General features: G+C 60.6%; 55 protein-coding genes (2 of these 55 only partly in view). 32 read left to right on the top strand and 23 right to left on the bottom strand.

Going from position 1 to position 55,667, the window contains the following annotated elements; genetic code table 11:
- A protein-coding gene (locus tag E3O56_RS01015; protein WP_248127627.1) for an LON peptidase substrate-binding domain-containing protein crosses the window boundary here: on the top strand, positions 1 to 83 show its 3' portion. Its footprint begins 508 nt before the window's first position; only the last 83 of its 591 coding nucleotides appear in the window; its start codon lies beyond the left edge, outside the window; it ends in the stop codon at positions 81 to 83.
- Positions 84 to 183: 100 nt separating this feature from the next.
- On the top strand, positions 184 to 399 hold the full coding sequence (locus E3O56_RS01010; RefSeq protein ID WP_032881203.1) for a hypothetical protein: 216 nt from the start codon (positions 184 to 186) through the stop codon (positions 397 to 399).
- Here E3O56_RS01010 and E3O56_RS01005 read toward each other — a convergent pair.
- Together E3O56_RS01005 and E3O56_RS01000 are read right to left on the bottom strand one after the other, a co-directional pair.
- Complete coding sequence (locus E3O56_RS01005) at positions 393 to 1,709, bottom strand: bifunctional DedA family/phosphatase PAP2 family protein (RefSeq protein ID WP_032879286.1); 1,317 nt, start codon at positions 1,707 to 1,709, stop codon at positions 393 to 395. The two genes, E3O56_RS01010 and E3O56_RS01005, sit on opposite strands and share 7 nt — an antisense overlap.
- Before the next feature lie 141 nt (positions 1,710 to 1,850).
- A complete protein-coding gene (locus E3O56_RS01000; RefSeq protein WP_223018204.1) occupies positions 1,851 to 2,534 on the bottom strand; it encodes a DNA-3-methyladenine glycosylase in 684 nt (227 codons plus the stop codon).
- A 174-nt stretch (positions 2,535 to 2,708) separates the two neighbouring features.
- Between E3O56_RS01000 and E3O56_RS00995 the strand changes: the two genes are divergently transcribed.
- From E3O56_RS00995 to E3O56_RS00935, 13 genes are all read left to right on the top strand, one after another.
- Positions 2,709 to 3,974, top strand: coding sequence for a glutamate-5-semialdehyde dehydrogenase (locus E3O56_RS00995; RefSeq protein ID WP_005791769.1), 1,266 nt, complete (start codon positions 2,709 to 2,711; stop codon positions 3,972 to 3,974).
- Positions 3,974 to 4,618, top strand: a complete 645-nt coding sequence (gene nadD, locus E3O56_RS00990) for a nicotinate-nucleotide adenylyltransferase (RefSeq protein ID WP_032879289.1) — start codon at positions 3,974 to 3,976, stop codon at positions 4,616 to 4,618. Before E3O56_RS00995 ends, nadD begins: the two co-directional genes overlap by 1 nt.
- Positions 4,619 to 4,684: 66 nt before the next feature.
- Positions 4,685 to 5,179 carry a ribosome silencing factor gene (gene rsfS / locus E3O56_RS00985; protein ID WP_003176298.1) on the top strand — a complete coding sequence of 165 codons (495 nt, stop codon included), beginning with the start codon at positions 4,685 to 4,687 and terminating at the stop codon, positions 5,177 to 5,179.
- 9 nt (positions 5,180 to 5,188) lie between these two features.
- The gene (rlmH, locus tag E3O56_RS00980; protein ID WP_003176297.1) at positions 5,189 to 5,656 is read left to right on the top strand and encodes a 23S rRNA (pseudouridine(1915)-N(3))-methyltransferase RlmH; all 468 of its coding nucleotides are present in this window, start codon (positions 5,189 to 5,191) and stop codon (positions 5,654 to 5,656) included.
- 15 nt (positions 5,657 to 5,671) lie between these two features.
- Positions 5,672 to 7,570 carry a penicillin-binding protein 2 gene (mrdA, locus tag E3O56_RS00975; RefSeq protein ID WP_032879291.1) on the top strand — a complete coding sequence of 633 codons (1,899 nt, stop codon included), beginning with the start codon at positions 5,672 to 5,674 and terminating at the stop codon, positions 7,568 to 7,570.
- Between the two features lie 31 nt (positions 7,571 to 7,601).
- Positions 7,602 to 8,705, top strand: coding sequence for a rod shape-determining protein RodA (gene rodA / locus E3O56_RS00970; RefSeq protein ID WP_050549432.1), 1,104 nt, complete (start codon positions 7,602 to 7,604; stop codon positions 8,703 to 8,705).
- Positions 8,706 to 8,722: 17 nt separating this feature from the next.
- On the top strand, positions 8,723 to 9,733 hold the full coding sequence (gene mltB / locus E3O56_RS00965) for a lytic murein transglycosylase B (RefSeq protein WP_005791758.1): 1,011 nt from the start codon (positions 8,723 to 8,725) through the stop codon (positions 9,731 to 9,733).
- Positions 9,733 to 10,737 (top strand): septal ring lytic transglycosylase RlpA family protein, encoded by a 1,005-nt coding sequence (locus E3O56_RS00960; protein ID WP_103734857.1) that lies wholly within the window; start codon positions 9,733 to 9,735, stop codon positions 10,735 to 10,737. Before mltB ends, E3O56_RS00960 begins: the two co-directional genes overlap by 1 nt.
- Before the next feature lie 180 nt (positions 10,738 to 10,917).
- On the top strand, positions 10,918 to 12,075 hold the full coding sequence (locus E3O56_RS00955; RefSeq protein WP_005791754.1) for a D-alanyl-D-alanine carboxypeptidase family protein: 1,158 nt from the start codon (positions 10,918 to 10,920) through the stop codon (positions 12,073 to 12,075).
- An 85-nt stretch (positions 12,076 to 12,160) separates the two neighbouring features.
- On the top strand, positions 12,161 to 12,442 hold the full coding sequence (locus tag E3O56_RS00950; RefSeq protein WP_005791752.1) for a DUF493 domain-containing protein: 282 nt from the start codon (positions 12,161 to 12,163) through the stop codon (positions 12,440 to 12,442).
- Positions 12,442 to 13,089, top strand: coding sequence for a lipoyl(octanoyl) transferase LipB (gene lipB / locus E3O56_RS00945; RefSeq protein ID WP_032879294.1), 648 nt, complete (start codon positions 12,442 to 12,444; stop codon positions 13,087 to 13,089). The genes E3O56_RS00950 and lipB overlap by 1 nt, the downstream gene beginning before the upstream one ends.
- Before the next feature lie 25 nt (positions 13,090 to 13,114).
- Positions 13,115 to 14,116 carry a lipoyl synthase gene (lipA, locus tag E3O56_RS00940; RefSeq protein WP_248127645.1) on the top strand — a complete coding sequence of 334 codons (1,002 nt, stop codon included), beginning with the start codon at positions 13,115 to 13,117 and terminating at the stop codon, positions 14,114 to 14,116.
- A gap of 153 nt (positions 14,117 to 14,269) precedes the next feature.
- Positions 14,270 to 15,190, top strand: coding sequence for an LD-carboxypeptidase (locus E3O56_RS00935; RefSeq protein WP_248127625.1), 921 nt, complete (start codon positions 14,270 to 14,272; stop codon positions 15,188 to 15,190).
- A 70-nt stretch (positions 15,191 to 15,260) separates the two neighbouring features.
- Here E3O56_RS00935 and E3O56_RS00930 read toward each other — a convergent pair whose 3' ends face one another.
- The 5 genes from E3O56_RS00930 to leuS form a co-directional block, all read right to left on the bottom strand.
- On the bottom strand, positions 15,261 to 16,586 hold the full coding sequence (locus tag E3O56_RS00930) for a lytic murein transglycosylase (RefSeq protein WP_148854014.1): 1,326 nt from the start codon (positions 16,584 to 16,586) through the stop codon (positions 15,261 to 15,263).
- 62 nt (positions 16,587 to 16,648) lie between these two features.
- On the bottom strand, positions 16,649 to 16,813 hold the full coding sequence (arfA, locus tag E3O56_RS00925; protein ID WP_003176285.1) for an alternative ribosome rescue factor ArfA: 165 nt from the start codon (positions 16,811 to 16,813) through the stop codon (positions 16,649 to 16,651).
- 214 nt (positions 16,814 to 17,027) lie between these two features.
- The gene (gene holA / locus E3O56_RS00920; protein WP_005791737.1) at positions 17,028 to 18,065 is read right to left on the bottom strand and encodes a DNA polymerase III subunit delta; all 1,038 of its coding nucleotides are present in this window, start codon (positions 18,063 to 18,065) and stop codon (positions 17,028 to 17,030) included.
- Between the two features lie 39 nt (positions 18,066 to 18,104).
- The gene (gene lptE, locus E3O56_RS00915) at positions 18,105 to 18,710 is read right to left on the bottom strand and encodes an LPS assembly lipoprotein LptE (RefSeq protein WP_032879303.1); all 606 of its coding nucleotides are present in this window, start codon (positions 18,708 to 18,710) and stop codon (positions 18,105 to 18,107) included.
- A gap of 89 nt (positions 18,711 to 18,799) precedes the next feature.
- On the bottom strand, positions 18,800 to 21,406 hold the full coding sequence (gene leuS / locus E3O56_RS00910; RefSeq protein WP_005791732.1) for a leucine--tRNA ligase: 2,607 nt from the start codon (positions 21,404 to 21,406) through the stop codon (positions 18,800 to 18,802).
- Between the two features lie 261 nt (positions 21,407 to 21,667).
- On the opposite strand from leuS, the gene E3O56_RS00905 reads away from it, so the two are divergent.
- Positions 21,668 to 21,985 (top strand): hypothetical protein, encoded by a 318-nt coding sequence (locus E3O56_RS00905; RefSeq protein ID WP_005791730.1) that lies wholly within the window; start codon positions 21,668 to 21,670, stop codon positions 21,983 to 21,985.
- A 97-nt stretch (positions 21,986 to 22,082) separates the two neighbouring features.
- Positions 22,083 to 22,844 (top strand): YdcF family protein, encoded by a 762-nt coding sequence (locus E3O56_RS00900; RefSeq protein ID WP_005791728.1) that lies wholly within the window; start codon positions 22,083 to 22,085, stop codon positions 22,842 to 22,844.
- Between the two features lie 50 nt (positions 22,845 to 22,894).
- On the opposite strand, the gene lnt is transcribed toward E3O56_RS00900, so the two are convergent.
- The 5 genes from lnt to miaB form a co-directional block, all read right to left on the bottom strand.
- Positions 22,895 to 24,418 (bottom strand): apolipoprotein N-acyltransferase, encoded by a 1,524-nt coding sequence (gene lnt / locus E3O56_RS00895; protein ID WP_032881204.1) that lies wholly within the window; start codon positions 24,416 to 24,418, stop codon positions 22,895 to 22,897.
- Between the two features lie 273 nt (positions 24,419 to 24,691).
- Positions 24,692 to 25,531 (bottom strand): HlyC/CorC family transporter, encoded by an 840-nt coding sequence (locus E3O56_RS00890; protein WP_005791724.1) that lies wholly within the window; start codon positions 25,529 to 25,531, stop codon positions 24,692 to 24,694.
- 42 nt (positions 25,532 to 25,573) lie between these two features.
- Positions 25,574 to 26,032, bottom strand: coding sequence for an rRNA maturation RNase YbeY (gene ybeY / locus E3O56_RS00885; protein ID WP_248127623.1), 459 nt, complete (start codon positions 26,030 to 26,032; stop codon positions 25,574 to 25,576).
- Positions 26,025 to 27,029 (bottom strand): PhoH family protein, encoded by a 1,005-nt coding sequence (locus E3O56_RS00880; protein WP_103734854.1) that lies wholly within the window; start codon positions 27,027 to 27,029, stop codon positions 26,025 to 26,027. Before E3O56_RS00880 ends, ybeY begins: the two co-directional genes overlap by 8 nt.
- A gap of 230 nt (positions 27,030 to 27,259) precedes the next feature.
- A complete protein-coding gene (miaB, locus tag E3O56_RS00875; protein ID WP_005791718.1) occupies positions 27,260 to 28,588 on the bottom strand; it encodes a tRNA (N6-isopentenyl adenosine(37)-C2)-methylthiotransferase MiaB in 1,329 nt (442 codons plus the stop codon).
- A gap of 130 nt (positions 28,589 to 28,718) precedes the next feature.
- Between miaB and E3O56_RS00870 the strand changes: the two genes are divergently transcribed.
- The 6 genes from E3O56_RS00870 (at position 28,719) to E3O56_RS00845 (ending at position 34,696) form a co-directional block, all read left to right on the top strand.
- Positions 28,719 to 29,045, top strand: coding sequence for a DUF1820 family protein (locus tag E3O56_RS00870; protein WP_003194436.1), 327 nt, complete (start codon positions 28,719 to 28,721; stop codon positions 29,043 to 29,045).
- 223 nt (positions 29,046 to 29,268) lie between these two features.
- Positions 29,269 to 31,323, top strand: a complete 2,055-nt coding sequence (locus tag E3O56_RS00865) for an NAD(P)-binding protein (protein ID WP_248127621.1) — start codon at positions 29,269 to 29,271, stop codon at positions 31,321 to 31,323.
- 38 nt (positions 31,324 to 31,361) lie between these two features.
- Positions 31,362 to 32,120, top strand: a complete 759-nt coding sequence (locus E3O56_RS00860; protein ID WP_032879309.1) for a transporter substrate-binding domain-containing protein — start codon at positions 31,362 to 31,364, stop codon at positions 32,118 to 32,120.
- Positions 32,121 to 32,150: 30 nt separating this feature from the next.
- Complete coding sequence (locus tag E3O56_RS00855; RefSeq protein WP_005791712.1) at positions 32,151 to 32,867, top strand: ABC transporter permease subunit; 717 nt, start codon at positions 32,151 to 32,153, stop codon at positions 32,865 to 32,867.
- Complete coding sequence (locus tag E3O56_RS00850) at positions 32,864 to 33,574, top strand: ABC transporter permease (protein WP_032879313.1); 711 nt, start codon at positions 32,864 to 32,866, stop codon at positions 33,572 to 33,574. Before E3O56_RS00855 ends, E3O56_RS00850 begins: the two co-directional genes overlap by 4 nt.
- 9 nt (positions 33,575 to 33,583) lie before the next feature.
- Positions 33,584 to 34,696, top strand: a complete 1,113-nt coding sequence (locus E3O56_RS00845) for a succinylglutamate desuccinylase/aspartoacylase family protein (RefSeq protein ID WP_103734850.1) — start codon at positions 33,584 to 33,586, stop codon at positions 34,694 to 34,696.
- Here E3O56_RS00845 and E3O56_RS00840 read toward each other — a convergent pair whose 3' ends face one another.
- The 4 genes from E3O56_RS00840 to E3O56_RS00825 all read right to left on the bottom strand — a co-directional run bounded on the left by E3O56_RS00840 (position 34,697) and on the right by E3O56_RS00825 (position 38,234).
- Positions 34,697 to 35,251, bottom strand: a complete 555-nt coding sequence (locus tag E3O56_RS00840) for a tetratricopeptide repeat protein (RefSeq protein ID WP_005791705.1) — start codon at positions 35,249 to 35,251, stop codon at positions 34,697 to 34,699. It abuts the gene before it with no gap.
- 226 nt (positions 35,252 to 35,477) lie between these two features.
- A complete protein-coding gene (gene hemL, locus E3O56_RS00835) occupies positions 35,478 to 36,761 on the bottom strand; it encodes a glutamate-1-semialdehyde 2,1-aminomutase (protein ID WP_057012857.1) in 1,284 nt (427 codons plus the stop codon).
- A 19-nt stretch (positions 36,762 to 36,780) separates the two neighbouring features.
- On the bottom strand, positions 36,781 to 37,404 hold the full coding sequence (gene thiE, locus E3O56_RS00830; protein ID WP_032879317.1) for a thiamine phosphate synthase: 624 nt from the start codon (positions 37,402 to 37,404) through the stop codon (positions 36,781 to 36,783).
- 32 nt (positions 37,405 to 37,436) lie between these two features.
- Complete coding sequence (locus E3O56_RS00825; protein ID WP_103734874.1) at positions 37,437 to 38,234, bottom strand: hydroxymethylpyrimidine/phosphomethylpyrimidine kinase; 798 nt, start codon at positions 38,232 to 38,234, stop codon at positions 37,437 to 37,439.
- 275 nt (positions 38,235 to 38,509) lie between these two features.
- On the opposite strand from E3O56_RS00825, the gene E3O56_RS00820 reads away from it, so the two are divergent.
- The 4 genes from E3O56_RS00820 to E3O56_RS00805 all read left to right on the top strand — a co-directional run bounded on the left by E3O56_RS00820 (position 38,510) and on the right by E3O56_RS00805 (position 44,888).
- On the top strand, positions 38,510 to 40,909 hold the full coding sequence (locus tag E3O56_RS00820; protein WP_103734848.1) for a hybrid sensor histidine kinase/response regulator: 2,400 nt from the start codon (positions 38,510 to 38,512) through the stop codon (positions 40,907 to 40,909).
- Positions 40,910 to 40,977: 68 nt separating this feature from the next.
- Entirely contained in the window at positions 40,978 to 42,636 is a 1,659-nt protein-coding gene (locus E3O56_RS00815) for an acyl-CoA dehydrogenase family protein (RefSeq protein ID WP_078822411.1), read from the top strand.
- A gap of 75 nt (positions 42,637 to 42,711) precedes the next feature.
- Complete coding sequence (gene amn / locus E3O56_RS00810) at positions 42,712 to 44,184, top strand: AMP nucleosidase (RefSeq protein WP_164699529.1); 1,473 nt, start codon at positions 42,712 to 42,714, stop codon at positions 44,182 to 44,184.
- A 71-nt stretch (positions 44,185 to 44,255) separates the two neighbouring features.
- Positions 44,256 to 44,888, top strand: a complete 633-nt coding sequence (locus E3O56_RS00805) for a pseudouridine synthase (protein WP_005791693.1) — start codon at positions 44,256 to 44,258, stop codon at positions 44,886 to 44,888.
- Here E3O56_RS00805 and E3O56_RS00800 read toward each other — a convergent pair.
- Positions 44,883 to 45,092 carry a DUF2788 domain-containing protein gene (locus E3O56_RS00800; protein ID WP_025999909.1) on the bottom strand — a complete coding sequence of 70 codons (210 nt, stop codon included), beginning with the start codon at positions 45,090 to 45,092 and terminating at the stop codon, positions 44,883 to 44,885. The two genes, E3O56_RS00805 and E3O56_RS00800, sit on opposite strands and share 6 nt — an antisense overlap.
- 193 nt (positions 45,093 to 45,285) lie before the next feature.
- The gene (locus tag E3O56_RS00795) at positions 45,286 to 45,765 is read right to left on the bottom strand and encodes an Lrp/AsnC family transcriptional regulator (protein WP_003194418.1); all 480 of its coding nucleotides are present in this window, start codon (positions 45,763 to 45,765) and stop codon (positions 45,286 to 45,288) included.
- Positions 45,766 to 46,181: 416 nt separating this feature from the next.
- Between E3O56_RS00795 and E3O56_RS00790 the strand changes: the two genes are divergently transcribed.
- Entirely contained in the window at positions 46,182 to 47,138 is a 957-nt protein-coding gene (locus E3O56_RS00790) for a DUF6515 family protein (RefSeq protein ID WP_032879324.1), read from the top strand.
- Here E3O56_RS00790 and E3O56_RS00785 read toward each other — a convergent pair.
- The gene (locus tag E3O56_RS00785) at positions 47,135 to 48,028 is read right to left on the bottom strand and encodes a cation diffusion facilitator family transporter (RefSeq protein WP_103734846.1); all 894 of its coding nucleotides are present in this window, start codon (positions 48,026 to 48,028) and stop codon (positions 47,135 to 47,137) included. The two genes, E3O56_RS00790 and E3O56_RS00785, sit on opposite strands and share 4 nt — an antisense overlap.
- Before the next feature lie 9 nt (positions 48,029 to 48,037).
- Positions 48,038 to 48,457 carry a hypothetical protein gene (locus E3O56_RS00780; RefSeq protein WP_005791686.1) on the bottom strand — a complete coding sequence of 140 codons (420 nt, stop codon included), beginning with the start codon at positions 48,455 to 48,457 and terminating at the stop codon, positions 48,038 to 48,040.
- A gap of 318 nt (positions 48,458 to 48,775) precedes the next feature.
- Between E3O56_RS00780 and E3O56_RS00775 the strand changes: the two genes are divergently transcribed.
- The 4 genes from E3O56_RS00775 (at position 48,776) to E3O56_RS00760 (ending at position 53,131) form a co-directional block, all read left to right on the top strand.
- The gene (locus tag E3O56_RS00775) at positions 48,776 to 49,426 is read left to right on the top strand and encodes a hypothetical protein (RefSeq protein WP_103734845.1); all 651 of its coding nucleotides are present in this window, start codon (positions 48,776 to 48,778) and stop codon (positions 49,424 to 49,426) included.
- Between the two features lie 54 nt (positions 49,427 to 49,480).
- Positions 49,481 to 51,991, top strand: coding sequence for an ATP-dependent helicase HrpB (gene hrpB / locus E3O56_RS00770; RefSeq protein WP_248127619.1), 2,511 nt, complete (start codon positions 49,481 to 49,483; stop codon positions 51,989 to 51,991).
- Positions 51,992 to 52,119: 128 nt separating this feature from the next.
- Positions 52,120 to 52,692 (top strand): hypothetical protein, encoded by a 573-nt coding sequence (locus E3O56_RS00765; protein WP_005791681.1) that lies wholly within the window; start codon positions 52,120 to 52,122, stop codon positions 52,690 to 52,692.
- Positions 52,693 to 52,705: 13 nt separating this feature from the next.
- Positions 52,706 to 53,131, top strand: coding sequence for a hypothetical protein (locus E3O56_RS00760; protein WP_005791680.1), 426 nt, complete (start codon positions 52,706 to 52,708; stop codon positions 53,129 to 53,131).
- A gap of 415 nt (positions 53,132 to 53,546) precedes the next feature.
- Here E3O56_RS00760 and E3O56_RS00755 read toward each other — a convergent pair whose 3' ends face one another.
- From E3O56_RS00755 to E3O56_RS00745, 3 genes are all read right to left on the bottom strand, one after another.
- Entirely contained in the window at positions 53,547 to 54,503 is a 957-nt protein-coding gene (locus E3O56_RS00755) for a TauD/TfdA family dioxygenase (RefSeq protein ID WP_005791679.1), read from the bottom strand.
- 31 nt (positions 54,504 to 54,534) lie between these two features.
- Positions 54,535 to 55,272 carry a TSUP family transporter gene (locus E3O56_RS00750; protein ID WP_005791677.1) on the bottom strand — a complete coding sequence of 246 codons (738 nt, stop codon included), beginning with the start codon at positions 55,270 to 55,272 and terminating at the stop codon, positions 54,535 to 54,537.
- Positions 55,273 to 55,602: 330 nt separating this feature from the next.
- On the bottom strand, positions 55,603 to 55,667 hold the final stretch of the coding sequence (locus tag E3O56_RS00745; protein ID WP_248127617.1) for a membrane-bound PQQ-dependent dehydrogenase, glucose/quinate/shikimate family. Its footprint extends 2,392 nt past the window's final position; 65 of the gene's 2,457 nt are visible here — the last part of the coding sequence; the start codon falls outside the window, past its right edge — the gene reads right to left on this strand; it ends in the stop codon at positions 55,603 to 55,605.

The raw sequence follows: 55,667 nt of genomic DNA, 5'->3' as shown, positions 1-55,667 counted from the left end.
TGCTGCGAATTGACGATCCGCAGCAGCGGCTGGATGCCATTCAGATGTTGCTGGATGAATTGCAGGGTGAGTTGTTCACCTGAGATACGGAATTTTCTGCGGTTGCTTTCGGATTTTGCTACGTCATTTCAGGCGCGGCGCCTGCAATATTTTCCGATCACACCATAATGATCGGGGATGACCATGATTCGTCTGACACCATCGGAACAAGTCGCCTGGGACACGTATTTTGTCAGCGTGACCACGCAATTGCTCCAGCAGGACGCCACCCGGGGCGCGGAGTATATCGCCGAGCGCGCCGCCGACATTGCCGACGAGATGCTGCTGGAGCGACGCGAGCGTTGCGTGGAGCGTCGCTCTGCTTCAGTGGACTGGATTGGCCCGGCCAAGGGTCAGTAGGCGTACCTGAGCAATGCATGGGAGGTGCCGGTGAATGCAATGAAGCCGAGCACCGCCACCACCGCCGGCAATACCAGCCACCAGGCTTTTTGCGTCATTGCCGGCAGCGGGCTGCGGTACTGGATCACGGTCAGGCTGAACGCACACACCGTCATGGCCAGTAGCGTGCCTGCGAGGATGTCGCTGGGCCAGTGAGCGCCCAGGTAAACCCGCGACAGAGCAATGAATGCGGCGGGTATGCAGCCCAGCAGCATCCAGGTCAGGCGCAATCGCGTGGGTTGGCCGCGACCGGCCAATACCGCGAGCGCCAGGAAGAACGCAAAAGCGCCGGAGGCATGGCCGCTGGGCATACTGAAACTGGTCAACGGGTCGGTCAGAATCTCCGGGCGGCCGCGGGCAAAAAACAGCTTGGTGCCGGTGTTGATCACCGCCGCGCCTGCCAGGGTCGCTCCCACAAACAGCGCGTGGCGCCATTGCCGGGCCACAAACAACAGGGCGGTGAACACCGCGCTGGCGACGAACATTTTCTTGAACTCGCCCAATTGCGTGATCCGCACCATCACCTCATCCAGCCACGGGCTGCGATGCTCCTGCACCAGGGCGCTCAGGCCCTGATCGAAGTCATTGAGATGCGGGTAGCCGATAAACAGCGCGATCAGCAGGGTCAGGCTGGCACAACCGATCCACAACGTTGCGCGACGATGGGCGCGCAGGCTGCTGTTCAAACTCAATCCCAATAGCGCCGCCAGGCACGCCGCGACAATCGCCGCTTCCGGCCAGAAACCTTCCGGCAAGGGCAGGCGGAACGCGGCACCGGCTGCCCAGCCCGGCAGCAGATACGCCACTGACCAACCGGCGGCGGCGATCAGGCTGACGATCGCAAAGCGCGGGAACGGCATGTCGCACATACCGGCGACCATCGGCAGCATGGGGCGCAATGGCCCGATGAAGCGCCCGACCAGCAAGCTGGCGATTCCGTACTTGTGGAAGTAGGTTTCTGCGCCATTCATCCATTCCGGATGATGTCGCAGGCCCGGCAAGCGCCGGATGTTCTGATGGAAATGTCGGCCCAGGTAGTAGGAAACCCCGTCGCCCAATAGACCGCCGAGGAAGCCCAGCAGCAGGGTTTCACTCAGTGACAACGCACCGCTGCCGGCCAGTGCGGCAATCGCAAACAGCAATACCGTGCCCGGCACGATCAGCCCGGCAATGGCCAGGCACTCCACGCACGCGACAATAAACACCGCGGCTGCCAGCCATTGCGGGTTCAGGGTCAGCCAGCCGGTGATGCTATCGAGCCATTGGCCCATACAATCCACTCCATAATGAGACGGTGAATTTCCACTGTGGGAGCTGGCTTGCCCGCGATGGCTGCGGCATGGCCAGCATGGAAGTTGCCTGGCCCACCGCTATCGCAGGCAAGCCAGCTCCCACATGGGATGTGTCGCCCGTTAGATCAAAAAATAATCGCGGCCTTCGACCTGCCCGCGGCGCAGCGGGTTCCGCGTGCAATACGGCGCATAGCCGGCATCGACGAAGCGGTACATCAAGTGTTCATCGCGCCCGCTGGGAATGCCCAGCCGGGTGGTCTGGATAATCTGTGTGGGCACCTGGCCCACATCTTCGACATACAGCAGTTCCTGATCGAAGCGCTTGGCGTCCCACATCGGCACTTTCAGGCCCAGTGCCTTGCACAACAGGGTCTGCCCGGCGCACAGCTTCTGCGCCGGGCGCGGGCTGCCGTCGGGGTTGGGGTTGTTCAACAGCATTTGCGCCAGGCTCGCCGGCCCGCAGAGTTCATCGACCCACGGGTAAGCCGACTTGATCAGCACGGCATTCCCCGGGCCGTGGGCGCTGAAGTTCAGGGAATCACCGCCCCTGGCGTAGTACATATAGATATGACCGCCATCCAGAAACAAAGCCTTACGCTTTTCTGTGTAGCCCAGCGACGCATGGCTGCCTTTTTCGGCCACGTAATAGGCTTCGGTTTCAATAATTCGCGCCGAAAGCCAGAGATCACCGACACGGTGGCGAATGATTTTCCCCAACAGTTCTTGCGCGAGCAGTTGTGCATCGCGGTCGAAGAAGCCGTCGGGCAGGGCGCTTGCGGGGAGTGGGGCGTTAAGTCCGGGCATGGCGTTCAGGGTTATTACGGCTAAATGTGACGGAATAATAACAACTCTCACCTTAATTACCGCTGAACCCCGGGTTTTTACAGTTCATTTCGACCATCCGCCCCTCACCGCTGTCAGTCGAGCGGCGTCACAGCTATAATCTGCCGCTTTCCTCTTTGCCAAGACTCCCTGACCATGACTGAGTCCGTTCTTGACTACATGACCCGCCTGGGTCGCGCTGCCCGTCAGGCCTCGCGGTTGATCGCCCGTGCGAGCACTGCGCAGAAGAACCGTGCGCTGCTGGCGGCTGCCGATGCTCTGGATGCTTCGCGCTCCGAGTTGACCGCTGCCAATGAACTGGACTTGGCCAACGGTCGCGCCAATGGCCTGGAACCTGCCTTGCTGGATCGCCTGGCACTGACCCCGGCACGTATCGACGACATGATCGAAGGCCTGCGTCAGGTGGCCAAGCTGCCTGACCCCATCGGTGAAATCCGCGACATGCGCTACCTGCCGTCCGGTATCCAGGTCGGCAAGATGCGCGTGCCGCTGGGTGTGATCGGCATCATCTACGAGTCGCGTCCGAACGTGACCATCGACGCCGCGAGCCTGTGCCTGAAGTCGGGCAACGCTACCATCCTGCGAGGCGGCTCCGAGGCGATCAATTCCAACCGTGCTATCGCCGCCTGCATCCAGCAAGGCCTGGCCGTGGCCGAGTTGCCAGCTGAAGTGGTGCAAGTGGTGGAAACCACCGACCGCGCGGCTGTGGGCGCGTTGATCACCATGCCGGAATTCGTCGACGTGATTGTGCCCCGTGGCGGCAAGAGCCTGATCGAGCGCGTCAGCCGCGATGCCAAGGTGCCAGTCATCAAGCATCTGGACGGCGTGTGCCACGTCTTCATCGACATAGCCGCCGACCTCGACAAGGCGATTCGCATTGCCGACAACGCCAAGACCCACCGCTACGCGCCGTGCAACACCATGGAAACCCTGCTGGTGCACGCCGGCATTGCCGAGCGCGTGCTGCCGCCGCTGGCTGCCATCTACCGTGACAAGGGCGTGGAACTGCGTGGCTGCGAGCGTACCCGTGCACTGCTCGGCAGCGATGTGATCGAAGCGACTGAACAAGACTGGTACACCGAATACACGGCGCCGATCCTGTCGATTCGCATCGTCGACGACCTGGATCAGGCCATCGAACACATCAATAAATACGGCTCCAAGCACACCGACGCCATTGTTTCCGAGCATTTCAGCGATGCCCGGCGTTTCCTCAATGAAGTGGACTCCGCTTCGGTGATGATCAACGCCTCGACACGTTTTGCCGACGGCTTCGAGTATGGCCTGGGGGCGGAGATCGGTATCTCCACCGACAAGCTCCATGCACGCGGCCCGGTTGGCCTTGAAGGGCTGACCAGCGAGAAGTACGTAGTGTTCGGCGACGGTCATGTGCGCACTTGATGGCTAAACGCATCGGGCTGCTCGGCGGTACTTTCGACCCCGTGCACATCGGCCATTTGCGCAGTGCCCTGGAAGTCGCCGATGCCCTGGCGCTGGACGAGGTGCGGCTGCTGCCCAATTTTCGGCCGCCGCATCGCGATACGCCGCAGGTGTCCGCGCAACAGCGTCTGGAAATGGTGCAGGTGGCCGTAGAGGGCATACAGCCGTTGATGGTGGACGACCGCGAGCTCAAGCGCGATAAACCGTCCTACACTGTCGACACCCTGGAGCTGATGCGCGCCGAGATGGCCGCAGATGACCAGTTGTTTCTGCTTTTGGGCTGGGACGCATTTTGCGGCCTGCCCTCTTGGCACCGCTGGGAGGAGCTCCTCCAGCATTGCCACATCCTGGTTTTGCAACGCCCGGATGCCGACAGCGAACCGCCGGATGCCTTGCGCAACCTGCTGGCCGCGCGGTCGGTAAGTGACCCCTTGGCCCTGACCGGGCCGAACGGGAATATTGCATTCGTCTGGCAGACCCCGCTTGCGGTGTCCGCCACCCAGATCCGTCAACTGCTGGCCAGCGGTAAGTCGGTACGTTTCCTGGTGCCTGACGCGGTCCTGGCCTACATCGATGCGCACGGGCTTTACCGTGCGTCGAACTGAAAAGGCGCGCTTGAACGCACGAACCGTGCAGCAAGCGCCCGAACATACGAGCAAAACGAGTTTTATATGACGAACAAAGACGTAAGCAAAGTTAAGCGCAAAGGCACCTTCAAAAGCGCACCGCTGCCGGTTGAAGCCCACGTGGGCCCGGAATTGGCTGGCGAAGAGCTGGTGAAAGTGGCCGTGGCCGCCCTGGAAGACGTTAAGGCCCAGGACATCCAGGTGCTGGACGTACGCGACAAGCAAAGCATCACCGACTTCATGATCATCGCCACCGGTACCTCCAACCGCCAGATCGGCGCGATGCTCGACAAGGTTCGCGAAGCCGTCAAAGCCCAGGGCGTGAAGCCTCTGGGTGAGGAAGGCAAGGGCGACAGCGACTGGGTACTGCTGGACATGGACGATGTGATCGTTCACATGATGACCTCCAACGCCCGCCAGTTCTACGACCTGGAACGTCTGTGGAAAGGCGCCGAGCAGAGCCGTGCCGCCGATGGCAAGCACCACAGCCCGGAAGTGGGCCACGCGCACTTCGACAAGCTCAACAAAGACCAGGAATAAGGAACGGCTGTGCGCCTGCGTCTGATCGCTGTCGGTTCACGCATGCCCAAGTGGGTGGAAGAAGGCTGGCACGAGTATGCCAAGCGTCTGCCCGCTGAGCTGTCGCTTGAACTGGTGGAAATACCGCTCAATACCCGGGGCAAGAACGCCGATGTGGCGCGCTTTATTCGCCAGGAAGGCGAAGCCATGCTGGCCAAGGTCGGCCCCAACGAGCGTATCGTCACTCTCGAAGTGCACGGCAAGCCCTGGAGCACCGAGCAGTTGGCGGTGGAACTGGATCGCTGGCGCCTGGATTCGCGTACGGTCAACTTCATGGTCGGTGGCCCCGAGGGGCTTGCGCCGGAAGTCTGCGCGCGAGCCGATCAGCGCTGGTCGTTGTCGGCGCTGACATTGCCGCACCCGTTGGTAAGGATTCTGATCGGTGAACAGCTGTATCGCGCCTGGACAGTTCTGTCCGGGCACCCTTACCACAAATAGTCTGCGCTGCCCCCGATGACCCAGCCGATCCGCATCAAGGACCACGAGAAAGACGCACGTCTGGTACGCGCGCGGGTGGTGTTCGGTGCGATTTTGGTGGTGGCGTTGATGTGCGTGCTGATTGCGCGTCTGTATTTCCTGCAGGTGATCCAGTACGACTATCACTCCACGCTGTCGGAAAACAACCGGGTGCATGTGCAGCCGATTCCGCCGACCCGTGGGCTGATCTTCGACCGCAATGGCGTGGTGGTCGCGGATAACCGCCCCAGCTTCAGCCTGAGCATGACCCGTGAGCGTTCCGGCGACTGGCAGCAGGTGCTCGATGTGATTGTCGAGGTGCTGCAACTGACGCCGGAAGACCGGGTGATCTTCGAGAAACGCATGAAGCAGGGGCGCCGGCCGTTCGAGCCGGTGCCGATCCTGTTCGAGCTGACCGAAGAGCAGATCGCCCGAATCGCCGTGAACCAGTTCCGTCTGCCGGGTGTGGAAGTGGTGGCGCAGTTGGTGCGCCACTATCCGCAGGGGGCGCACTTTGCCCACTCGGTCGGCTATATGGGGCGGATCAACGAGAAAGAGCTTAAAACCCTCGACCCGGTCAATTACAGCGGCACCCATCATATCGGCAAGACCGGCATCGAGCGTTTCTACGAGCCCGAGCTGCACGGCCAGGTGGGTTACGAAGAAGTCGAGACCAACGCCCGCGGCCGCGTCTTGCGCGTGCTCAAGCGCACCGACCCGATACCGGGCAAGGACATTGTGCTGAGCCTGGACATCAAGTTGCAGGAAGCGGCCGAGATGGCCCTGGGTGGCCGGCGTGGCGCCGTGGTGGCGCTGGACCCGAAAACCGGCGAAGTGCTGGCGATGGTCAGTCAGCCGAGTTTCGACCCTAACCTGTTCGTCACCGGCATCAGCTTCAAGGCCTACGCCGAGCTGCGCGACTCCATCGATCGACCGCTGTTCAACCGCGTATTGCGCGGCCTGTATCCACCGGGTTCGACCATCAAGCCGGCGGTGGCGATCGCCGGCCTGGATTCCGGCGTGGTCACGGCCTCCAGTCGGGTCTATGACCCCGGCTACTACATGCTGCCCAACTATGATCACAAATACCGTAACTGGAACCGCTCCGGTGACGGCTATGTCGACCTGGACACCGCGATCATGCGCTCCAACGACACCTATTTTTACGACCTGGCCCACAAGCTGGGGATCGATCGCCTGTCTGCCTACATGGGCAAGTTCGGCCTCGGTCAGAAAGTCTCTCTGGACATGTTCGAAGAGTCTCCCGGCCTGATGCCGTCGCGGGAATGGAAGCGTGCGACGCGCCGTCAGGCATGGTTCCCGGGTGAAACCCTGATCCTGGGGATCGGCCAGGGCTATATGCAGGCCACGCCGCTGCAACTGGCCCAGGCCACGGCGCTGGTGGCCAATAAAGGCATCTGGAATCGGCCGCACCTGGCCAAGACCATCGAAGGCGAAAAGCCGGTAGACGACAACCCGATTCCCGATATTGTGCTGCGCGACCCGTCGGACTGGGCCAAGGTCAACCACGGCATGCAGCAAGTCATGCACGGCGCACGGGGTACCGCACGCAAGGCGGCAGCCGGCGCGCAATACCGCATCGCCGGCAAGAGTGGTACGGCCCAGGTGGTCGCGATCAAGCAGGGCGAAAAATATGACCGTTCCAAGGTTCAGGAGCGTCACCGCGACCACGCCTTGTTTGTCGGCTTCGCCCCGGCTGACGACCCGAAAATCGTGGTCTCGGTGATGGTCGAGAACGGTGAGTCCGGCTCTGGCGTCGCGGCGCCCGTGGTGCGGCAGATCATGGATGCCTGGCTGTTGGCCGAGGATGGCAAGCTCAAGCCCGAATATGGCGGCCCCCCATCAAGCCCCGAGGTTACGGCCCGTGAAGAGTAATTTTGACCGCATCCTCTCCAGCGAGGATGTGATGCGTCGCCGTGCGACGTTGCTGCAACGCATGCACATTGATGGCCCCCTGCTGATCCTGCTGCTGACCTTGGCGGCCGGCAGCCTGTTCGTGCTGTATTCGGCCAGCGGCAAGAACTGGGACCTGCTGATCAAACAGGCGTCCTCGTTTGGCCTGGGCCTGTTGTCGATGGTGGTGATCGCCCAGCTTGAACCACGCTTCATGGCGCGTTGGGTGCCGCTGGGGTATGTCGCCGGCGTGTTGCTGCTGGTGGTGGTGGATGTCATGGGCCATAACGCCATGGGAGCCACGCGCTGGATCAACATTCCCGGGGTGATTCGCTTCCAACCCTCGGAATTCATGAAGATCCTGATGCCGGCCACCATCGCCTGGTACTTGTCCAAGCGCACCTTGCCGCCACAGCTCAAGCACGTGGTGATCAGCCTGCTTCTAATCGGCGTGCCGTTTATTCTGATCGTGCGCCAGCCTGACCTTGGCACCTCATTGCTGATTCTGGCCGGTGGCGCGTTCGTGCTGTTTATGGGGGGCTTGCGCTGGCGCTGGATCCTCAGCGTGCTGGCCGCTGCCGTCCCCGTGGCCGTGGCCATGTGGTTCTTCTTCATGCACGACTATCAGAAGCAACGGATCCTGACGTTCCTCGACCCGGAGAGCGACCCGTTGGGCACCGGCTGGAACATCATCCAGTCCAAGGCGGCCATCGGTTCCGGCGGCGTATTCGGCAAAGGCTGGTTGCTGGGCACCCAGTCCCATCTGGACTTCTTGCCCGAAAGTCATACCGACTTCATCATCGCGGTGATGGGCGAAGAGTTCGGCCTGGTGGGCATTTGCGCCTTATTGTTGATCTATCTGCTGTTGATTGGTCGCGGCCTGGTGATTACCGCCCAGGCGCAGACGCTGTTCGGTAAATTGCTTGCCGGCAGCCTGACCATGACTTTTTTTGTTTACGTTTTCGTCAACATCGGTATGGTCAGTGGCCTGCTGCCGGTGGTTGGGGTGCCGTTGCCATTCATTAGCTACGGCGGAACTTCGCTGGTGACATTGCTGTCAGCGTTTGGGGTTTTGATGTCGATTCATACGCATCGCAAGTGGATCGCACAGGTTTGAATAAGGTGAAGATGTCAATGCAAGTAATGCGCGGCTGGGCGACTCGGCATGCGACCTGGATGGGCCTGATTGGGCTGCTGGGGGCAACGCAAGAGGCGCAGGCCGGTGACTACGATGGTTCACCCCAGGTCGCCGAATTTGTCGGTGAGATGACCCGCGACTACGGTTTTGCTGGCGAGCAACTGATGGGCGTGTTCCGCGAAGCCCAGAAAAAGCAGGCGATCCTCGACGCCATTTCCCGCCCCGCCGAACGCGTGAAGCAGTGGAAGGAATATCGCCCGATGTTCCTTACTGACGCACGTATTGCCCGCGGCGTGGACTTCTGGCGCCAGCATGAAGCCGTCCTGGCCCGCGCCGAGCAGGAATACGGCGTGCCGGCCCAGGTCATCGTCTCGATCATCGGCATTGAAACGTTCTACGGCCGCAATACCGGCAGCTACCGGGTGATCGACGCCTTGTCGACCCTGGGCTTCGATTACCCGCCGCGTGCCGAATTCTTCCGCAAGGAGCTGCGCGAATTCCTGCTGCTGGCCCGCGAAGAACAGGTCGACCCGATGACACTCAAGGGCTCGTACGCCGGCGCGATGGGCTTGCCGCAGTTCATGCCGAGCAGCTTTCGCGCCTATGCGGTGGACTTTGACGGCGACGGCCATATCAATATCTGGAGCAACCCCGACGACGCCATCGGCAGCGTGGCCAGCTACTTCAAGCGTCACGGCTGGGTTGGCGGCGAGCCGGTGGTTATCCGCGCCGATGTCACAGGTGAGCGCGCCGATGAAGGCTTGACCCAGGGTATCGAGCCGGTCAAGACCGTCGGGGAGTTGCGAGCGCTGGGCTGGTCGAGTCAGAATGCGCCACGCGACGACATGCCGGTGACGGCATTCCGCCTGGAAGGTGCAAACGGCCCGGAATACTGGATGGGCCTGAAGAATTTCTACGCAATCACGCGTTATAACCGCAGTGTGATGTACGCCATGGCCGTGCATCAGCTGTCAGATGAGCTGGTTCAAGCACGGGGCAACAAGTAATGCGGGTATCGCCGTTCAAAAAACCGCTCAAGCTGGTGGCGTTCGCCGCGTTGTCCTTGCTGGTTGCCAGTTGCTCCACGACCCCTAACCGTGCGCCTGCCAAGAAGGCCGGTGGCACGGTGGTGCGCGCCCAGCCGGGCCTGGACATCAACCGTGCGCACAAAGACGGCGCGCCGTGGTGGGATGTGGATGTCTCGAAAATCCCGGATGCCACGCCGACCCTGCACACCGGCCCCTACAAGGCCAACCCCTACACCGTGCTGGGCAAGAATTACTTCCCGCTGCAGGAATCCAAGACCTACGTGCAGTCCGGCACCGCGTCCTGGTACGGCACCAAGTTTCATGGCCAGAACACCGCCAACGGCGAAGTGTATGACCTGTACGGCATGAGCGCGGCCCACAAGACCCTGCCGCTTCCCAGCTATGTTCGCGTTACCAACCTGGACAACAACCGTACGGTGATCCTGCGGGTCAACGACCGCGGGCCGTTCTATTCGGACCGGATCATCGATTTGTCCTACGCCGCGGCCAAGAAGCTTGGCTACGCCGAAACCGGCACTGCACGGGTGAAAGTCGAGGGCATCGACCCGGCGCAGTATTGGGCCCAGCGTGGCAAGCCGGCGCCGTTGATGCTTAACGAACCGGCAACCCCCCAACCGCAAGTGACGGCCTCGACCGGCAAGATCGAGCAGTGGACGCCGCCGCCGGCGCAACATGCTCCGGATACCGTCGTCGTCCCTCACGCAGCACCGGGCGCCTCGATGGCGGGCGGGCAATACCTGCAGGTCGGTGCTTTCGCCAACCCGGATGCGGCAGAACTGTTAAGGTCCAAGCTCAGCGGTATGGTCAGCGCGCCGGTCTTCATCAGCTCCATCGTGCGTAACCAGCAAACGTTGCACCGTGTACGCATGGGCCCGATCGGTTCGCCAAGTGAAGTGGCGCAAGTGCAGAACAGCGTCCGCCTGGCCAACCTGGGGCAACCCAGCGTGGTCACCGCAGAATAAGTAACGGATTGATGGCTCAGGTGCGCCTGCGCGCTTGAGTCCAGGTTGTTGGCTCGTTGAACAATAAAAACCCAGGGGCAAGGGGTGAGCGGGCAACCGAACACGTGACAGTCTGGAAGCGGGCTGTCTGAATAGTTTTGCCCGCGAGGGCAAGTTTCCATAAGCAATTTCGAGAGACGGATGAACATCACCACCTTAGCCAAACGCACGTGCCTGCTTATCTCGCTGATCATCACCCCGGCCGCCTGGGCGGTTGAAATGGTGCCGGCCTCCCCGCAACTGGCCGCCAAGTCGTGGGTCCTCATGGACGCCGCCAGTGGCAACGTGCTGGTCGAAAACGGCGGTGATGTACGCCTGCCGCCAGCCAGCCTGACCAAGCTGATGACTGCCTATATCGCGACCCTGGAAATCCGTCGCGGCCAGATCGGCGAGAACGATCCGGTCACCGTCAGCGAAAACGCCTGGCGTACCGGTGGTTCGCGGATGTTCATCAAGGTCGGCTCGCAAGTCACCGTCAGTGACCTGTTGCACGGCATCATCATCCAGTCCGGCAACGACGCCAGCGTCGCCCTGGCCGAGCACATCGCCGGCAGCGAAGATGCGTTCGCCGACGTGATGAACAAGACTGCCGCCGACCTGGGCATGACCAACAGCCACTTCATGAACCCGACCGGCCTGCCGAACCCAGAGCACTATTCGTCGGCTCACGACATGGCGATCCTGGCGCGCGCGATCATCCGCGTTGACCCGGTGCACTACGCGATCTACTCCCAGAAGGAGTTCTTCTGGAACAACATTAAGCAGCCTAACCGCAACCTGCTGCTGTGGCGCGACAAGACCGTCGACGGCCTGAAAACCGGCCACACCGACGAAGCCGGTTACTGCATGGTGTCGTCCGCTGTGCGTGATGGCCAGCGCCTGATCGCCGTGGTATTCGGCACCAACAGCGAACAGGCCCGTGCGGCCGAGACGCAAAAACTGCTGACCTACGGCTTCCGCTTCTTCGAAACCCAGACCTTCTACCAGAAGGGTGCCGAGCTTGCGACCGCGCCGGTATGGAAAGGCGCCACCTCCCAAGTCAAGGCCGGCCTGGCCGACGACCTGACCCTGACCATGCCTAAAGGCCAGCTGAAAAAGCTCGCCGCCAGCATGACCCTGAACCCGCAATTGGTTGCCCCAATCGCCAAGGGTGACGTGATCGGTAAAGTCGAAGTCAAGCTGGACGACAAGGTGGTGCACAGCGCCGACCTGATCGCGCTGGACGCTGTCGAGGAAGGTGGTATCTTCCGCCGCGTATGGGATAGCATCCGTCTATTCTTCTACGGCTTGTTCAACTGATTGTGTGCACCTGCAAAGCCCCGCGTTGATCCAGCGCGGGGCTTTGCCCGTCGCCACGGCTTAGCGCTTACGAGGCTGTTCTGCCATGACCGATAAAGACGTAGAAGTAAAGGCGCCAAAGATCGAATTCCCTGTGACGGATTATCCCGTCAAGGTGATCAGCGATACCGGTGTCGGCCGCAAGGACAAGATTCTCGAAATCGTCAGGAAACACGCGACGATCAACGACAACCGCGTGGACGAGCGTCAAAGCTCCACCGGCAAGTACACCACGATTCAGTTGCACATCGTTGCGACCGATCAGGACCAGCTCTACAACATCAACAGCGAACTGCGGGCCACCGGCTTCGTGCACATGGTGCTGTGATGTCGCACGTTCTGGGCTTTCGCGAGCTCGGCCAGATGGCCTACGAGCCGGTCTGGCATGCCATGCAGCGCTTTACCAACGAGCGCGGCACCTCTGCCCCGGATGAAATCTGGCTGGTGGAACACCCGCCGGTATTCACCCAGGGGCAGGCCGGCAAGGCCGAGCATCTGTTACTTCCGGGTGATATTCCGGTGGTGCAGGTCGACCGGGGTGGCCAAGTGACTTACCATGGCCCAGGGCAATTGGTGGCTTACCTGTTGCTGGATGTGCGCAAGCTGGGTTTTGGCGTGCGCGACCTGGTCAGCCGCATGGAGGCTTGCCTGATCGAGCTGCTGGCCAGTTATGGCGTGACCGCCGCGGCCAAGCCCGATGCACCCGGTGTGTATGTAGACGGCGCGAAAATCGCCTCTCTGGGGCTGCGTATTCGCCACGGTTGTTCCTTTCATGGCCTGGCCTTGAACGTGGACATGGACCTGGCGCCGTTCCGGCGGATCAACCCGTGCGGTTATGCCGGGCTGGCGATGACCCAACTGAGCGATCATGCCACACCGATTAAATTTGCCGAGGTTAGTGCCCGGCTGCGCGCGCAGCTCGTCAAACACCTCGACTATGCAGAGCAGACGACCCTGACGGGCGGAATCGATTGATATGACTACTGATGTTGTGCAAACCATGATCCCGACGCTGGACATCACTGAGCGTCCAGCCCCGGCCCCGCGTGCCAAGGTGGAAGCCGGCGTCAAGCTGCGCGGCGCCGAGAAGGTTGCACGCATCCCGGTCAAGATCATCCCGACCACCGAACTGCCGAAGAAGCCCGACTGGATTCGCGTGCGCATCCCGGTTTCGCCGGAAGTCGACCGTATCAAGTCCCTGCTGCGCAAACACAAACTGCACAGCGTATGCGAAGAAGCGTCCTGCCCGAACCTGGGTGAATGCTTCTCTGGCGGCACCGCCACGTTCATGATCATGGGCGACATCTGCACCCGTCGTTGCCCATTCTGCGACGTAGGCCACGGCCGTCCGAAGCCATTGGACGTCAACGAGCCAGAAAGCCTGGCCATCGCCATCGCCGACCTGAAACTCAAGTACGTGGTGATCACGTCGGTCGACCGTGACGACCTGCGCGACGGCGGTGCCCAGCACTTCGCCGACTGCATCCGTGAGATCCGCAAGCTGTCGCCCAACGTGATGCTCGAAACCCTGGTGCCGGACTACCGTGGCCGTATGGACGTGGCTCTGGAAATCACCGCCGCCGAGCCGCCGGATGTGTTCAACCACAACCTGGAAACCGTACCGCGCCTGTACAAGGCTGCGCGTCCGGGTTCGGACTACCAGTGGTCGCTGACCCTGCTGCAGAAATTCAAGCAGATGATGCCGCACATCCCGACCAAATCCGGCTTGATGCTGGGCCTGGGCGAGACCGACGAAGAAGTCATCGACGTCATGAAGCGCATGCGCGAACACGACATCGACATGCTGACCCTGGGCCAGTACCTGCAACCATCGCGCAGCCACTTGCCGGTGCAGCGTTTCGTGCACCCGGACACCTTCGCCTGGTTCGCCGAGGAAGGTTACAAGATGGGCTTCAAGAACGTGGCGTCGGGCCCGTTGGTGCGTTCTTCGTACCACGCCGACGAGCAGGCCAAGCTGGTCAAGGCGAGCCTGGTTTCGTAAGCCGCCCCCAGAATCAATGTGAAATGCTGGCTTGTGTGGGAGCTGGCTTGCCTGCGATAGCATCACCTCGGTGTCACTGATACACCGAGGCGCTTGCATCGCAGGCAAGCCAGCTCCCACATTTCGTTCTGCGTCATATAGGGAGAACCATAGATGACCGCCGCCGTACCTGCACTGCGCCCCGAAGGCACCATCGGCCTGATCGCCCCCGCTGGCCCTGCCGCGCTGGACGTTGAAAAAGCCGGGCAATGGATGCGTGCCCGCGGTTACGACCTGCGCATTTACCCCGGTGTATACGAGCGCGACGGCTACCTGGCCGGCAGCGATGAAGTGCGCCTGCGCGACCTGCACGCCGCCTTCGCCAACCCTGACGTCGATGCCATCTTCTGCCTGCGCGGCGGCTACGGTACGCCACGCTTGCTCGACGCGCTGGACTTCGACCTGCTGCGCGCCCACCCCAAACCATTCGTGGGTTACAGCGATATCACCGCCTTGCACCTGGCGATCAACCGTTACGCCGGCTTTGTCACATTCCACGGGCCGATGCTCAATGCCGACCTGCTGGGCGACAAGCAACAGCCAACCGAATCCTCCCTGTTCAGCCTGCTGCGTGGCCAACTGGGCGCCGGCAGTGTGCTTGCGCACCCGGTGGCCTACCCATTGACCACGATCGAGCCAGGCATTGCCTGTGGGCGCTTGCTGGGCGGTAATCTGTCGATGATTGCTGCAACAATGGGCACGCCGTATGAAATAGACGCCGAAGGCATCATCCTGTTTATCGAGGACGTCAACGAGCCGCTTTATCGTATCGACCGCCTGCTGACTCACCTGCGCCTGGCCGGCAAGCTGGCCCAGGTCGCCGGTGTGCTGGTAGGGGATGTGGCGGGTGTGGATAACGGTGCGCTGGAGCGGTTGCTGAAGCAGACCTTCGAACCCCTGTGCGTTCCGGTGCTGGCCGGCTGGCGCAGTGGGCATTGCGACCCCAACCTGACGTTGCCGATGGGTGCTTTGGTGCGCTTGGATGCGGGGGAGCGGCGGGTGGTGTTGGAGCAGGATGTAGTGTTCAACCCCTGAGTTTTTTACAGTCTTCTAAACCGCCATCGGGGGGGCTTGCCCCCGATGGCGGTAGTTGCCCTAAGCAGATCTATCGGTCCTGCAGTGATTCCAGCAACTTCACCGTCGGATACCCATCCGCCGGCCAGCCCAACGCCTGCTGCGCCGCGCGAATCGCCTTGCGCGTATTGGCGCCGATAATCCCATCCGGGTTACCGGCGTCATAGCCTTTGGCGCTGAGTGCCGTTTGCAGGTCGATACGCTGGGAGCGGCTCAGCGGCAGCTCATCTTTGGGCCAACTGCCACGAATCACACCGCCGCCGCCAAATCGCTCCGACAATAGGCCAACCGCCAGCGCATAGGACGACGAATTGTTGTACTTGAGGATTGCGCGGAAGTTATCCAATACCAGGAATGCCGGGCCACGGTAGCCAGCCGGTAACAGCAGGGCGGCGGACAACTGGTCGACATTGGCCGGCAGGCTCACGCCAGGGGGGAGTTGGATGCCCAGTTGCAGCCATTGCGCCACGGTCTTGCGCACGCCGCCATCGGCCAGGCTGTAGTCGAAGCCCGACGGCAGCGGCTGCACTTCAACGCCCCATGGCTGGCCTTTCTGCCACCCGGAGCTTTGCAGGTAATGCGCCGTGGAGGCGAGGGCGTCGGACGGGCTGTTCCAGATATCGCGACGACCATCACCGTCAAAGTCCACCGCATGGGTGTTATAGGTGGTCGGGATAAACTGCGTCTGGCCCATCGCACCGGCCCAGGAACCTTTCATCTGGTCGGCCTGAATATCACCATGCTGGATGATCTGCAGCGCTGCCAGCAGCTGCGCCTGGGCAAAGGCCGGGCGACGGCCTTCATAGGCCAGGGTGGCCAGGGAGCGGATCACCGAATTATTGCCCTGGAACGCGCCGAAGTTGCTCTCCATGCCCCACACCGAGACCAGTGCCTGGCGGTCGACGCCATAGCGCTGTTCGATGCTTTGCAGAATATCGGCGTACTTGACCAGCAGCGCCTGACCATTGCGCACGCGCACCGGTGACAGGGCGCCGTCGAGGTATTCCCACACCGGGCGGGAAAATTCCGGTTGGCTGCGGTCGGCGCGAATCACCGCCATATCAGGGGTGACGCCGGCAAAAGCGTTATCGAACACAGCCGCAGTGATCCCGGCTTGCAGCGCTTGCGCACGGAAGCCAGCCTGCCATTCGGCAAAGGTCTGGGTCGGTTGGATATCAAGATTATCCACTGCCAAGGGGGCTACCACAGCCGGTGCGATAGCCGGTGCCGTCTGGAGCTTGGGCAGGGGCTGAGCGTCCGCGGCGGTGGGTTTTTCCGCGCAGGCGACAAGCAGAATGAGGCTGGAGGCAGCGATCAATTGGCGTAGGTGCCAACGACGAGAAAGACTAGAGGGCATGCACAGGTCCAGGGGGTTACAAATCAGGTACAGACCTTATCATGCCAGAGGGGCGCTTGCCTTCAGGCAGCCAGAAAGTAAGAAGCCTCCCAGCTATTAGACTGGAAGGCTTCGCGGCGGTAGCTGCCTTTGCCCTTGCCGGCGCGTTCCTGACGGCTGCGGAACAGTGGCTGGGCGATGATGGATTTGGCCTTGTTGGGGCCATGCTTGGATGGCTTTTTGCTCATGGTGTCTAGTCTCTGTGGGTGGTGGAGCGGGCAAATAATCTGCCTAAGTTGAGCGGCTGTAAAGCCCCGCGAAGTGTAGGAAAGGTACGCAGGTCAAATGTGGGAGGGGGCTTGCTCCCGATAGCGGTACATCAGTGAAACATAAATTCCTGACACACTGCCATCGGGAGCAAGCCCCCTCCCACATTGGATCTATGGTGTTTTCAAGAGAGGGTTATTCGGCTGGCAGGGTGAGGCGCTGGCCGGCCATCAATAGCGACAAACGGCTCAGGCTCATCCACGGCGAGCCGGCTGCCTGGCCCTTGATCTGCGCATCGATGCGTTGCGCTTCCAGCAACAGTTGCGCCCAGCGTTGCGCCGAGTGCCGTTGCAGGGCTTTGCTCATCAGCGGTTTGCGCTTGTCCCACACCGGGGGCCTGGCCTGGCTGAAGCATTTGTCCAGGGGTGTGCCCTGGCTGTATTGCAAGGCGATATTCGCCAGTACTCGCAGCTCCCGGGCCAGGGCCCAGAGGATCACCGGCGGTTCCACCCCTTCGCCACGCAAGCCTTCAAGCATACGCAGCGCGTGGGCGGGCTCACCGTTGAGGATCGCATCGACCAGGCCGAACACATCAAAGCGAGCGCTATCGGCCACTGCGCCTTGTACGGTTTCGACGGTGATCTGCCCATCCTCGGCCATCAGCTTGAGCTTTTCGATCTCCTGGGCGGCGGCAAGCAGGTTGCCCTCGACCCGGGCGGCGATCAGCTCCACGGCATCTTGTGTCGCCGCCAGCCCCGATTGTGACAGGCGCTGACGAATCCACTGCGGCAACTGGTTGCTGTCCACAGGCCAGATCTGGATGAACTGGGTTTGCGCACCTTCTACCAGTGCCTTGCCCCACTTGGTTTTCTGCGCGCTGCCGTCGAGCTTGGGCAGGCTGATCAGCAGCACGGTGTCTTCGGCAGGGCGCGAGCAGTACTCCATCAGCGCCGCCGCACCTTTGTCGCCCGGCTTGCCCGAGGGCAGGCGCAGCTCCAGCAGGCGCTTTTCGGCAAACAGCGACATGCTCGCGCCGGCTTGCAGCAGGGTACCCCAGTCGAAACTGGCGTCAGCACTGAATACCTGACGTTCATCGAAGCCTTGCTGGCGCGCGGCAGTGCGGATGGCGTCGGCGGCTTCCTGGCACAGCAGCGGGTCATCACCGCTGACGATATAGACAGGCGCGAGGCCACCTTGCAGGTGTTTGGCGAGTTGGGCGGGGGCGAGTTTCATAGGCAGGGCGAACGGGGCGCCAGGGGCGCCCCGTCTGGCTTACTCGACAGGAACTTCAACAGGCGATTGTTTCGGCGTGTTGTCTTCATACTCTTGCGCGGCTTTCAGGGCATCGGCGTCAGCCTTGGCCTTGTTGTCGGCGGTTTGCTGCAGGGCGGCGAGCTTTTCCGGGGTCAGCATTTGCAGGCGAGTCATCATGCGCTGGATCAGCTCACGACGCATTTCCTTGCGCACCTGGAGGGTCTCGGAGTCCGAACCCACCAGGTTATTGCCATCGTGGCTCACGACTTTCTGCACCTGGATCTTGTCACCCATCAGCGGCAACTGATCGCGACCCTGTACTTCGAAGTAGAGCGCAGTGTTCAACTCCACATCGGACGCACGGCCGGCACTGGCGTAGCTGATATTGCGCTGGGTTTCTTTCTCGTCCGTCAGGATCAGTTTGTAGGTCGCGCCGTTGTACACGTGCACGCCGCTGTTCTCCAGGGTCTGGCGCAGCTGGGTGACGGTTTCGCCATAGGCGTTGCGGGCGCTGACGTCGAGTTCCTTGAGCGACAGCTCGTTGGTGCCGGTGCCGCGCAGCTGGAAGCCGCAAGCGCTCAGCAGCACGGCAAGGCCCATAACCAGCAGATTGCGTTTGATCATTTTGTTGCTCCCCTTGAAACCAGGTGGGCCTTATCCAGGCCCTAAAGGTTTAGTTCGGCGCAGGGCCCAAGCCCCGCGCCCGATCCGATTTAGCTGGCGACGATGTTGACCAGTTTGCCGGGCACCACGATCACTTTGCGGATCGTCAAGCCTTCGGTAAAGCGCAGCACGTTTTCGTTGATGCGAGCAGCCGCTTCGACCTCTTCACGGCTGGCACTGGCCGGCATGTCGATCTGGCCGCGCAGTTTACCGTTAACCTGGATGACCAGTTGCAGCGTGTCCTGAACCAGGGCGCTGTCATCCTGTACCGGCCAGGCGGCATCGATGACGGCGCCGCTGTGGCCCAGGCGGTTCCACAGGTCGTGGCTGATATGCGGCGTGATCGGTGCGAGCAGCAGGGTAACCGTTTCCAGGCCCTCGTGAATCAGCGCGCGATCAAGTTCGGTGGCCTGCGGGGCTTTTTCCAGCACGTTCATCAGCGTCATCACCTGGGCGATGGCGGTGTTGAACTTGTGGTTCTGCCCTACGTCCAGGCTCGCTTGGCGGATGGCCAGGTGAGTGCTGCGGCGAATGGCTTTCTGCTCGTCGTTCAAGGCCGCGACGTCCAGCTTGCCCGGCAAGCCCTGGCTGACATGGGCATGGGCCAGGCGCCAGACGCGCTTGAGGAAGCGGTGCGAGCCTTCGACGCCGGAGTCGGACCATTCGGCGCTCATGTCGGGCGGCGAGGCGAACATCATGAACAGACGGCAGGTATCGGCGCCGAACTGGTCGATCATCGACTGTGGGTCGACGCCGTTGTTCTTGGACTTGGCCATCTTCTCGGTGCCACCGATTTCCACCGGCAGGCCGTCGGCTTTCAGTTTGGCGCTGATCACCTTGGCTTTGCTGTCACGCTCAAGTTCGACGTCCGCCGGGTTGAACCAGGTGTAGGCGCCATTGGCTTCGCGACGATAGTAGGTATCGGCGATCACCATGCCCTGGGTCAGCAGGTTCTTGAACGGCTCATCGGAGCTCACCAGGCCTTCGTCACGCATCAGCTTGTGGAAGAAGCGCGCGTACAGCAGGTGGAGAATGGCGTGTTCGATACCGCCGATGTACTGATCCACCGGCAGCCAATGGTCGGCTGCGGATTTCTCCACCAGGCCACCTTCATAGTGCGGCGAAGCGTAACGGGCGTAGTACCAGGAGGACTCCACGAAGGTGTCCATGGTGTCGGTTTCACGCTTGGCCGGTGCGCCGCATTTCGGGCAGTTGCACTCGTAGAACTCGGGCATGCGCGCCAATGGCGAGCCAGCACCATCTGGCACTACATCTTCAGGCAGCACGACGGGCAGTTGGTCTTCCGGTACCGGTACATCGCCGCAGGTTTGGCAGTGAATGATCGGGATCGGGCAGCCCCAGTAGCGCTGGCGGCTGATCCCCCAGTCGCGCAAGCGGAACTGGGTGCGCGAAGCACCGAGGTTCTTCTTGATCAGCGCGACTTCGATGGCGTCGAAGGCGCCCTGGAAGTCCAGGCCGTCAAATTCGCCGGAGTTGATCAGGGTGCCGTGCTCGCCGTAGGCGTCTTGCCACGGGGCTGGGTTGGTGTCGCCCGAGCTGGTACGTACTACCGACTTGATCGGCAGGCTGTATTTGGTGGCGAATTCGAAATCGCGCTCGTCGTGGGCCGGCACGGCCATGACGGCGCCGTCGCCGTAGTGCATCAGCACATAGTTGGCGACCCATACCGGCAGTTTCTCGCCGGTCAGCGGGTGCTCGACGAACAGGCCGGTCGGCAGGCCTTTTTTCTCCTGGGTGGCGACGTCGGCTTCCGCCACGCTGCCGCCCTTGCATTCGGCGATGAACGCCTGCAGCTCGGGATTGTTCTGTGCCGCCTGGGTGGCCAGCGGGTGTTCGGCGGCGACCGCGACGTAAGTCGCGCCCATCAGCGTATCCGGACGGGTGGTGAAGACTTTCAGGGCGCCCGCTTCGCCGATGGAATCGACGTTATACGGGAACTGCACTTCCATGCCCTTGGATTTGCCGATCCAGTTGCGCTGCATGGTCTTGACCTGTTCAGGCCAGCCCGGCAGATCGTCGAGGCTCGACAACAGTTCATCCGCGTAGGCGGTGATCTTGAAGTAGTACATCGGGATTTCGCGCTTTTCGATCAGCGCGCCGGAGCGCCAGCCGCGACCGTCGATGACCTGCTCGTTGGCCAGTACGGTCTGGTCGATCGGGTCCCAGTTCACGGTACCGCTCTTTTTGTAGATCACACCTTTTTCGAACAGGCGCGTGAACAGCCATTGTTCCCAACGGTAGTAATCGGGCTTGCAGGTGGTGACCTCGCGGGACCAGTCCACCGCCAGGCCCAGGCTGCGCAGCTGGGTCTTCATGTAGGCGATGTTTTCGTAGGTCCACTTGGCGGGCGCCACGTTGTTTTTCATCGCGGCGTTTTCCGCCGGCATACCGAAGGCGTCCCAACCCATGGGTTGCAGGACATTTTTGCCGAGCATGCGCTGGTAGCGGGAAATCACGTCGCCGATGGTGTAGTTACGCACGTGCCCCATGTGTAGCTTGCCGCTGGGGTAAGGGAACATCGATAGGCAGTAGTAAGTCTCCTTGCCTGGCTGTTCGCTGACTTCAAAGGACTTTTGCTCGTCCCAGAAGGTTTGTGCGGCATTTTCTATTTCACGGGGCTGATATTGTTCGTGCATGGCTACTTTTGAACTGAATAAGGGTGGCCTAATCCTCTTCGGTGCATAGTCCGGGTTGTTCGACACCATAAAGTGGCGCGTCCGTGCCCAAACCCTGCGGGAAGTGGAGTTACAGGAAGCGCCGTAGCATACATGACCCCACTCTATCGAGGGAAACCCTGATTGCGCGGCAAGGGCCGTCTGTCGCGGCACCGGGCAGGTGCAGCAACGGGGGCTACGCTGTTTATTGGGGAGCAAGTATTTCTTCAATGAGGTGAGGGGATGGTTGAATCGCAGCGAACTCTAACGAAACCGCAATTGTATGAAGGACTGATCGACCGTTTGGGTCGGGCATTGGATGCTGCAAGAACCGCAGGCCGATTGCGTGATGAGCGGCCTCTGGAGCTGGAGTTGCGAGGCTTGAGCCAGGCAGAGCTTGAATTGATCAGGACTTACCTGGAGTTGAATCAACACCGCGCCTCTCATGGGCAGGCCTCCCCGCCAGCCCAGGAGCCTCCTCGTTCGGCCAAGGTCATTTGGCTCAAAGACTTGGCGGCCGGTCGCGGCCCGGAAAGGTCCCGGTCCGTACGGTGCAAGTGAAGCACAGTACTATCCATTAACGTTGTCGAAACAGGCTGGTAAAGATTGTCGCTTGATCGCGTTGCATTTAGGCTTCGGGCATCTTTGGAGATGCCCGATGCCTTTTCGTTATTTCATCAAACAATTGCTGTTGCCGCCCGGCATTTTTTTGTTGTTGTTGGCGTGTGCCTGGTGGTTTCGCCGTAGCCGCCCGCGCCTGGCCGGGGTGTGCTTTGCCCTGGGGCTGGGCGGGATGTGGTTGATCAGCCTGCCGGTGATGGTGCAATGGGGCGCCCGTGCGCTTGAGACAGCGCCGCCATTGGCTCGCGAAGACTGGGCCACGCTCGCCCAGCGCGCCGATGCGATTGTGGTGTTGGGCTCCGGGCGCGAGCGTGGGGACATCGCCTGGGGCAGCGACCAGCCCACCGGCGTTGGTCTTGAGCGTGAGCGTTATGCGGCGCGACTGGCCAAGGCGTCAGGCTTGCCGGTGCTGACCAGTGGCGGCTTGCATTACGGCACGCCGCCCAGCGAAGCCGAATTGATGGCGGTGTCGATGCAGGATGATTTCGGCGTCAGCGTGCGCTGGAAGGAAGAGCGCAGCCGTACCACCTGGGAAAACGCCCAGATGAGCGCCGAGATTCTGCTGCCCCAAGGCATCAAGCGTGTGGTGGTGGTGACGCAGGCCTGGCATATGCCGCGTTCGGTGTGGAGTTTTGAGAAAGCCGGTTTCACCGTGGTGCCCGGGCCGGTGGGCTTTCTGGGCGTGGACCACGGCCGGCCGCTGGGCGGCTGGATGCCGGAGGTCAAGGCGGTGTGGCAGAGCGGGCAGTTGATCAACGAAGCGGTGGGGCAGGTGGGGTATCGGTTGTTCTACCGATAGGTGCAACACAGGAAATCAATTGTGGGAGCAGGCAAGCCAGCTCCCACAGGTCAGAGCGTTTTGGACATCCGGCCAGCCAGCAGCGCCCAGCCAAACAACCCCAGGCACACAATGATCAACGGCCACGAACGCCATTGCAGGTATGGCGTGAGGTTATGCATCGGCACCACCTCCCCATAGAGAATGCCGCGCTCGAACTGCGGGATCTGTGCGGTGATCTGCCCAAACGGGTTGATCAGCCCGGTCACGCCGTTGTTGGTGGCGCGGATCATCCAGCGCCCGGCTTCCAGTGCACGCATCTGCGCCATTTGCAGGTGCTGCAATGGGCCGATGGAGCGGCCGAACCAGGTGTCGTTGCTGATGGTCAGCAGCAGGTCGCTCTGGGCCGACAGGCCGGCAGCGAATTCCGGGTACACCACTTCATAGCAAATGAACGGCGCAATCTGATAGCCCTTGGCCTGAAGCATGGCCTGGTCTGAAGGGCCACGGGCGAAGTCCGACATCGGCAGGTCGAAGAACGCAATCAGCCCGCGCAGCATGTCCTGCAACGGCACGTATTCGCCAAACGGCACCAGCTTTTGCTTGAGATAGGTGCCGTCACCTTCGCCGACTACGGTAATGCCATTGAAGTAGCGCTTCTCATGGTGCACTTCCTGGCGAATCGGTACCCCGGTAATCAGCGCGGTGTTCCGGTCGGCGGCAAACTTGCCCATCATGCCCAGGTAGCCCTCGACCGACTCCTTGAGTACCGGCACGGCGGTTTCCGGCCATACCAGCAGGTCGACACGCTTGGAGCTCAGGCTCATGTCGCGATACAGCGCCAACTGTGCATTAAGCTGCTCGGGGTCCCACTTCATGCTTTGCTCGACGTTGCCCTGGATGGCGGCGACGCTCAGGGGAGCGCCGGAGGGCGAGGTCCAGGCGTGGTGCTTGAGCGCCAGGCCGATGGCCCAGGGGGCGACCAGCAACACCAGGCCCGCACCAATGAAGGCGTTGCGCTTGCTTGCCAGCAGGCGCGGCAGGTTGCACAGCAGGGCTGCCGTGAGTGCAAGCGCGAAGGAAATCAGCCACATTCCGCCCAGCGGCGCGAGGCCGGTCAGCGGGCCGTCGAGTTGGCTGTAACCGGAGTACAACCAGGGGAAACCGGTGAGGAACCAGCCACGAAACGCTTCCTGGCCAACCCATAACGCGGCGAAGGTCAGGGCATCCGCCAACGGTGCTTCATTGCGGCGCAGCCAGCGCGCCCACAACCAGGCGGGCAGGGCAAAGAACCAGGCAATGGCGGCGGTGAACAGCAGCATCAGGAACCCCGCCAGCAGCACCGAAGCGCCGCCGAAGTGGTGGATGCTGTAGTAGATCCAGCTGGTGCCGGCGCCAAACAGGCCGAAACCGAAACACCAGCCGCGGCCCAGGGCCTGGCGGGGTGTCAGCTCCCGCAGGCCGATATAGAACAGGCCGACCGCTACCAGAGCCAACGGCCAGATATCGAACGGCGCCAGCGCCAGGGTAGTGATGGCGCCGGCCACCACGGCCAGCAAGTTACCGGGCCAGCCGGGGCGGTTCAGGCGCTGCATGTAGGGGTGGGTCATCAGCTATTTCCTGTATCGCGCCGGGCCTGCTGCGGCACAGGGCAAGGCGCGAGGAGTGTGGTTTGGTTTTTCCAAATGAACGACGAGTAACGCAGCCCTGTGTCGCAGCAGGCCCGGCCCTTCGGGTTGTCCCTGAGAGCGGGCCATACTGCGTTGCAGGCCTTGAAAAGGGAATGCCATTCCCTGCGGCCTGCGCCTTGCCTGGCCCGCTCTCAGGGGCAACGCGACACAGGAAATAGCTGATGCCCCACCCCTTCCTTAGCGGGCAATAGGTGTCAAACGGATCAGATGGATACGACGACTATCGGCATTCAAAATGCGGAAGCGATAGGCGCCAATCTCGGTGGTTTCGTTACGCTTGGGCAGATGCCCGAACGCACTCATCACCAGGCCGCCGACCGTGTCGAACTCATCGTCGGAGAATTCGCTGTCGAAGAACTCGTTGAAGTTCTCGATCGGCGTCAGCGCCTTGACCAGGAAGTCACCGCTGGGCAGCGGCTTGATGTAGCTGTCTTCTTCGACGTCGTGCTCGTCTTCGATATCGCCGACGATCTGTTCCAGCACGTCTTCGATGGTCACCAGGCCAGCCACGCCGCCGTATTCGTCGATCACAATGGCCATGTGATTGTGGTTGGCGCGAAATTCGCGCAGCAGCACATTCAGGCGCTTGGATTCAGGTACGAAGGTGGCCGGACGCAGCAGGTCCTTGATGTTGAAGCTGTCGCCATTCTCCTTGAGGATCAGCGGCAACAGGTCCTTGGCCAGCAAAACACCCATGACGTCGTCATGGCTTTCACCGATCACCGGGTAGCGCGAGTGCGCCGAGTCGATCACGGCCGGGAGGAATTCCCGTGGGGTCTGGGTCGCCTTGATGCTGATCATCTGCGAGCGCGGGACCATGATGTCCCGTACTTGCAGGTCAGCCACCTGGATGGCGCCTTCGACGATGGCCAGCGCTTCGCTGTCCAGCAACTTGTTCTGGTGGGCCTCGCGCAGCAGCTCCAGCAGCTCCTGGCGGTTTTTCGGCTCGTGGGCAAAAGCCTGGGTCAGTTTACCCAGCCATGACTTCTGCCCGTTGCTCGATCGGTCTTCGCTCATAGCGATTACTCTAAATCCTTTGATATGACAGTTGAGTGTTGATCAGCTTTCGTCGTCTGCGTAAGGGTCGCGGTGACCCAGTTCAGCAAGCAACGTTCGTTCCAGTGCTTCCATTTCCTCGGCTTCATCATCGTCTATATGGTCGTAGCCCAAGAGATGTAAGCAGCCGTGGATGACTAGATGGGCCCAATGGGCTTCAAGTTCCTTGCCTTGTTCCTTTGCCTCGCGCTCGACCACCCCGACGCAGATCACCAGATCGCCCAGCAGCGGGATATCCAGCAACTCGTCGGGTATGTCGGCGGGGAAGGACAGCACGTTGGTCGCGTAGTCTTTTTGACGCCAGGTGTGGTTCAGCTCGCGGCCTTCGGGCTCATCCACCAGACGAATGGTCAGCTCCGAGTCTGCGGTGCGCTGGCGCAGGGCCAGGGTGCACCAGTGCCGGAACTGTGCTTCGCTGGGGGCGGGCGCTTCGGTGGCAAGCTGCAGGTCTAGCTCAAGCATCGCCGCGAACGTCCCTGGCCGGTGCGTCATCCTTGTGATCGAAACGCTCATAGGCTTCTACGATGCGCTGCACCAGCGGGTGACGCACCACGTCCTTGGGCATGAAATGCGTGAAGCTGATGCCCGGTACATCCTTGAGTACCTCGATCACCTGCGCCAGCCCCGACTTGGTGCCCTTGGGCAGGTCGACCTGGGTGACGTCACCGGTGATCACGGCGGTAGAGCCGAAACCGATGCGGGTGAGGAACATCTTCATCTGCTCGACGGTGGTGTTCTGGCTTTCGTCGAGGATGATGAAGCTGTTGTTCAAGGTGCGGCCACGCATGTAGGCCAGCGGGGCGATTTCGATCACCTGGCGCTCGATCAGCTTGGCCACGTATTCAAAGCCGAGCATCTCGTACAGCGCGTCGTAGAGCGGGCGCAGGTACGGGTCGATCTTCTGGGCCAGGTCGCCGGGCAGGAAGCCGAGCTTTTCGCCCGCTTCGACCGCCGGGCGCACCAGCAGGATGCGCCGCACTTGCTCGCGCTCCAGGGCATCCACCGCACAGGCAACGGCCAGGTAAGTCTTGCCGGTACCGGCTGGGCCGATGCCGAAGTTGATGTCGTTGCCGAGGATTTCCTTGACGTACTTCTGCTGATTCAAGCCGCGTGGGCGAATCATGCCTTTTTTGGTACGCAGGGCCACACTGGCTTCGGCCACAGGGTTGTTGGCCAGGTCTTGCACCGCAGATTCCTGCAGGTACAGGTGTACCGTCTCTGGCGACAGCTCACTACCCTTGGTTTCGCGGTAGAGGCGACGCAGCAGGTTTTCGGCAGACGTGGTGTGTTGGGGTTCACCAATGAGCTCGAACTGATTGCCGCGGTTGCGGATCTCGATGCTCAGGCGTTGTTCGATCAGGCGCAGGTGCTCGTCGAACTGTCCGCACAGGTTGGCGAAACGGCGAGCCTCAAACGGCTCGAGGAGAAAACGATGGGGTTCTGCTATGGGTGCGTTCAAGGTTGCTTTTAGCCGCCCTTTGGCTGATGAGGTGAGAGAGAGAATAACGCCAGGCGCCGGTGTGCGAAAGCACTTAAATAGCCTGGCCCCACTCTCGATAACCATGAAGAACTCCTGTGGGAGCTGGCTTGCCTGCGATAGCGGTGGGTCAGTTGGCACATAGGGCACTGATACATCGCTATCGCAGGCAAGCCAGCTCCCACATTTTGATCTTCATCCGGTCCGCGAGATCAGTTGATCAACGAGCCGCGCAACGAGTGTGGCTGCGCCGCATCGATGTGCACATCGGCAAATTGGCCGATCAGCGTCGGGTTGTCGCAGCGGAAGTTGACGATGCGGTTGTTCTCGGTGCGCCCCTGCAACTCACCCGGGTCTTTCTTCGAATAATCGGTGACCAGGATGCGCTGGGTCGAGCCGACCATTTGTCGGCTGATTTCGAAACCCTGTTGGTTGAGGCGATGTTGCAGTGCGTTCAACCGCTCCTTTTTCAACGCCTCCGGGGTTTCGTCCAGCAGGTCCGCCGCCGGGGTGCCCGGGCGCTGGCTGTACACAAACGAGTAGGAAAAGTCGAAACCGACGTCTTCAATCAGCTTCATGGTCTGCTGGAAATCTTTCTCGGTTTCGCCCGGGAAGCCGACGATAAAGTCCGAACTGATGCAGATGCCCGGTACGGCGGCGCGCAATTTGCGCAGCTTGGATTTGTATTCAAGCGCCGTGTGGTTGCGCTTCATCGCCGACAGGATGCGGTCCGAGCCCGATTGCACCGGCAAGTGCAGGTGCTTGACCAGCTCCGGCACTTCGGCGTGGGCCTGGATCAGGCTGTCGGAGAATTCCAGCGGGTGCGAAGTGGTATAGCGGATACGTTCGATGCCATCGACGGCGGCGACCACGCGGATCAGCTCCGCCAGGTCGGCCAGGCGCCCGTCGTGGGTCAGGCCGCGGTAGCCGTTGACGTTCTGGCCCAGTAGGGTCACTTCGCGCACGCCGTTTTCAGCCAGGTGGATGATTTCTGCCAGTACATCGTCAAATGGCCGGCTGACTTCTTCACCGCGTGTGTAGGGCACCACGCAGAAAGTGCAGTACTTGCTGCAACCTTCCATCACCGACACGTAGGCGCTCGGGCCGTCGATGCGCGGCTCGGGCAAATGGTCGAATTTCTCGATTTCCGGGAACGATACGTCCACCTGCGGCAGCTTGGTGACGCGTGCGGCGTCGATCATTTCCGGCAGGCGGTGCAAGGTCTGCGGGCCGAACACCACGTCGACATACGGGGCGCGGTCGCGGATCGCAGCACCTTCCTGGCTGGCCACGCAACCGCCGACGGCGATCACCATGTCCGGGTTGGCCAGTTTCAATTCACGCCAGCGGCCCAGCTGGGAGTACACACGGTCCTGGGCCCGTTCGCGGATCGAGCAGGTATTGAGCAGGATCACGTCGGCATCTTCGGCGCGGGCGGTGACTTCCAGGGCCTGGTGTTCGCCCAGCAGGTCGACCATGCGCGAGCTGTCGTACTCGTTCATCTGGCAACCGTGGGTTTCGATATAAAGCTTCTTGGCCATGGGAATCGTCAACTGGTGGTAAAGAACCGCGCATTATAGGGGTCATGCCCATCGGTTCCTAGCGCTGTGCATCGGGTGCCATGCTATAGTTCGCGCCCTCTTTTATATCCCCATGTGTTCCCCGCCCACCATGACCAAACGTGAAGCTCCAATCTACAAGGTGATTTTCCTCAACCAGGGCCAGGTGTTCGAAATGTACGCCAAGCAGATCTATCAAAGTGATCTGTGGGGCTTTCTGGAAGTGGAAGAGTTCGTCTTTGGCGAGCGCACCCAGTTGGTCGTCGATCCGGGCGAAGAAAAGCTCAAGGCCCAGTTCGAAGGCGTGGTGCGCAGCTTTGTGCCGATGCATTCGATTGTGCGCATCGATGAGGTCGAACGCCTGGGTACGCCGAAGATCAGCGAAGCACGGGGCACGAGCAATGTGATGCCGTTTCCGATGCCGATGCCCGAGAAATGATCTGCAATTAATTTGTAGGGCGTTTCCGAGACTGCCTCTCAATGGATGGACATTTTGTTTGAAAGATAGCAAATTTTGTTTATTCAGAGAGGGCATCATGAATATACCAATAATAAGAAAACCTCGAAGTTTCCCCCGTTCAACTGCGTTTAATCACGCCACTCATTAGCGCCAAGTTCCATCATGCCGTCATTAACGAACTGACTTGTTCGGGAGTAGCCCTGTGCGCGATCCTCGCTATGACATTCTGTTTGAGCCGGTACAAATAGGCCCGGTCCGTACTCGCAATCGCTTTTATCAAGTTCCCCACTGTAATGGCATGGGCCATGTACATCCCTCGGCCATGGCCCGGATGCGCGCAGTGAAAGCCGAGGGCGGCTGGGGCGTGGTGTGCACTGAAGAGTGCGAAATCAGCCCGCTGAGCGAGTTCTCCCCTTATATCGAGGCGCGTTTGTGGGATGAGCGCGACATTCCTGCATTGGCCCGCATGTGTGAGGCGGTACACCAGCACGGGTCGTTGGCAGGGGTAGAGCTGGCATTCAACGGTTACTCGGCGCCCAACCGCTACAGTCGCGAAATTCCCTGGGCGCCTTCCAATACCCCGGTGCGCAGTTACGACCCGGTGCAGGCCCGGGCCATGAGCCATGCCGATATCCGGCAATTGCGCGCCCTGCATCGAGCCGCCGCATTGCGCGCCCGGGAGGCGGGTTTCGACATCATCTATGTGTACGCCGGCCACGACCTGAGCGTGCCGTTCCATTTCCTCACGCCACGCAATAACCGGCGTACCGACGAATACGGCGGTGTGTTGGAAAACCGTGTGCGTTTGCTCCGCGAATTGATTGAAGACACTCGCGACGCAGTCGGTGATCGGTGTGCCGTAGCGGTCCGCCTGGCGGTGGATGAACAAATGGCCGACGGCTTGAGTCGCGAGGGCGAAGGTGCCGAAATCTTCTCGATGCTGGCGGACCTGCCGGACTTGTGGGACGTCAATGTCGCCGATTGGTCCAATGACAGCGTGACGGCGCGCTTTGCCGGGGAGGGTTACCAGGAGACCTTCCTGCTGGGGCTCAAGGCGCTGACCAGCAAGCCCGTGGTGGGCGTCGGCCGCTTCACTTCGCCAGACACCATGGTGTCTTTGGTTCGTCGTGGCGTGCTGGACCTGATCGGGGCGGCCCGCCCTTCGATTGCCGATCCCTTCTTGCCCAAGAAGATTGAAGAGGGGCGCGCCGAGGAAATTCGCGAGTGTATCGGCTGCAATGTATGCGTCAGTGGCGATCACACCAGCACGCCCCTGCGCTGTACACAGAACCCGACCATGGGTGAGGAATGGCGACGTGGCTGGCATCCCGAGTCGGTCAACCATACGCAGCAACCCGGCCGGGCGCTGGTGGTCGGCGCCGGGCCATCCGGGCTTGAGTGTTCACGGATCCTGGGTGCGCGAGGGATGGAAGTGGCCCTGGTCGACAGCCTGCGCACCCTGGGCGGACGTGTAGCGCTGGAAACCCGGCTGCCGGGGCTGGCGAGTTGGGCGCGGGTGATTGACTATCGACTGGATGCGTTGAGCCGTATGCCGTCGGTGGAGATCTATCGGGAAAGCCACTTGCAGGCCCAGGACGTGCTGGATTTAGCCGCTGAGCATGTGTTCATTGCTACGGGTTCCCACTGGCGACGTGATGGATTGGGGCGCGCCTTGCGCCGATCCTTATCGGGCCTGGACAGCCTGCCCGTGCTGACGCCTGATGACCTGATGGCAGGGGCGTTGCCCGCTTCGCCGGTGCTGCTGTTCGATGACGATCACTATTACATGGGCAGCGTGCTGGCCGAACATCTGGTGGCGCGTGGCGTGGAGGTGATATTCGTCACCCCCGCGGCGGACGTGGCGGCCTGGACCCATAACACCCTTGAGCAGCATCGCATTCAGCGTCGTCTGATGCAGTTGAATGTCACGATCGTGCCGTCCCATACGCTGGTCAGCGTTAAGCCAGAGGGCGTGGTAGCGGGCTGCATCTACACCGAACGTACGCGGTTGATCCCAGCTGCAGCCTTGCTGCTGGTCACTTCCCGGGAGCCTGAGCAGGCGCTGTATCAGGCCTTGAACAACTCACCCGAACAGTTACAGGCGGCAGGCATCCGAACGCTCACGCTGATCGGCGACTGTGTGGCGCCCGGCACCATTGCGGCGGCGGTGTATTCAGGGCATCGCATCGCGCGTGAGTTCGATGCGCCGGAGGGCTCGCTGGTAGTGCGCAGAGAAATTCCATTTATAGAGGTGTAGTCAGTCCAACTGTTCAATCAATAACGAGGAATACAATAATGAAAAAAATACTCCTGATGTTATTCACCGCGCTCCTGATTAATACATCGTTGTTTGCCAACGATTACAACGTGATCCGTTTCGCTGCCGATCCCAACTATGCGCCCTTTGCTTATAAAGACAGCACGGGGACTTTGACCGGTTTTGAAATAGATATCGGCAATGCAATTTGTGCACGTTTGAATGTTCGCTGCCAATGGGTCGAGAGTGACTTTGACGGCATGATTCCCAGCCTCAACGCCGGCAAGATCGACGCCATCTTCGCTTCAATGACCATCACTGCCGCTCGGCAAAAGGTCATCGACTTCTCCTCGGAGGTGTTTTCCAGCCCCACTGCCATGGTGATGCGCCCTGGCACTGAGCTTTCCACAGGCATGGCCGTCGGCTATTTGCAGGGCAGTACTCAGGAAGTTTATGCCCGGCAAGTGCTCGCTGGGCAGGGTATGAAGGTGGTGGCTTATGCCGATCAGGAGCAAGTGTACGCGGACCTGCTGACAGGGCGTTTGCAGGCATCGCTGCAGGATGCTCAGCAAGCACAGAGCGGATTTTTGCGTTCACCCCAAGGCGTCGGGTTTGTACTGGGGCCGCTGATTGACAGCGAGTTGATGCCGTCCAAAAGCGGCATCGGCCTCGCCAAGGGCAACCACACGCTGAAAGCGCTGTTGGATAAGGGGCTGGCTGCCCTGCACGCCGATGGCACCTACGCTCGCCTGCAAGAGCAGTACTTCCCCGGTGTGAACATGTTCAGCGGCCAATAACCGCCTTCAACGGCCAGCGAGGACACGATCATGCTACCTGCCTTCACTCAATTCGCCGCGTCCCTGGGCGGTTTTTTGCCGATGTTACTGCACGGGGTCTGGGTCACCTTGCAACTGGCACTGTTGTCATTGCTGCTGGGGCTGATCCTGGGCCTGCTGGGGGCAGGTGCCAAGCTGTCCAGGGTGAGGGCATGGCGCCTGTGCGCACAGGTGTACACCACCTTGATTCGCGGGGTACCGGACCTGCTGTTAATGCTGTTGATTTTCTACGGATTGCAGACAGGCCTGAGTCGTCTGACCAGCGAATTGGGCTGGGCCTACATCGATATCGACCCTTTCAGCGCCGGCGTGATCACTCTGGGGTTTATCTACGGCGCTTATTTCACCGAAACCTTTCGCGGCGCGTTGCTGGCTGTACCCCGTGGGCAGTTCCAGGCAGCCAAGGCCCTTGGCCTGAGCTTCAGGCAGAGCTTTTTGCATGTGATATTCCCGCAGATGATGCGATTCGCCCTGCCGGGTCTGGGCAATAACTGGATGGTCTTGCTCAAGGCTACGGCGCTGGTGTCGATCATCGGCCTGGCAGACCTGGTGAAAGTGGCGCAGATGGCGGGCAAGAGCAGTCAGCAATTACTGGCTTTTCTGCTGCTGGCGGCGCTGGTCTACCTGTTGCTCAGCAGTGTTTCAAACGCAGCGTTGCGCTGGCTGGAGCGTCGGTATGGTGAAGGTGTGCAGGGATCATCATCATGATCGAGCTTATCCAGGAGTATTGGCGGCCGTTTATTTATTCCGACGGTCAACAAATCACCGGTCTGGCCATGACCTTGTGGCTGACCAGCGCCTCTTTGTGCCTGGGCCTGCTGTTGGCGTTGCCACTGTCCATCGCCAGGACGTCCAGCCGACGCTGGCTGCGCTGGCCGGTGCAAAGCTTTACCTACGTGTTTCGCGGCACACCGCTGTATATCCAGTTACTGATCTTCTACACCGGCATCTACAGCATTGGCGCTGTTCGCGAGCAACCGTTGCTGGATGCCTTTTTTCGCGAAGCGCTCAATTGCACGCTTCTGGCGTTTGCCCTCAATACCGCGGCCTACACCACGGAAATACTGGCGGGCGCAATTCGGGCAATGCCACGCGGTGAAATCGAGGCTGCTCGTTCCCTGGGCTTCGACGGCTGGAAGTTGTACGTGCACTTGATCATGCCCTCGGCCCTGCGCCGGTCGTTGCCCTACTACAGCAATGAAGTGATCTTCATGTTGCATTCCACCACCCTGGCGTTCACGGCAACGGTGCCGGATATCCTGAAAGTCGCACGGGATGCCAACGCTGCAACCTTCCTCACCTTCCAATCCTTTGGCCTGGCCGCGGCGCTTTACTTGTGTATTACGTTCGCGTTGGTCGGCTTGTTCCATCTGGCTGAACGACGTTGGCTGAGCTTTCTTGATTCGAGTCGATAGGGGGGCAATATGCAGACTCACAGGCATGAACTGTTAACGGCTGTGCCAGGTACCACGCGGCATATTCATAGTTTTCATTACGGTCCGGCCAATGCGCCGAGCAAGGTTTACATCCAGGCGTCCCTGCACGCCGATGAATTACCGGGGATGCTGGTGTTGTGGCATCTCAAACAGCGTCTGGCGCACCTGGAGGCGACAGGTGCGTTGCGTTGGCAAGTGGTGCTGGTGCCGGTGGCCAATCCGCTGGGGTTGGAGCAGGTGCTGATGGACGTACCGCAGGGGCGTTTCGATAACGACAGTCGAGAGAACTTCAACCGCTTCTTCGTTGACGTCAGCGAGCAGGTCGGCGACCAGGTACAGGATGTTCTGACCGATGATCCTGCGCATAACCTGCATCTGATCCGTGCGGCCCTGCGGCGAACCCTTGTCAGCCAGGTACCGGCGACCCAGCTGCACTCTCTGCGTTTGGTCCTGCAAACGCTGGCCTGTGACGCCGACAGGGTGCTGGACCTGCATTGTGATTTCGAGGCAGTGCAGCACCTGTACCTGGCGCCCGATGCCTGGTCCCAGGTGGAGCCGCTGGCGCGGTACCTGGGCGCTCGGGCCTGCTTTATGAGCCCGGACGCGGGCGGGCATTCGTTCGACGATTGCTACACCTTGTTCTGGGCACGGATGCAGGCGCGTTTTCCTGGGGCCTTTTCGGCGCCGGGTTTTGCCGTGACCGTGGAGTTGCGCGGCGTTGCCGATGTGGACCACGGGCTGGCGCGGCAGGATTGTCAGGCGTTGATCAACTATCTGATGTTACAGGGAGGCATTGAGGGGCAAGCGCCGCCACTGCCGGCGCTATTGAGCCCGCCAACACCCTTGGCGGGGGTCGAGCCGGTGGTGAGCCCGGTGGGAGGCTTGATGGTCTTTTGCGCGCAGGTGGGGGATTACCTCGAAGCAGGACAGATCGTGGCGCAAGTCATCGACCCGATCACGGACCGAGTGATTGAGGTCGCGTGTGAGCATGAAGGGCTGTTGTATGTGCGATCAGTACGCCGAATGGCAAGCGCCGGTATGACGATTGCCCATGTAGCGGGGTCCACGGCGTATCGACAGGGCTACCTGTTATCGCCGTGATCAGGGCAGGGGGGAGAAGGGCGAGCGCCCATCGGCGCTCTGCAATTCCTGCAGGTAATTACGGAAAATCTGCCCCAGTACCTGGGTCGCCACTTCCAGTTCATCGCGCTGCATGTGCTCGGCGACTTCATCGGCGGTGTCCAGTGCGTCTTCAGCACCGTTGACCGCGGCCATTTTCAGCACGATGTAGGCCTGCACGTTATTGGCCGGCACGCCTTCACCCTTGAAGAACATATTGCCGAGCTGGAATTGCGCCTGGGCGTGGCCTTGTAGCGAAGCCTTTTCGAAGTAGCTCAACGCTTTGTTGAGGTCGACGGCCGGGTTCTTGCTGTCGTGGTAGAACTCGCCCAACTCGTATTGCGCTTGCGCATCCCCTTCATCAGCTTGTTTCTGGCACGCGCTCAGGGCTTCGGCCTGGCTGTCTGGCTGGGTATTGAGGGTGCAACGACCCATCGCTGGGATTAACAACGAGTTGCCGCCTGCCTGGGCATGTGCCAGCAGCGGCTGAAGGAGCAACAGGCAGCCCAGAACCAGGGTGCGGCCGGTGCGTTTCATGGGAATCGACTTACCTCTGACGGGGCGCGCGGACCCTCGGGGAGTCCAATAAGCGCGCATTATGAAATAAGCAGGCCTCTGCTTACAAAGTCTTTACTCGTTTTTCTGCTGCTTGGGCAAGTTATCTGCCGGATTGCAGGGCAATTCTCGAAAAAACCAGGAAACTTCTGTAAGCAAAGTAGCAAATCTGACGCTGCCTGGGGGGCAACGTCAGAACGTGGGTCACTTATTTCAGGGCCGCGAAGGCGCGTTCGGCAGCATCCAGGGTCAGTTTCAGCTCGGCTTCGCCATGGGCGATCGAGGTGAAGCCGGCTTCGAAGGCGCTCGGCGCCAGGTACACGCCGCCTTCAAGCATCAGGTGGAAGAAGCGCTTGAACAGGTCGGCATCGCTGCCCATCACGTCATCAAAGGTGACGATGTCGTCGGCGCCGCTGAAGTACAGGCCGAACATGCCACCGGCCTGGGTGGTGACAAACGGGATACCCGCGGCGTCGGCGCGCTGCTGCAGGCCATCAAGCAGGCGGGTGGTGTAGTCGGTCAGCTCGGCGTGGAAGCCCGGGCGGCTGATCAGGCGCAGGGTGGTCAGGCCAGCGGCCATTGCCAGCGGGTTACCCGACAAGGTGCCAGCCTGGTAAACCGGGCCCAGCGGGGCGATGTGCTGCATGATTTCGCGCTTGCCGCCGAAGCAGCCTACTGGCATACCGCCACCGATGATCTTGCCGAAGGTGCTCAGGTCCGGCGTGACGCCGTAGTGTGCCTGGGCGCCGCCGAGGGCGACGCGGAAACCGGTCATCACTTCGTCAAAGATCAGCACCACGCCGTGCTTGTCGCACTGCTCGCGCAGGCCTTCGAGGAAACCCGGTGCCGGCGGTACGCAGTTCATGTTGCCGGCCACCGGTTCGACGATGATGCAGGCCACGTCCTGGCCGACTTCGCTGAGCATTTGCTCGACGGCGGCGATGTCGTTGAACGGCAGGGTCAGGGTGTGTTTGGCGAATGCCGCCGGTACACCGGCAGAGTTGGGTACGCCTTGAGTCAGCGCGCCGGAGCCGGCCTTGACCAACAGGCTGTCGGAGTGGCCGTGGTAGCAACCCTCGAACTTGATGATGTTGTCGCGGCCGGTGAAACCACGGGCCAGGCGGATCGCGCTCATGGTGGCTTCGGTACCGGAGCTGACCATGCGCACCATTTCCATCGACGGCACGATGGCGCAAACCAGGTCGGCCATCTCGGTTTCCATGGCGGTCGGCGCGCCATAGGACAAGCCGTGTTGCAGCTGCTGGCGCACCGCGTCGAGTACGTCCGGGTGGCTATGGCCGAGAATCATCGGGCCCCAGGAGCCGACATAGTCGACGTAGCGCTTGTCATCTTCGTCGGTGACGTAGGCGCCTTCGGCGTGTTTGAAGAACAACGGCGTGCCGCCCACGCTCTTGAACGCACGCACGGGGGAGTTCACACCGCCGGGGATGTGTTTCTGGGCATTGGCAAACAGGGTTTCGGAACGGGACATGATGGACGTCTCTCTGAAATCAGATTTTAAGAAGGGCATTGAAAGCACGGGCGCGTCGCGTGACTTCCTGAGTACTGTCGGCGCCGAATAAACCGTGCACCACGGCCAGCAGGTCGGCACCGTGGGCCACCAGCGGTTCGGCGTTGTCCAGGGTCACGCCGCCGATCACGCAGATCGGCAGCTGCAAGCGCGTGCGGGCCTCGGCCAGCATTTCAACGGTGGCGGCAGGTGCGCCGGGCTTGGTGGTGGAATTGAAGAAGCGCCCGAAGGCGACATAGCTGGCGCCTTCCTTGGCGGCCTGTTCGGCCAGTTCGATCTGGCTGTGGCAGGTAGCACCGATGATCGCCTTGGAACCGAGCAGCGCACGGGCCGGGGTCAGCGGACCATCGGTCTGCCCCAGATGCACGCCCACGCCCAGGCGCGCGGCGAGTTCGGCATCATCGTTGATGATCAATTGAGTCTTGTAGCGCGAGCACAGTTCATACAGCTTTTCGGCTTCACGCAGGCGCCGTGCCTCGTCGCTGCTTTTGTCGCGGTACTGCAACAGTGTCACGCCGCCGTCCAGCGCCGCTTGGACGTAGGCGAGGAACTTGCCGGCCAGGAGCTGGCTGTCGGTAATGGCGTAAAGGCCACGTAGTTTCATCGGGCAAGCCCCTTGCTGTGACAAGCGATAAGTTACGAGCAGAAATCCAGCGGCAGCCGGCGCGGCACGAACTGGCCCTGGCCCAGTTGCTCGGCGTCACGCAGGGTGCGCCAGGTGTAGTTGAGGGCCGATTGCACCGCGCTGGCCAAACCTTCGCCCTGGGCGATGCGCCCGGCCAGGGCGCTGGCCAAGGTGCAGCCCGAACCGTGATAGCTGCCGGGCAAGCGCTGGCAGGTAAAGGTATGGCGCGTGCCGTCGCGGCTGTACAGGCGGTTGTGCACTTCATGTTCGTCGCCATGGCCGCCGGTGATCAGCAGGTGCTTGATGTACGGCAACAGTTTCTCGGCGCACTCGTCGGCAGTGCCGTCTGGCAGTTCGGCCAGGATGCGCGCTTCCGGCAGGTTGGGCGTGGCGATCAGCGACAAGGGCAACAGCCGCTCGCGCATCGCATAGCCGACCTCGTCCTTGCCCAGGCTACCGCCGCCGCCGGCGCGCAGCACTGGGTCGCAGACCACCGGCAGATGCGGGTGCGCCTGCAGCAGTTCAACCACCGTATCGACCATGGCGGTGGAACCGAGCATGCCCAGTTTGACGGCCGCGACTTCGGAGTCGCCGAGCACGGCATTGGCCTGGGCCATCACCCAATCACGGTCGAGCACGCGGAAGTCGCTGACATTGACGGTGTTCTGCACGGTCAACGCTGTGACGGCCGGGGCCGCGTGGCAGCCCTGGGCGAGCAGGGCTTCGATATCTGCCTGCAAGCCGGCGCCACCACTGGGATCGTGGCCGGAGAGACAGAGGACAACAGGGCGAGAGCTGTAGATATTCATGGTGCGCGAGCTTACCACCAAACGCTTTTTGCGTGGCCGTCTGACGATGGTTGAAGTGTGAGCGCTGGAGCAGCGCTTTTCTGGCGAGTGAAACAGCATGAAAATCCTCTGAAGGCCTTGATGTAGAGCCTTTCAAAAAAATAGTTCAATGGTGTCCAATGGCCTTTAATGGCTATGCTAAAGTGCATTCAAACAACTTACTGTATCGCCGGTGTACGTCTTCTCAAAAGGATGGGGGGCTTTTGACATAACCGGACAGGCCACGCTGGGGCTCTATGCGCTATTTGCTGATCTTTATATTGTGCGGGCTACCCTTGCTCGCCGGCGCCGTCGAGTTCAACCAGGACACGCGAAGCCTGCCGCTGGGTCAGGTCATGCAAGTGCTCGAAGATCCAACCGATGCCCTCACCATTGCCGATGTCAGTTCCCCCGCCTACGCCGCCCAGTTCAAGACCCATGACAAAGCCACTCTCAACGCCGGCTATTCGCGCTCGGTGTTCTGGCTCAAGGTCAACCTGCATTACAGCGCAACAGATCCTCGTGCACCGCGCACCTGGTTTCTGGAGTTGGCTTATCCGCCGCTCAATCGCCTGGACCTGTATCAGAGCGACGGCACCGGTCACTACCGCCTGACCGCCCGCACCGGCAGTGCATTACCGTTTTCCAGCCGTGAGGTGAGCCAGAGCAATTACCTGTTCAAGCTCAATTTTGCGCCCGATCAGCAGCAGACCCTGTACCTGCGCTTGCAAAGCCAGGGCTCGATCCAGGCGCCGCTGACCCTGTGGGCGGGCACGGCGTACCTGGAAGAACAACCGCTGCGCTTGTATGTACTCGGGGCTATTTATGGTGTGCTGCTGGGCATGCTGATCTACAACCTGTTCATTTACCTCAGCGTGCGCGACACCAGCTACCTCTATTACATCCTCTATATTGCATCGTTCGGCTTGTACCAGCTGTCGGTCAATGGCGTCGCGGTGCAGTACTTCTGGCCGAACAACCCGTGGTGGGCGAATGCGGCGGTGCCGTTCCTGATCGGATCGGCGGCATTGTTCGGCAGCCTGTTCGCTCGCAGCTTCCTGCACACCGTGCAGCACAGCCGCTGGATCGACCGGATCCTGCTGGCGCTGGCAGCCTGCGGCGGCGTGGTGATGGCGCTGGCGCTGTTGACCAGCTACGCCGTGGCCCTGCGCCTGGCCACCGGCCTGGCGCTGGTGTTCACCGTGACCATCTTTGTCGCCGCGATCAAGGCCTGGTACTGCGGGCAGCGCATGGCGCGCTACTTCATCATCGCCTGGTCGGCGTTCCTGCTGGGCGGAGTGGTCAATACGCTGATGGTGCTGGGCTACCTGCCCAACGTGTTCCTGACCATGTACGCCAGCCAGCTCGGCTCGGCCATTGAAGTGGCACTGCTGTCCCTGGCCCTGGCCGACCGCATCAACGGTATGCGCGAACAGCAGGCGCAAATCCTCCTCGACGCCAGCCAGAAGCTCGAAGCGCTCAACCAGCAACTGGCCCGCAGTAATCGCCTCAAAGACGAGTTCCTCGCCACCCTGACCCACGAACTGCGCACGCCGATGAATGGGGTGATTGGTTCCCTGGAATTGATGCAGACCGTGCCGTTGGGCGAGGACCTGGCGCAGTACCAGCAAACCGCCGCGGGCTCGGCGCGGGACATGATGCGCATGGTCAACGGTATCCTCACCCTGACCGAGTTGCAGGCCGGTCGGATGGTGGCCCAGCCGCAAGCGTTCAGCCTGCGCGGTGTGCTCGACACCTTGCGCCAGCAGTTCACCCCCAGCGCGCAGAGCAAGGGCCTGGCGTTTTCCATTGATGTTGCCGATGAGTTGCCGGACCGGGTGATTGGCGATGCCGACAAACTGCTCCAATGCCTGGATTGCCTGCTGGACAATGCATTCAAATTTACCCAACTCGGCGCTGTGCGCTTGCGCGTGGTTGGGGTGCCCGAAGGGGAGGGTGCATTGCACCTGAGCTTTATTGTCACCGACACCGGTATCGGCTTCGCCTTTCTCGATGAGGCCACGCTGTACCAGCGCTTCTTCCAGCTTGACGGCTCCATGACTCGCGAATACGGCGGCCTGGGCATTGGTTTGGCGATTTGCCGGCAGTTGATCGAGCTGTTGGGTGGGCGCCTGACCCATCATTCGGAGCCGCGCAAGGGCAGCCGTTTTCAGTTGGAGGTGGACGTCAGCGTGGTGCCTGCGCAACCCAAGCCGAGCGGGCAAGCGCAGCCCAGGCAGCGTGCGCCCCAGGATTGCACCGTGTTGCTGGTGGACGACAACAGCGTCGGCCAGTTGGCGGTGCGTGGCATGTTGCTCAAACTCGGCTACCGGGTGAAAACCGTAGATAACGGCCCGGCGGCACTCGCGGCATTACAAGGCAATCGCTTCGATGCGGTGCTGCTCGACGTGCCGGAGGGCGGCTTCTCATTGTGCTGTCAGATTCGTGCACTGCCCGACTGTGGTGAGTTGCCGGTGATCGCCTTGAGTAGCTCAAGTGATGGACCAGAGCGTGAACGCTGCCATGGCATCGGCATGACTGATCGCCTGGCTAAACCGGTGCGGTTCGAAGCCCTGCAAGGGGTGCTGGAGCGCCGCGTGTTGCGCTTGGGTGAGGGCGAAAGCGCCGGGCATTCGGCGGGTATGCCACTGTTTTAAGCGTGAGGTCGGTGCTTAACTGAATTCAAGGCCCCTCTTTCACGTGGCCTTTTTCCAGGAGGCCCGTCATGAACCTGCATCAGTTTGCCGAAACCCACGACGTCACCAATCAGCCACCGTCCCTGGACGGCACCAACCTGTATCGCATCGACTTGCCCCTGCAGCAATGGTCGCGTCGCTTTGGCGCCGGCTGGGCCGAATCGCGTATCGATGCCTACGGCGCGCTGGCCGGAGGGCCGTTGATGGCAGCCGGGTTCCTGGCCAATCAGAACAAACCGGTGTTCAGCAGCCATGACCGTTATGGTCATCGCATTGACCTGGTGGAGTTTCATCCGGCTTATCACGAACTGATGCGCACTGCTGTTGAGCATGGCCTGCCGTCGCTGCCCTGGGCTCACCCGCAGGCCGGCGCCCATGTGGCCCGTGCGGCAATGACCTACCTGCACAGCCAGGCCGAGGCCGGCACCGGTTGCCCGCTGACCATGACCTTCGCCTGCGTTCCGGCCTTGCGCCTGCAACCGGACCTGGCAGATCGCTGGTTGCCGAAAATCCTTTCGACCCAATATGACCCACGCAACGTCGGCATTGCCCACAAAGCCGGCGCCACCATCGGCATGGCCATGACCGAGAAGCAGGGCGGCACCGACGTGCGGGCCAACACCACACGCGCTTATCCGGTGGGCGCGGGTGGGCCCGGCCAGGCCTATGAGCTGGTGGGCCACAAGTGGTTCTGCTCGGCACCGATGTGCGACGGCTTCCTGACCCTGGCCCAGACCGACAAGGGCCTGACCTGTTTCCTGCTGCCCCGGCACCGCCCGGATGACACGCGCAACGAGTTCTATATCCAGCGCTTGAAGAACAAACTCGGCAACTGCTCCAACGCGTCCAGCGAAGTAGAGTTTCGCGGCGCCCTGGCCTGGATGGTCGGTGAAGAGGGCCGGGGTGTGCCGACCATCATCGAAATGGTCGCCATGACCCGCTTCGATTGCATGGTCGGCTCCAGCGCCTTGATGCGCCAGGCGTTGACCCAGGCCAGTCATCACTGCGCGCACCGCCTGGTCGGTGGCCGCGTGCTCAACCAGCAGCCGCTGATGCAGAACGTCCTGGCCGACCTGGCATTGGAGAGCGAAGCGGCCCTGGCCTTGAGCCTGCGCATGGGGCGCGCCCTGGATCATCTTGAAGATGAACAGGAAGCCAAGTTCGCTCGGCTGGTCACGGCGGTGGGCAAGTATTGGATCTGCAAGCGAGCGCCCGCGATGATCAACGAAGCCGCCGAATGCATGGGCGGCGCCGGGTATGTGGAAGACAGCATCTTGCCGCGTCTTTACCGTGAGGCGCCGGTGAACTCGACATGGGAAGGTTCCGGCAATGTGCAATGCCTGGACGTACTCCGCGCCTTGTCCAAAGAGCCGGGCGTGCTGGAGGTGCTGTTTGTTGAGTTGGGAGACGGCCATGGTGACAAGCAACTGGCGCGGCATATCGAGCAGTTGAAGTCGGCGTTTATGGACACCCAGGACATTCAGTACCGTGCGCGGCAGTTGACCGAGGATATTGCCGTGGCGTTGCAGGCCAAGTTATTGCTGGAGGCAGGAAATGCGGCGGTCAGCGACGGGTTTATCGCCAGCCGGTTGGGCGAATCGTCGGGGCGGGTATATGGCACCTTGCCGCGTGGGGTGGATGTAGAAGCCATAGTCGCGCGCTCAACCCCGCCATCTCCCATATTTTAAGGTGCATTCCAATCCGGCTGTTTCGGTGAGGCCGGGATACAGGCAAGATAAAGGCCTGCAAGTCCAGAACACAGGATGCTTACCGTGACCGAAGCTTTTGTTGTCGTTAAAACCGCCGAAGAAGCCGTGGACCGGCTGGCGGCTCTGCATGAGCAAGCCACCGGCGCGCTCAATCAAGCCCTCAAGCAATACCTCAAGGACCGCGTCGAGCCCGACGCCGCACAACGTGCACTGTTTCGCTACCCGGAACTGCGCCTGACCTACCACTGCCATGGCGAAGTCCCACAGACCACCCGTGCATATGCCAAGGTGCAACTGCCGGGTACCTACAGCGTCACCGTGACCCACCCCGCCGCGTTTCGTAAGTATCTGCTGGAGCAACTGGTGCCGCTGATGCACGACTTCACCGTCACGGTGGAAGTGGGCGTCAGCCAGCAGAACATTCCGTACCCGTATGTGGTGGAGCAGGGCGACGAACTGGCCGGCTCCGGCGTGACCGCCGCGACCCTGGCCCGCGTATTCCCCAGTACCGACCTGTCCGCCGCCACCGACGGCATTGCCGATGGCCTTTACGACTGGGAAAACACCGACCCGCTGCCCCTGGCATTGTTCGACGCGGCGCGCGTGGACTTTTCCCTGCGCCGCCTGGTGCATTACACCGGCAGCGATTGGCGCCATGTACAGCCGTGGATCCTGCTGACCAACTACCACCGCTACGTTGACCAGTTCATCCTGCACGGCCTGGAACAACTGCGCAGCGACCCGCGTTTTATCCGCATGGTGCTGCCGGGCAACGTGGTCATCGACAAGAGCATGGACCACGGCGAAGCTTCGGCGATTGCCGCCGGCGTGGTCTGGCATCGCTACCAGATGCCGGCGTATCACCTGCAAGCCAGTGACGGCCACGGCGTGACCCTGGTGAACATCGGCGTGGGCCCGTCCAACGCCAAGAACATCACCGACCACCTGGCCGTGTTGCGCCCGCATTGCTGGCTGATGATCGGCCACTGCGGCGGCCTGCGCCAATCCCAGACCATCGGCGACTACGTACTGGCCCACGCCTATATGCGCCGTGACGGGATTCTTGACCGCGTGGTACCGCCGAACATCCCGATCCCGGCCCTGGCCGAGGTGCAGTTGGCGCTTCAGCAAGCGGCGGCCCACGTCACTGGCGAAAAAGGCGAAGAGCTGAAAAAACGCCTGCGCACCGGTACCGTGCTGACCTATGACGACCGTAACTGGGAATTGCGCTGGGCCCAGGAACGGCCGCTGATCAACCTGTCCCGCGCCGTGGCCGTGGACATGGAAAGCGGCACCATCGCCGCCCAGGGTTACCGTTTGCGCGTGCCTTACGGCACCTTGTTATGCGTATCCGACAAACCCTTGCACAGCGAGATCAAGCTGCCGGGTTCGGCCAACGCGTTCTACGAGCGTGCGGTCAGCCAGCACTTGAAGATCGGCATCGAGGCGGTCGACCTGTTGCGCACCGAACTCAACTCGTTGCACTCGCGCAAACTGCGCAGCTTCGACGAGCCGCCGTTCCGCTAAGCGGTTGGGATGGTCATTTGGCGGTCAGGCCACTAGCATTGTCGGTCCTGACCGTTAGATGTTTCTTTGCCATGTCCCGTCCTACCCGTCCCGATTCGCGCCGCCCAGGCGTGAAACCTTCGCAGCCTGTTCGGCGTGTCGCCAAGGCGCCACCGGCCGAGCCGAAGCTGATCCTGTTCAATAAGCCGTTCGACGTGTTGACCCAGTTCAGCGACGAAGGCGGTCGCGCGACCCTCAAGGATTTCATCGACATTCCCGGTATTTACCCGGCCGGGCGCCTGGACCGTGACAGCGAAGGCTTGCTGCTGTTGACCAACGATGGCCAGCTTCAGGCGCGCATCGCCGACCCCAAGCACAAGCTGGCGAAAACCTACTGGGTGCAGGTGGAAGGCGAGCCGACCGAAGAACAGCTGCAACGCCTGCGCGATGGCGTCGAGCTGAACGACGGCATGACCTTGCCTGCCGAGGCCCGTCAGTTGGATGAGCCGGCATTATGGCCGCGCAACCCGCCGGTACGTTTTCGTAAAAGCGTGCCCACCCATTGGCTGGAATTGGTGATTCGGGAAGGGCGCAACCGTCAGGTACGGCGCATGACCGCAGCGGTGGGCCTGCCGACGCTGCGCCTGGTGCGCGTGCGCATTGGTGACTGGTCTATCGACGGCCTGGATCAAGGCCAATGGAAAGCAGTACCGGCGCGCCTATAAAGCGCCGGACTCGATCAAGCCGATCACCACGCTCTTGATGATGAACGCGGCCACGCCCAGGCCCAGAACGAAAAACAGAATGAATGAGCCAAAGCGCCCGGCCTTGGATTTCTTCGCCAGGTCCCAGACGATAAAGCCCATGAAAATGATGAGGATAGTGACCAGGCCGGTCATCATCCATTCTTCAAACAGGGCGGGGTCGATGTTGTTCATGGCGCTCTTCCAGCAAGACAAGCGAGCAGTATACGGCAGCGTTACAGACGCAACATTGACCTGAGTCGAAGCACAATCCAAATGTGGGAGGGGGCTTGCTCCCGATGACTGAGTGTCAGTTATTTATCAACTGACCTACCGCTATCGGGAGCAAGCCCCCTCCCACATTTGAATCTCTGTGTTCTCAGGTGCGCAGGTGGGTCAGCGGCAGTTCGGTGCTGTTGAGTACCTGGTTGAGCACAAAGCTGGAACGCACGCTGGTCACCCCTTCGATGCGGGTCAGATGGCCCAGCAGCAGTTTCTGGTAATGGTCCATATCCGGCACCACCACCTTCAACTGGTAGTCCGCGTCCATCCCGGTCACCAAACTGCATTCCAGCACTTGCGGCAAGGTGCGAATGGCGGCTTCAAAATTCTCGAAACGCTCCGGCGTGTGCCGGTCCATGCCGATCAATACGTAGGCTGTAAGGCTAAGGCCGAGCATCTTGCGATCCAGCAGGGCGACCTGGCGGGCGATATAGCCGTCGTCTTCCAATTGCTTGACCCGGCGCGAGCAGGGCGAAGGCGACAGGCCGATGCGTTCGGCCAGCTCCTGGTTGGAGATCCTCGCGTCGCGCTGCAATTCCGCCAAAATACTCAGGTCGTATCGGTCAAGCTTGCTCATTGGGTTGGCCTTTGTCGTAACTATTGCGGTGAATTATCCATGAAGGGTTAAAAATTGCGCAAGCACTGTTTATTGACGCAATCTTCGCAATCATCTGTCCGCCCGGCACGCCTATGATTACCAACAGAATCACCGCCTGGACAACAGTCCACAGCAGCGCGCCCAATCAGGCCCGCTGCGGCCGCCGCCCCAGCAGGGTTGAGCCGGCCTCCAGGCTGCACACTGTCCACAAGACGGCGTGAGGTGAGCCAACGTCAAAAGCGTTGAGCACGGACGAAATTCTCAAGGGGTGGCCGACGGGTCACCCCTTTTCTTTTGCCTTGAGAAAATAGTGCCCACGACTGATAACCTGCGTGAGAACCGGGTGAGGCTTTTCCAGTCTCATGTGTAGGCCCTAATCCGCAGTGAGGAAAAGCATGAAGCGCATCTGGCGTATGGCAGGTGTTGGTTTGCTGGTGGCAAGCGTCGGCACGCAGGTAATGGCCGACGAGCGCGATAACTCACCGGGCCCGGGTCAACGGCCTGAGCACAATCAGCCACGTCCACAAAACCCGCAGGATGATCGCGGCGGCCAGCACGAGGGTGGCCAATGGCAAGGTCGCCCGCAAGGTCATGAGCCAGGGCGACCTGCACCGCAACCTTCCAATAACCTGCCGATCCAGGGCCGGCCCGATACGGTGCGCCAGACTCAGGAACCGCGCCAGGGTTATTACCGTGATATCCCCAGGCGCCCCGATGACAATCGGCATTGGGAGGCTGGCGGCCCCGGTTCGCGTCCGGGTAACGATCGCCCCGGTGATAACCGCTGGCCAGGCCGCCCCGACGGGCATGGCAACGGCTGGGGTCCGGGCCCGCAACATCGCCCTGGTTATGTCATCGACCGTTTTCCCGACCGCAATTACCGCGTGCCTTACCGTGGCCAGGACTACTTTTTCTCCGGCGGCTACTGGTATCGCCCCCAAGGCCCACGCTACGTGGTGGTGACACCACCCTATGGCATCCGTGTGCATTACCTGCCGGACTATGCGCGTGAAGTATGGGTAGGGGGCTCGCTGTTGTTCCTTGCCGCTGGCGCGTACTACGCCTATGAGCAAAGCACCCAGCAATACGTGGTGGTGCAGCCTCCTGCGCAAGTGCCATCACCCCAGCCGGCGCCGCAAGGCAACGGCTATGACGTAGTGGCCTACCCTGCCAACGGCCAATCGCCGGCGCAGGTGCAGCAGGACGGCTACGACTGTTATCGCTGGGCGGTGCAGCAAAGCGGCTTCGACCCGCGCACCGTCACCTACGCCCCGGACCCGGCGGTGGTGCAAACCTACCGCCAGGCCCAGGGCAACTGCCTGGGCAGTCGTGGGTATCAGGTGCAGTACTAGGTTTTGTTGCCGGTGACCACTTCCAGCGGGTCGGCGTGCACCAATACTTCGGCTTTCGGGTATTCCCGGTGAATGGCGTCGGCGGCCTGGTCGCTGATGCCGTGAGCCACCGACAGCGTCAATTCCCCCGGCAACTCCAGGTGCAGCTGCACAAACCAGTGGTTGCCGGAAACCCGCGTACGCAAGTCGTGGGCCCCCAGCACGCCGGGTACGCCACGAGCCAGTTCCAGCATGTGCTGGCTGACATCTGACGGTAACTCTTCGTCCATCAACACCGCAAAGCTTTCGCGGGCGATCTGGATCGCACTCCACAGAATATAGGCGGCGATACCCAGGCCAAACCAGGCATCGACCTGATGAAAGCCAAAACCGGCCAACACCAGCGCAATCAGGATGCTGCCGTTGAGCAGCAAGTCCGAGCGGTAGTGCAGCGAGTCGGCGCGCACCGCGTTGGAGCCGGTCTCGCGCACCACGCGGTGTTGCAGCATCAGCAGGGCCACGGTCAGCGCCAGCGACAGGATAATCACGCCAATGCTCAGCCACGGTGCGCCGACCGGCTCCGGATGCTTGAGCCGTTCAAAGGCCTGGAGCGCAATCAGCACCGCACTGCCGGCAATAAACAAGGCTTGCGCCATGCCCGCCAGCGACTCCGCCTTGCCGTGCCCGTAACGGTGATCGTCATCGGCCGGGCGCAGGGCGTAATGCACGGCCAGCAGATTCAACAGCGAGGTCACGCCGTCGAGCAGCGAGTCGGTCAGCCCGGCGAGCATACTCACCGAGCCGCTGAGCCACCAGGCGATGGCCTTGGTGATAATCAGCACACTGGCCACGCCCACCGAGGCGCGGGTGGCCAGGCGCAGAAGCCTGGCGTGTTCGGGACTGCTGGTCATGGGCTGTCCCTACGCGGCGGGCTGCAGGCCCAGGGACGCGAGTTGTTGCACGCTGCCCTTGAACTGGATCAGACGCGGGTCGTCCAGCGGCAAGCTGCGGCCGGTTTCCTTCTCAATGATGCTTTGCAGCTTGGCATTGTCGACCTTGCCGTCGGCGCCGATGGCTTCGTGCAATTTCTCGGGCGCGACCTGGGCGGTCTTGCCGGGTTCGTAGTAGATCGCGCCCGTGGCGAAGTCGACCCCAAACGCGATCAGGCCCGGGATCACGTAGAACAGCAGGCCGACGGCATCGAGCACGGCAATGGCCGGGTCGATCTTGCCGTCGATCTGGCCACGGCGGTCGGGGTAGAAAATCGAGCCGCAGGCGGTGAGTTGGCTCAGCAGGGTGACGGCGAGGACACCGCCGATGACACGGGAAGCGATACGCATGAAAAAGTCTCCTGAACACTATTTAAGGGTGACTATAAGCCAGATCTGCCAAACGCTTATGAACCAATGTGGGAGCTGGCTTGCCTGCGATAGCGTCGGTTCGGGGAATACAGCGGTGACTGTCACACCGCTATCGCAGGCAAGCCAGCTCCCACCTTTGACTGCATTCCCAGTCCAAAGAGTGGGTATTTTTGAGACCTGCATCGGCATCCGGCAGTTCGCCGTTATACTCGCCGTCCTGTCTGGACGCCAATGGTGTTCAAGCTTTTCTGTTTGCAGACGAAACACTGTGCAGTTTACAAAAATCAAGGAAGGATGATGACTGAAGAGCAGCAGGCAAACACACTTTATAACCGGACTTTTTGTGAAGATCTGAAAGCTTTTTTCGTCGAATACTCCAGTTTGTTCCTGGTGTATTTGTTGTTTTCCATGGCGTTGATTTACTGGGGCACTTGTCTGAAACCCGAAGTTGGCGAGCTCTTGAACAAAGCTTACGGTGAAGGACTGGCACCTATTTCTATCGCAGTACTAATGGTCATAACCTGTCTGATCATCGGTATCACCCGTCTTATTGCACCCGTTTCATATGCAGCAAAGGAGCATTGGCTGGTGATCATGGCCTTGGCCCTGACGAAATTCATGATCAGCTTGATGGTTACTTATTACGCTTACCTGTTGGGGTTTCTTGCTGCCTGCAGGTTGCTTGAATTTCCCGTCGACATTGTGCTGTGGAAAGGGGCTTTTATTTTTCCGCTCTTTATATTCTTCATCCACTGGGCTGCGCCGCGAGTGTTCTTTGACTCGTTTCATTCAAATGTCGATTTGGATATTGTTTTAAGTCTTGGGACCCTTGGCGTCGGGGCCATCGTGGTTTTTGTGTGTCTCTATCAAAAACCTGAAGAGAGCTCCGACGAAAAGCAGGACGTCAACTCGATGGTCATGTGTTGGTATGGACGGCCCATACATTAGGCAGTCGCCGGATCGGTTACGCCTCTTAACTGCGCGGATTGCCAGAGAACCCTTATGAATTCGTTGCCGATCGATGATGTTTTACCCGCCCTGCGTGACGCCTTGGCGCATCGCCATGAAGCCGTGCTGGAAGCGCCGCCTGGCGCCGGTAAAACCACCCGCGTGCCGTTGGCCTTGTTGCATGAGCCGTGGCTCGCCGGGCAAACCATCCTGATGCTCGAACCCCGGCGCCTGGCCGCACGGGCCGCCGCCGAAAGACTGGCCAGCGAGCTGGGTGAAAAGGTCGGTGAGACCGTGGGCTACCGCATTCGCCTGGACAGCAAAGTCGGCCCCAACACGCGTATCGAGGTGGTGACCGAAGGCATCCTCACTCGCCGCCTGCAGGACGACCCGGCATTGGATGGCGTGGGCCTGTTGATCTTCGACGAATTCCACGAGCGCAGCCTCGACGCCGACCTGGCGCTGGCCCTGAGCCTTAACGGGCGCGAGCTGTTTCGCGACGACCAGCCGCTGAAGATCCTGCTGATGTCCGCCACTCTCGAAGGCGAGCGCCTGGCGGGCTTGCTGGATGACGCGCCGATTCTGCGCAGTGAAGGGCGCATGTTCCCGGTGCAGATGCGCTGGGGCCGGCCGTACCAGGCCGGGGAGTTTATCGAGCCGCGCGTGGTACAAACCGTCCTCGAAGCCCTGCATGACGAGACCGGCAGCGTGCTCGTGTTTTTGCCGGGGCAAGCGGAGATTCGCCGGGTCAACCAGCAACTGGCCGAGGCCTTGGGTGATCGCCCGGATGTGCTGTTATGCCCCCTGCACGGTGAGCTGGACCTCAACGCCCAGCGCGCCGCCATCGACCCGGCGCCGGCCGGCAAGCGCAAAGTGGTGCTGGCCACCAACATCGCCGAGACCAGCCTGACCATCAACGGCGTGCGCGTGGTGATCGACGCCGGGCTGGCGCGGGTGCCACGTTTTGACCCGGGCAGCGGCATGACGCGCCTCGACACCCAGCGCATCTCCCGTGCCAGCGCCACCCAGCGCGCCGGTCGGGCAGGGCGGTTGGAACCGGGGGTGTGTTATCGGTTGTGGTCCGAAGACCAGCATGACGGTTTGGCCGCCTATGGTAGTGCGGAAATTCTCGCCGCCGACCTGGCCGGGCTGGCCTTGCAACTGGCGCGTTGGGGCGTGACGCCCAGCCAGTTGGTTTGGCTGGACATCCCACCGACTGCCGCCTATGCCCAGGCTCAGGAGCTGTTGCAACGCCTGGGTGCATTGAACGAAGCAACCCTCACCGCCCATGGCCAGAAGATGGCCGAGCTGCCGGCCCACCCGCGTATTGCCCATCTGTTATTGCGTGGCCAGGACCTGGGGCTGGCTGCCATGGCCTGTGACGTGGCAGCCCTGTTGGGCGAGCGCGATATCCTGCGCGGCGGCGGTGCCGACTTGCACAGCCGCCTGGCGCTGATGGCCGGTGAAGAACGCGCACGCGGCACTCAGGGTGGCGTGCAGCGCGCCAAGCAGTTGGCACGGCAATACGGTGGCTACCTGCGCGGCAAGGCGACCCAGCCGGTGGACAATCCCGACCACCCGCGCTGGCTCGGCGCCTTGCTGGCACTGGCCTACCCGGACCGCGTCGCCCAGCAACGTCGCCCCGGTGGCGCTGAATATCGCCTGGCCAATGGTCGCGCGGCGCTGTTTGCCGAAGCCGACAGCCTGATGAAACAACCCTGGCTGGTGATCGCCGACCTGGGCAGTCGCCAGGGTCAGCGCGAAGAACGCATCTACCTGGCGGCGGATTTTGATCCGGCGTTGTTCGACACGGTGCTGGCCGAGCAAGTGCGCAATGTCGACCAACTCGACTGGGACGAACGCGAAGGCGTCTTGCGTGCCGAGCGCCAACGCAAAGTCGGTGAGTTGGTACTCAGCCGCGAACCGCTGACCGGCCTCGACGAATCCGCCCGCAGCCAGGCGCTGGTCAACCTGGTGCGCCGCAAAGGCCTGGAACTGCTGCCCTGGACTCCGGAACTGCGTCAGTGGCAAGCCCGTGTGATGCTGTTGCGCCAACTCGACGCCGGCAACACCAGCGAGTGGCCCGACATCAGCGACAAGGCGCTACTGGCCAGCCTCGAACACTGGTTGATGCCTTACCTGGGCAAGGTCTCGCGCCTCAGCCATTTCGCCAACCTGGATATTTCCAGCTGTCTGCATAACCTGCTGCCCTGGCCATTGCCCCAACGCCTGGAAGAGTTGGCGCCGCAGCATGTGAAAGTGCCGTCGGGATCATCGGTACGCCTGGACTACAGCGAGCAGCCGCCGATTCTGGCGGTGCGCTTGCAGGAATTGTTCGGGCTGGCAGACACCCCGCGTATCGCCGGCGGGCGCCTGGCCGTGAAGTTGCACCTGCTGTCCCCGGCGCGGCGGCCGGTGCAGGTCACGCAGGATCTGGCGAACTTCTGGCGCAGTACCTACGCCGAGGTGAAGAAGGATTTGAAGGGGCGGTATCCGAAGCATTACTGGCCGGATGATCCGTTGGTGGCCGAAGCCACAGCACGGGCAAAACCTCGAGGCACCTGAGCAGTAATGGCAGCGCGCCATTAGCCCATCCGCCCTAATTGTGCCTGTCCGAGCCGCCTCCTAAAGTGGCGGCCCGAACAATAACAAGTTGCTGCCTGGCAACGTGTACCCAAGGAACGGAACTGCCCATGTCATTTCTCTTCAAGTTCAAGAAGTTGATCTTCTTGTCGGCTGCGCTGCTGTTTGCCTCCAATTCGGCAAATGCCGAAGAGCCCAATCCGATTGGTGACTGGTGGATTATCTACGGCAACGGCGTGGCCCAAAAAAACATCATGTACGTCGCCGATGCCACGTCGGTAGTGCCTTCTGAAAAAACTAAAGGCGCGACCATGGTCGCGGTGACCCTGGTTTATGAAGAGCCCGGCAAACCAATGATCGACGTGTACAACCTCGAAGCCCAGTGCTCTACGGGCAAAGTGCGCTTTATCAATGGCCAATCCGTCGAGCGTCTGGCTTACACCCTGCGCCATCTGAAAGTTGCCAATCAATGGCAAACCCCGAAAGAGTTCTGGGTACAGCAAGCGCTGAAGTTTGCCTGTGCGCCGGGCAGTCGAGCTAAAAACGACATGGCCGCCGTGGGCAAGATGGAATACCTGCAGATGATCGAGATGCTGCAGCAGATGTTCTTCAAACTCGCACCGATTCAGGAAAAGAGCCAGATGATGGACAACATCGACAGCCTGCTCGAACTGAATAAATAAGCCGGGACAGCCAATGACTTACATACGCTTATTGTTAACCACTCTGTTGGCCGTCTTGCTCTTGACTGGCTGTTCCACTATTGCGCAAAGCCGCTGGGAAGGGCGTGATATGCAGGAAGCGCTGGACTTGTTCGGCAAACCCGATTCGATGAAAAAGGAACTCGGTTCGAACGGCGAACCCTTGGCGGTGCTGACCTGGTACAAGTCCGCGAGCTGGACCACCACCGAAGCGGCCGGGACATCAATGACCCATACCGGTAATGGCATGGTGTACACCGAACACTATCAACAAGTCGGGCACAGTTCCGATTGCAAATTGCAGGCGAAGATCAATCAACAAAAGAAGATTGCGCAGTTCCTGATCGAAGATGGACGAATTCTTCATGGCAAGTGCACCAATGTCAGGTATGTCCCCGGTTATATTCCCCCAGGAATGTGAGCGGTCTTCGCGGTCAGGGGCCTTGTGCCGTCATGGTGTATTGGGGCCAGAGGGGCGTGGTTGGCTTTTGAATGTCAATGTTTTCCCGTCTGAACTCCCTTCGCTATGCGCCGTGGTGTGTCAACCCTCTATAAAATCCCCTTTCCAAATGTCAATCCGTCATAGCGTGATTGACAGTCAACGGTGTTTCTCACGCAAACCTCATAAGCCCGGTAAGTCAGGGGCTACAACGCTGTCAATGTCGAAGGTGCTAGGTGGTACGAAGCATTACTGGCCGGATGACCCATTGGTGGCCGAAGCGACGGCCCGGATCAAACCCAGAAAGCCTTGAATGTAAGTAACTCCCCAGTCGTTTTGATGACTGGGGGGTTACCTGAAAGCGTTGAATCACAGCAAGGAGGTTGTCTTGAAGGGCTTAAAGCGCTTCAAGCGCACTGTCAAATTGCTTATGCGCGTCTGGCAGCGATTTGCTCGCTTGGGCGTGGATGCCGCAGGTGTACTCGATGAACGAATGCCCGGCGGTTTCAGACTGGGCAATATTGTAGTTCTGAAAGGGCAGCATGGCCCTGCGTACCGGGGATTGATCCAGGATGTTCTTGAATGTGGTGCTCGCGTCATCAGCGATCCACAGCCTTCTTACTTTTCTCTGCTGGTTGCCATCGATGAATTTATGCCGGGCATGCAGGACCCGCAGGTTATCCATCACCAGGATGTCCCCTGGCTCAAGGCTGATGGGGGTAATGTAACGCTCGTTGGTGGAGTAGTGGGTCTGGATGTATTTAAACGCCGCGTTGGCCCATTCGGGAATAAACGCAGTGCTGTCATATCGGTAGCGAATTCTTAACGTTTCGTCATCGATTTTTTCAAAGACTGCGCAATCGATGGACAACAAGTCGTCGCGGCAGTAAGTAACACTGCCGCTGGTCATCAAAATTTTTAATGTCTCGGCGTTATTGGCAAGCAGGTCATTGTAGATTTTCTGCCCATCCACCAGGAAGTTGTCGCCGCCAAATTCAGGCTTTGAAACGCACTGGAGAATGACGAATTTGGGTGGCGTGATTTTTTTCGCAGTGCCCTCTACGTAGGCGATGCCATTCAAGAATGACCCATCGGTATGCGGGAAAAAATCGCTCGACAGTTCGCCATGATAATCATCCTTGAAGCGTTGCCAGTCCTTGTTGATCGGCTCGCCACCGCCCACCACACCGTGTTCATCGGACTTGGTATGAAACTGAATCAGCCCAAACTTGCCGGCGGTCTCTCTAAAGGCTTCCAGAGAGTGGTCTTGAGGCTTGATAACGCAATATCCATGCTCTTTCAGAAACGTTGAGATTTCTTTGGTTTCAAAAAAATCAAACTTACGTATGCTCATTTCACGCTCCTTGTTTTATTGGAAGAACTTTTTACAGGCCGTTGAAAAAATGATCGAAGATCATCTTCAAACCAAAAAACGTCACCCCTGCCTTTAACAGCATTGCGCCGACACGCTGCGATATACGGTCTCTGAGAAAGCCGCCCAAGTACGAACCCAATGTAGAGGCGGTAATCATGATGATGATCAGGTTGGCGTAATCCATGAACGCAAAACCTGCAATAACAAAGGCGGCGACCTTGAGCCCGTGCAGTACGCTCATTTGCATGGCGTGGGTGACAATGACTTCGTTTTTATTAATATTCATCTTCATCAGGATGGGCTGCGATATCAAACCGGTTACGGCCACGAACAGTGAAAGGAAGGTTTGAAAAAAGCCCACCAGGGCAAAGTTTTTAAATATAAAACCCAGGCGTGCGACGATCTTGGTCCAGGTGATGGCCAGGATGAAGAAGCCGAGAATCAGTGATAAATATTGCTCGGGAAATTTGCCGATGAAGAAGTAACCGATGAACGCGCCGACCAGGCAGCCGATAACGTATTTAGGCAGGATTTCCACTTTTGCACTTTTGAAGTCAAACGCGAATCGACTGGCGTTGCTGACCATTTGAATCAAGCCGTGAACCGGTACAACCGCAGAAATGGGGATGAATTGAGGCATAACCGCAAGCAGTCCAATCCCGCCGCCCACGCCAATGGCAGCCGTCATGAATGACGTAATAAAACTGACGCCCACCAATAGATACAAACCATCAGAAAGTTCGAGCATTGTTAATTCCTATCCAATTTTATAAAGCGTAAAGCGTATATATCGATGCGCAGGCTTCTCATCAGGTGAGTAAACCGGGCGCAATCGCCTGCGAGCGCGCTGAGAGAGTCAGGCGCTTTGAATCTGGCGTAGAAGTGGGTATTGCTACGTGAATAAAGGGCAGCAGTGATGGCCGCTACTTATAAACTTCCTGCGGTAAGTCATTAGCCTGTCATCACTTTGAAGTGATGCGATACGTGCCAGAAACTACGCCATGACTGAGGGGGGTAGAACATGTATATGTTTTACCCACCGATACGGTCATAGCGAGCCTCTCTTACAGCACTCGATTTACTGCTCAGGCAGGGCCCAGGCGATGATGCTGTCACCTAACTTGGTTGGGATTCGGTCATGAC

Source organism: Pseudomonas sp. W2Aug9, from assembly GCF_023127755.1.
Taxonomy (GTDB): domain Bacteria; phylum Pseudomonadota; class Gammaproteobacteria; order Pseudomonadales; family Pseudomonadaceae; genus Aquipseudomonas; species Aquipseudomonas synxantha_A.
The sequence above is the reverse complement of the archived record's forward strand: the minus strand, read 5'-3'. Positions and strand labels throughout refer to the sequence as shown.

What these genes read in the sequence shown, in the direction of transcription:
- E3O56_RS01010 (WP_032881203.1), top strand. Translation starts at nt 184, where the DNA reads ATGATTCGTCTGACACCATCGGAACAAGTCGCCTGGGACACGTATTTT.
- E3O56_RS01005 (WP_032879286.1), bottom strand. Translation starts at nt 1,709, where the DNA reads ATGGGCCAATGGCTCGATAGCATCACCGGCTGGCTGACCCTGAACCCG.
- E3O56_RS01000 (WP_223018204.1), bottom strand. Translation starts at nt 2,534, where the DNA reads ATGCCCGGACTTAACGCCCCACTCCCCGCAAGCGCCCTGCCCGACGGC.
- E3O56_RS00995 (WP_005791769.1), top strand. Translation starts at nt 2,709, where the DNA reads ATGACTGAGTCCGTTCTTGACTACATGACCCGCCTGGGTCGCGCTGCC.
- nadD (WP_032879289.1), top strand. Translation starts at nt 3,974, where the DNA reads ATGGCTAAACGCATCGGGCTGCTCGGCGGTACTTTCGACCCCGTGCAC.
- rsfS (WP_003176298.1), top strand. Translation starts at nt 4,685, where the DNA reads ATGACGAACAAAGACGTAAGCAAAGTTAAGCGCAAAGGCACCTTCAAA.
- mrdA (WP_032879291.1), top strand. Translation starts at nt 5,672, where the DNA reads ATGACCCAGCCGATCCGCATCAAGGACCACGAGAAAGACGCACGTCTG.
- rodA (WP_050549432.1), top strand. Translation starts at nt 7,602, where the DNA reads ATGCGTCGCCGTGCGACGTTGCTGCAACGCATGCACATTGATGGCCCC.
- mltB (WP_005791758.1), top strand. Translation starts at nt 8,723, where the DNA reads ATGCAAGTAATGCGCGGCTGGGCGACTCGGCATGCGACCTGGATGGGC.
- E3O56_RS00960 (WP_103734857.1), top strand. Translation starts at nt 9,733, where the DNA reads ATGCGGGTATCGCCGTTCAAAAAACCGCTCAAGCTGGTGGCGTTCGCC.
- E3O56_RS00955 (WP_005791754.1), top strand. Translation starts at nt 10,918, where the DNA reads ATGAACATCACCACCTTAGCCAAACGCACGTGCCTGCTTATCTCGCTG.
- E3O56_RS00950 (WP_005791752.1), top strand. Translation starts at nt 12,161, where the DNA reads ATGACCGATAAAGACGTAGAAGTAAAGGCGCCAAAGATCGAATTCCCT.
- lipB (WP_032879294.1), top strand. Translation starts at nt 12,442, where the DNA reads ATGTCGCACGTTCTGGGCTTTCGCGAGCTCGGCCAGATGGCCTACGAG.
- lipA (WP_248127645.1), top strand. Translation starts at nt 13,115, where the DNA reads ATGATCCCGACGCTGGACATCACTGAGCGTCCAGCCCCGGCCCCGCGT.
- E3O56_RS00935 (WP_248127625.1), top strand. Translation starts at nt 14,270, where the DNA reads ATGACCGCCGCCGTACCTGCACTGCGCCCCGAAGGCACCATCGGCCTG.
- E3O56_RS00930 (WP_148854014.1), bottom strand. Translation starts at nt 16,586, where the DNA reads ATGCCCTCTAGTCTTTCTCGTCGTTGGCACCTACGCCAATTGATCGCT.
- arfA (WP_003176285.1), bottom strand. Translation starts at nt 16,813, where the DNA reads ATGAGCAAAAAGCCATCCAAGCATGGCCCCAACAAGGCCAAATCCATC.
- holA (WP_005791737.1), bottom strand. Translation starts at nt 18,065, where the DNA reads ATGAAACTCGCCCCCGCCCAACTCGCCAAACACCTGCAAGGTGGCCTC.
- lptE (WP_032879303.1), bottom strand. Translation starts at nt 18,710, where the DNA reads ATGATCAAACGCAATCTGCTGGTTATGGGCCTTGCCGTGCTGCTGAGC.
- leuS (WP_005791732.1), bottom strand. Translation starts at nt 21,406, where the DNA reads ATGCACGAACAATATCAGCCCCGTGAAATAGAAAATGCCGCACAAACC.
- E3O56_RS00905 (WP_005791730.1), top strand. Translation starts at nt 21,668, where the DNA reads ATGGTTGAATCGCAGCGAACTCTAACGAAACCGCAATTGTATGAAGGA.
- E3O56_RS00900 (WP_005791728.1), top strand. Translation starts at nt 22,083, where the DNA reads ATGCCTTTTCGTTATTTCATCAAACAATTGCTGTTGCCGCCCGGCATT.
- lnt (WP_032881204.1), bottom strand. Translation starts at nt 24,418, where the DNA reads ATGCAGCGCCTGAACCGCCCCGGCTGGCCCGGTAACTTGCTGGCCGTG.
- E3O56_RS00890 (WP_005791724.1), bottom strand. Translation starts at nt 25,531, where the DNA reads ATGAGCGAAGACCGATCGAGCAACGGGCAGAAGTCATGGCTGGGTAAA.
- ybeY (WP_248127623.1), bottom strand. Translation starts at nt 26,032, where the DNA reads ATGCTTGAGCTAGACCTGCAGCTTGCCACCGAAGCGCCCGCCCCCAGC.
- miaB (WP_005791718.1), bottom strand. Translation starts at nt 28,588, where the DNA reads ATGGCCAAGAAGCTTTATATCGAAACCCACGGTTGCCAGATGAACGAG.
- E3O56_RS00870 (WP_003194436.1), top strand. Translation starts at nt 28,719, where the DNA reads ATGACCAAACGTGAAGCTCCAATCTACAAGGTGATTTTCCTCAACCAG.
- E3O56_RS00860 (WP_032879309.1), top strand. Translation starts at nt 31,362, where the DNA reads ATGAAAAAAATACTCCTGATGTTATTCACCGCGCTCCTGATTAATACA.
- E3O56_RS00855 (WP_005791712.1), top strand. Translation starts at nt 32,151, where the DNA reads ATGCTACCTGCCTTCACTCAATTCGCCGCGTCCCTGGGCGGTTTTTTG.
- E3O56_RS00850 (WP_032879313.1), top strand. Translation starts at nt 32,864, where the DNA reads ATGATCGAGCTTATCCAGGAGTATTGGCGGCCGTTTATTTATTCCGAC.
- E3O56_RS00845 (WP_103734850.1), top strand. Translation starts at nt 33,584, where the DNA reads ATGCAGACTCACAGGCATGAACTGTTAACGGCTGTGCCAGGTACCACG.
- E3O56_RS00840 (WP_005791705.1), bottom strand. Translation starts at nt 35,251, where the DNA reads ATGAAACGCACCGGCCGCACCCTGGTTCTGGGCTGCCTGTTGCTCCTT.
- hemL (WP_057012857.1), bottom strand. Translation starts at nt 36,761, where the DNA reads ATGTCCCGTTCCGAAACCCTGTTTGCCAATGCCCAGAAACACATCCCC.
- thiE (WP_032879317.1), bottom strand. Translation starts at nt 37,404, where the DNA reads ATGAAACTACGTGGCCTTTACGCCATTACCGACAGCCAGCTCCTGGCC.
- E3O56_RS00825 (WP_103734874.1), bottom strand. Translation starts at nt 38,234, where the DNA reads ATGAATATCTACAGCTCTCGCCCTGTTGTCCTCTGTCTCTCCGGCCAC.
- E3O56_RS00820 (WP_103734848.1), top strand. Translation starts at nt 38,510, where the DNA reads ATGCGCTATTTGCTGATCTTTATATTGTGCGGGCTACCCTTGCTCGCC.
- E3O56_RS00815 (WP_078822411.1), top strand. Translation starts at nt 40,978, where the DNA reads ATGAACCTGCATCAGTTTGCCGAAACCCACGACGTCACCAATCAGCCA.
- amn (WP_164699529.1), top strand. Translation starts at nt 42,712, where the DNA reads ATGCTTACCGTGACCGAAGCTTTTGTTGTCGTTAAAACCGCCGAAGAA.
- E3O56_RS00805 (WP_005791693.1), top strand. Translation starts at nt 44,256, where the DNA reads ATGTCCCGTCCTACCCGTCCCGATTCGCGCCGCCCAGGCGTGAAACCT.
- E3O56_RS00795 (WP_003194418.1), bottom strand. Translation starts at nt 45,765, where the DNA reads ATGAGCAAGCTTGACCGATACGACCTGAGTATTTTGGCGGAATTGCAG.
- E3O56_RS00790 (WP_032879324.1), top strand. Translation starts at nt 46,182, where the DNA reads ATGAAGCGCATCTGGCGTATGGCAGGTGTTGGTTTGCTGGTGGCAAGC.
- E3O56_RS00785 (WP_103734846.1), bottom strand. Translation starts at nt 48,028, where the DNA reads ATGACCAGCAGTCCCGAACACGCCAGGCTTCTGCGCCTGGCCACCCGC.
- E3O56_RS00780 (WP_005791686.1), bottom strand. Translation starts at nt 48,457, where the DNA reads ATGCGTATCGCTTCCCGTGTCATCGGCGGTGTCCTCGCCGTCACCCTG.
- E3O56_RS00775 (WP_103734845.1), top strand. Translation starts at nt 48,776, where the DNA reads ATGACTGAAGAGCAGCAGGCAAACACACTTTATAACCGGACTTTTTGT.
- hrpB (WP_248127619.1), top strand. Translation starts at nt 49,481, where the DNA reads ATGAATTCGTTGCCGATCGATGATGTTTTACCCGCCCTGCGTGACGCC.
- E3O56_RS00765 (WP_005791681.1), top strand. Translation starts at nt 52,120, where the DNA reads ATGTCATTTCTCTTCAAGTTCAAGAAGTTGATCTTCTTGTCGGCTGCG.
- E3O56_RS00760 (WP_005791680.1), top strand. Translation starts at nt 52,706, where the DNA reads ATGACTTACATACGCTTATTGTTAACCACTCTGTTGGCCGTCTTGCTC.
- E3O56_RS00755 (WP_005791679.1), bottom strand. Translation starts at nt 54,503, where the DNA reads ATGAGCATACGTAAGTTTGATTTTTTTGAAACCAAAGAAATCTCAACG.
- E3O56_RS00750 (WP_005791677.1), bottom strand. Translation starts at nt 55,272, where the DNA reads ATGCTCGAACTTTCTGATGGTTTGTATCTATTGGTGGGCGTCAGTTTT.